58 protein-coding genes and 1 pseudogene are annotated in these 55,866 nt (G+C 62.1%); 31 read left to right on the top strand and 28 right to left on the bottom strand.

Going from position 1 to position 55,866, the window contains the following annotated elements; translation table 11 throughout:
- Positions 1-53 precede the first annotated feature (53 nt).
- Complete coding sequence (locus tag FF80_RS20890) at positions 54-500, top strand: GFA family protein (protein WP_052153280.1); 447 nt, start codon at positions 54-56, stop codon at positions 498-500.
- On the opposite strand, the gene fabF is transcribed toward FF80_RS20890, so the two are convergent.
- Positions 497-1,777 (bottom strand): beta-ketoacyl-ACP synthase II, encoded by a 1,281-nt coding sequence (gene fabF / locus FF80_RS07135; protein WP_035098931.1) that lies wholly within the window; start codon positions 1,775-1,777, stop codon positions 497-499. The genes FF80_RS20890 and fabF overlap by 4 nt on opposite strands.
- 216 nt (positions 1,778-1,993) lie before the next feature.
- Here fabF and FF80_RS07130 point away from each other — a divergent pair, with 216 nt between their 5' ends.
- From FF80_RS07130 to FF80_RS07110, 5 genes are all read left to right on the top strand, one after another.
- Positions 1,994-3,205: an NADP-dependent isocitrate dehydrogenase gene (locus FF80_RS07130; RefSeq protein ID WP_035098930.1), complete on the top strand. Its 1,212-nt coding sequence runs from the start codon at positions 1,994-1,996 to the stop codon at positions 3,203-3,205.
- Between the two features lie 243 nt (positions 3,206-3,448).
- Positions 3,449-4,567 carry an outer membrane protein transport protein gene (locus tag FF80_RS07125; RefSeq protein ID WP_035098929.1) on the top strand — a complete coding sequence of 373 codons (1,119 nt, stop codon included), beginning with the start codon at positions 3,449-3,451 and terminating at the stop codon, positions 4,565-4,567.
- A gap of 105 nt (positions 4,568-4,672) precedes the next feature.
- Complete coding sequence (locus FF80_RS20885) at positions 4,673-5,407, top strand: head GIN domain-containing protein (protein WP_052153279.1); 735 nt, start codon at positions 4,673-4,675, stop codon at positions 5,405-5,407.
- An 84-nt stretch (positions 5,408-5,491) separates the two neighbouring features.
- On the top strand, positions 5,492-6,421 hold the full coding sequence (locus FF80_RS07115; RefSeq protein WP_035098928.1) for a DMT family transporter: 930 nt from the start codon (positions 5,492-5,494) through the stop codon (positions 6,419-6,421).
- A gap of 94 nt (positions 6,422-6,515) precedes the next feature.
- Complete coding sequence (locus tag FF80_RS07110; RefSeq protein WP_035098927.1) at positions 6,516-7,400, top strand: DMT family transporter; 885 nt, start codon at positions 6,516-6,518, stop codon at positions 7,398-7,400.
- Positions 7,401-7,453: 53 nt separating this feature from the next.
- On the opposite strand, the gene alaS is transcribed toward FF80_RS07110, so the two are convergent.
- The 3 genes from alaS to ribB form a co-directional block, all read right to left on the bottom strand.
- Positions 7,454-10,099, bottom strand: coding sequence for an alanine--tRNA ligase (gene alaS, locus FF80_RS07105; protein WP_035098926.1), 2,646 nt, complete (start codon positions 10,097-10,099; stop codon positions 7,454-7,456).
- A gap of 184 nt (positions 10,100-10,283) precedes the next feature.
- Positions 10,284-11,354: a recombinase RecA gene (gene recA, locus FF80_RS07100; protein ID WP_035098925.1), complete on the bottom strand. Its 1,071-nt coding sequence runs from the start codon at positions 11,352-11,354 to the stop codon at positions 10,284-10,286.
- Positions 11,355-11,502: 148 nt separating this feature from the next.
- Entirely contained in the window at positions 11,503-12,621 is a 1,119-nt protein-coding gene (gene ribB / locus FF80_RS07095; RefSeq protein WP_035098993.1) for a 3,4-dihydroxy-2-butanone-4-phosphate synthase, read from the bottom strand.
- A gap of 190 nt (positions 12,622-12,811) precedes the next feature.
- On the opposite strand from ribB, the gene araD1 reads away from it, so the two are divergent.
- The 4 genes from araD1 to FF80_RS07075 are packed head-to-tail and all read left to right on the top strand — an operon-like array spanning position 12,812 to position 15,791.
- Positions 12,812-13,807 carry an AraD1 family protein gene (araD1, locus tag FF80_RS07090; protein WP_035098924.1) on the top strand — a complete coding sequence of 332 codons (996 nt, stop codon included), beginning with the start codon at positions 12,812-12,814 and terminating at the stop codon, positions 13,805-13,807.
- A 60-nt stretch (positions 13,808-13,867) separates the two neighbouring features.
- Entirely contained in the window at positions 13,868-14,884 is a 1,017-nt protein-coding gene (locus tag FF80_RS07085; protein ID WP_035098922.1) for an aldo/keto reductase, read from the top strand.
- A 56-nt stretch (positions 14,885-14,940) separates the two neighbouring features.
- On the top strand, positions 14,941-15,291 hold the full coding sequence (locus tag FF80_RS07080; RefSeq protein WP_035098921.1) for a metalloregulator ArsR/SmtB family transcription factor: 351 nt from the start codon (positions 14,941-14,943) through the stop codon (positions 15,289-15,291).
- Positions 15,292-15,302: 11 nt separating this feature from the next.
- Positions 15,303-15,791 carry an SRPBCC domain-containing protein gene (locus FF80_RS07075; RefSeq protein WP_035098920.1) on the top strand — a complete coding sequence of 163 codons (489 nt, stop codon included), beginning with the start codon at positions 15,303-15,305 and terminating at the stop codon, positions 15,789-15,791.
- Positions 15,792-16,003: 212 nt separating this feature from the next.
- On the opposite strand, the gene FF80_RS07070 is transcribed toward FF80_RS07075, so the two are convergent.
- Both FF80_RS07070 and FF80_RS07065 read right to left on the bottom strand, forming a co-directional pair.
- Positions 16,004-16,396, bottom strand: coding sequence for a DUF2237 domain-containing protein (locus FF80_RS07070; RefSeq protein ID WP_244445727.1), 393 nt, complete (start codon positions 16,394-16,396; stop codon positions 16,004-16,006).
- The gene (locus FF80_RS07065) at positions 16,393-18,963 is read right to left on the bottom strand and encodes a PAS domain-containing sensor histidine kinase (RefSeq protein ID WP_035098919.1); all 2,571 of its coding nucleotides are present in this window, start codon (positions 18,961-18,963) and stop codon (positions 16,393-16,395) included. The genes FF80_RS07070 and FF80_RS07065 overlap by 4 nt, the downstream gene beginning before the upstream one ends.
- A 289-nt stretch (positions 18,964-19,252) precedes the next feature.
- Here FF80_RS07065 and FF80_RS07060 point away from each other — a divergent pair, with 289 nt between their 5' ends.
- Complete coding sequence (locus tag FF80_RS07060) at positions 19,253-20,410, top strand: hypothetical protein (protein WP_035098918.1); 1,158 nt, start codon at positions 19,253-19,255, stop codon at positions 20,408-20,410.
- A 27-nt stretch (positions 20,411-20,437) separates the two neighbouring features.
- Here FF80_RS07060 and flhB read toward each other — a convergent pair whose 3' ends face one another.
- From flhB to flgB, 6 genes are all read right to left on the bottom strand, one after another.
- On the bottom strand, positions 20,438-21,520 hold the full coding sequence (gene flhB, locus FF80_RS07055; protein ID WP_035098917.1) for a flagellar biosynthesis protein FlhB: 1,083 nt from the start codon (positions 21,518-21,520) through the stop codon (positions 20,438-20,440).
- On the bottom strand, positions 21,521-22,291 hold the full coding sequence (gene fliR, locus FF80_RS07050; protein ID WP_035098916.1) for a flagellar biosynthetic protein FliR: 771 nt from the start codon (positions 22,289-22,291) through the stop codon (positions 21,521-21,523).
- Entirely contained in the window at positions 22,291-22,557 is a 267-nt protein-coding gene (gene fliQ, locus FF80_RS07045) for a flagellar biosynthesis protein FliQ (protein ID WP_035098915.1), read from the bottom strand. Before fliQ ends, fliR begins: the two co-directional genes overlap by 1 nt.
- Positions 22,558-22,633: 76 nt before the next feature.
- Positions 22,634-22,963, bottom strand: a complete 330-nt coding sequence (locus FF80_RS07040; RefSeq protein WP_035098914.1) for a flagellar hook-basal body complex protein FliE — start codon at positions 22,961-22,963, stop codon at positions 22,634-22,636.
- Between the two features lie 20 nt (positions 22,964-22,983).
- Positions 22,984-23,394 carry a flagellar basal body rod protein FlgC gene (gene flgC / locus FF80_RS07035; RefSeq protein WP_035098913.1) on the bottom strand — a complete coding sequence of 137 codons (411 nt, stop codon included), beginning with the start codon at positions 23,392-23,394 and terminating at the stop codon, positions 22,984-22,986.
- Between the two features lie 11 nt (positions 23,395-23,405).
- Entirely contained in the window at positions 23,406-23,813 is a 408-nt protein-coding gene (gene flgB / locus FF80_RS07030) for a flagellar basal body rod protein FlgB (protein ID WP_035098912.1), read from the bottom strand.
- Positions 23,814-24,002: 189 nt separating this feature from the next.
- Here flgB and FF80_RS20880 point away from each other — a divergent pair, with 189 nt between their 5' ends.
- Together FF80_RS20880 and fliP are read left to right on the top strand one after the other, a co-directional pair.
- Entirely contained in the window at positions 24,003-24,638 is a 636-nt protein-coding gene (locus FF80_RS20880) for a flagellar biosynthetic protein FliO (protein ID WP_052153278.1), read from the top strand.
- Between the two features lie 25 nt (positions 24,639-24,663).
- Positions 24,664-25,395: a flagellar type III secretion system pore protein FliP gene (gene fliP, locus FF80_RS07020; protein WP_035098989.1), complete on the top strand. Its 732-nt coding sequence runs from the start codon at positions 24,664-24,666 to the stop codon at positions 25,393-25,395.
- On the opposite strand, the gene FF80_RS07015 is transcribed toward fliP, so the two are convergent.
- From FF80_RS07015 to FF80_RS06995, 5 genes are all read right to left on the bottom strand, one after another.
- Positions 25,392-28,727: a tetratricopeptide repeat protein gene (locus FF80_RS07015; protein ID WP_152558297.1), complete on the bottom strand. Its 3,336-nt coding sequence runs from the start codon at positions 28,725-28,727 to the stop codon at positions 25,392-25,394. The genes fliP and FF80_RS07015 overlap by 4 nt on opposite strands.
- Positions 28,728-28,873: 146 nt before the next feature.
- The gene (locus FF80_RS20875; protein ID WP_152558296.1) at positions 28,874-29,875 is read right to left on the bottom strand and encodes a hypothetical protein; all 1,002 of its coding nucleotides are present in this window, start codon (positions 29,873-29,875) and stop codon (positions 28,874-28,876) included.
- The gene (locus FF80_RS07005; RefSeq protein ID WP_035098909.1) at positions 29,872-30,300 is read right to left on the bottom strand and encodes a DUF6468 domain-containing protein; all 429 of its coding nucleotides are present in this window, start codon (positions 30,298-30,300) and stop codon (positions 29,872-29,874) included. Before FF80_RS07005 ends, FF80_RS20875 begins: the two co-directional genes overlap by 4 nt.
- A complete protein-coding gene (fliM, locus tag FF80_RS07000) occupies positions 30,300-31,454 on the bottom strand; it encodes a flagellar motor switch protein FliM (protein ID WP_035098908.1) in 1,155 nt (384 codons plus the stop codon). Before fliM ends, FF80_RS07005 begins: the two co-directional genes overlap by 1 nt.
- Positions 31,454-31,942 carry a flagellar basal body-associated FliL family protein gene (locus FF80_RS06995; RefSeq protein ID WP_035098907.1) on the bottom strand — a complete coding sequence of 163 codons (489 nt, stop codon included), beginning with the start codon at positions 31,940-31,942 and terminating at the stop codon, positions 31,454-31,456. The genes fliM and FF80_RS06995 overlap by 1 nt, the downstream gene beginning before the upstream one ends.
- A gap of 283 nt (positions 31,943-32,225) precedes the next feature.
- Here FF80_RS06995 and flgF point away from each other — a divergent pair, with 283 nt between their 5' ends.
- The 9 genes from flgF to FF80_RS06950 all read left to right on the top strand — a co-directional run bounded on the left by flgF (position 32,226) and on the right by FF80_RS06950 (position 40,861).
- A complete protein-coding gene (gene flgF, locus FF80_RS06990; protein WP_348270317.1) occupies positions 32,226-32,966 on the top strand; it encodes a flagellar basal-body rod protein FlgF in 741 nt (246 codons plus the stop codon).
- 16 nt (positions 32,967-32,982) lie between these two features.
- Positions 32,983-33,768, top strand: a complete 786-nt coding sequence (gene flgG / locus FF80_RS06985; protein ID WP_035098906.1) for a flagellar basal-body rod protein FlgG — start codon at positions 32,983-32,985, stop codon at positions 33,766-33,768.
- A 12-nt stretch (positions 33,769-33,780) separates the two neighbouring features.
- Positions 33,781-34,722, top strand: a complete 942-nt coding sequence (gene flgA, locus FF80_RS06980) for a flagellar basal body P-ring formation chaperone FlgA (protein WP_035098905.1) — start codon at positions 33,781-33,783, stop codon at positions 34,720-34,722.
- A 16-nt stretch (positions 34,723-34,738) separates the two neighbouring features.
- A complete protein-coding gene (gene flgH / locus FF80_RS06975; protein ID WP_035098904.1) occupies positions 34,739-35,476 on the top strand; it encodes a flagellar basal body L-ring protein FlgH in 738 nt (245 codons plus the stop codon).
- A gap of 222 nt (positions 35,477-35,698) precedes the next feature.
- Positions 35,699-37,195: a carboxypeptidase M32 gene (locus FF80_RS06970; RefSeq protein WP_035098903.1), complete on the top strand. Its 1,497-nt coding sequence runs from the start codon at positions 35,699-35,701 to the stop codon at positions 37,193-37,195.
- 437 nt (positions 37,196-37,632) lie between these two features.
- A complete protein-coding gene (locus FF80_RS06965; protein WP_035098902.1) occupies positions 37,633-39,216 on the top strand; it encodes an ABC-F family ATP-binding cassette domain-containing protein in 1,584 nt (527 codons plus the stop codon).
- Between the two features lie 139 nt (positions 39,217-39,355).
- Positions 39,356-39,787 (top strand): curlin, encoded by a 432-nt coding sequence (locus tag FF80_RS06960; protein WP_035098901.1) that lies wholly within the window; start codon positions 39,356-39,358, stop codon positions 39,785-39,787.
- 67 nt (positions 39,788-39,854) lie between these two features.
- A complete protein-coding gene (csgH, locus tag FF80_RS06955) occupies positions 39,855-40,250 on the top strand; it encodes a curli-like amyloid fiber formation chaperone CsgH (RefSeq protein ID WP_035098900.1) in 396 nt (131 codons plus the stop codon).
- Between the two features lie 191 nt (positions 40,251-40,441).
- Positions 40,442-40,861: a hypothetical protein gene (locus tag FF80_RS06950; RefSeq protein ID WP_035098898.1), complete on the top strand. Its 420-nt coding sequence runs from the start codon at positions 40,442-40,444 to the stop codon at positions 40,859-40,861.
- A 52-nt stretch (positions 40,862-40,913) separates the two neighbouring features.
- On the opposite strand, the gene FF80_RS06945 is transcribed toward FF80_RS06950, so the two are convergent.
- From FF80_RS06945 to FF80_RS06920, 6 genes are all read right to left on the bottom strand, one after another.
- The gene (locus tag FF80_RS06945; protein ID WP_035098896.1) at positions 40,914-41,639 is read right to left on the bottom strand and encodes an amino acid ABC transporter ATP-binding protein; all 726 of its coding nucleotides are present in this window, start codon (positions 41,637-41,639) and stop codon (positions 40,914-40,916) included.
- Positions 41,620-42,276 carry an amino acid ABC transporter permease gene (locus FF80_RS06940; protein ID WP_035098894.1) on the bottom strand — a complete coding sequence of 219 codons (657 nt, stop codon included), beginning with the start codon at positions 42,274-42,276 and terminating at the stop codon, positions 41,620-41,622. The genes FF80_RS06945 and FF80_RS06940 overlap by 20 nt, the downstream gene beginning before the upstream one ends.
- The gene (locus FF80_RS06935) at positions 42,273-42,947 is read right to left on the bottom strand and encodes an amino acid ABC transporter permease (protein WP_035098892.1); all 675 of its coding nucleotides are present in this window, start codon (positions 42,945-42,947) and stop codon (positions 42,273-42,275) included. The genes FF80_RS06940 and FF80_RS06935 overlap by 4 nt, the downstream gene beginning before the upstream one ends.
- Before the next feature lie 73 nt (positions 42,948-43,020).
- The gene (locus FF80_RS06930; RefSeq protein WP_035098889.1) at positions 43,021-43,806 is read right to left on the bottom strand and encodes a transporter substrate-binding domain-containing protein; all 786 of its coding nucleotides are present in this window, start codon (positions 43,804-43,806) and stop codon (positions 43,021-43,023) included.
- A 206-nt stretch (positions 43,807-44,012) separates the two neighbouring features.
- A complete protein-coding gene (gene dksA / locus FF80_RS06925) occupies positions 44,013-44,432 on the bottom strand; it encodes an RNA polymerase-binding protein DksA (protein ID WP_035098887.1) in 420 nt (139 codons plus the stop codon).
- A gap of 329 nt (positions 44,433-44,761) precedes the next feature.
- Positions 44,762-45,553 (bottom strand): class I SAM-dependent methyltransferase, encoded by a 792-nt coding sequence (locus FF80_RS06920; protein ID WP_035098886.1) that lies wholly within the window; start codon positions 45,551-45,553, stop codon positions 44,762-44,764.
- A gap of 124 nt (positions 45,554-45,677) precedes the next feature.
- Between FF80_RS06920 and FF80_RS06915 the strand changes: the two genes are divergently transcribed.
- Positions 45,678-46,151 (top strand): GNAT family N-acetyltransferase, encoded by a 474-nt coding sequence (locus FF80_RS06915; RefSeq protein ID WP_244445726.1) that lies wholly within the window; start codon positions 45,678-45,680, stop codon positions 46,149-46,151.
- A 121-nt stretch (positions 46,152-46,272) separates the two neighbouring features.
- On the opposite strand, the gene FF80_RS06910 is transcribed toward FF80_RS06915, so the two are convergent.
- The 3 genes from FF80_RS06910 to FF80_RS06900 form a co-directional block, all read right to left on the bottom strand.
- Positions 46,273-46,659, bottom strand: a complete 387-nt coding sequence (locus FF80_RS06910; protein ID WP_035098883.1) for a GFA family protein — start codon at positions 46,657-46,659, stop codon at positions 46,273-46,275.
- Between the two features lie 68 nt (positions 46,660-46,727).
- Positions 46,728-47,378 carry a pyridoxamine 5'-phosphate oxidase family protein gene (locus FF80_RS06905; RefSeq protein ID WP_035098882.1) on the bottom strand — a complete coding sequence of 217 codons (651 nt, stop codon included), beginning with the start codon at positions 47,376-47,378 and terminating at the stop codon, positions 46,728-46,730.
- A gap of 88 nt (positions 47,379-47,466) precedes the next feature.
- Positions 47,467-48,114: a glutathione S-transferase family protein gene (locus FF80_RS06900; RefSeq protein ID WP_035098881.1), complete on the bottom strand. Its 648-nt coding sequence runs from the start codon at positions 48,112-48,114 to the stop codon at positions 47,467-47,469.
- A gap of 170 nt (positions 48,115-48,284) precedes the next feature.
- Here FF80_RS06900 and FF80_RS06895 point away from each other — a divergent pair, with 170 nt between their 5' ends.
- Positions 48,285-48,677, top strand: a complete 393-nt coding sequence (locus tag FF80_RS06895; RefSeq protein WP_200877176.1) for a DoxX family protein — start codon at positions 48,285-48,287, stop codon at positions 48,675-48,677.
- 1 nt (position 48,678) lies between these two features.
- On the opposite strand, the gene FF80_RS06890 is transcribed toward FF80_RS06895, so the two are convergent.
- Entirely contained in the window at positions 48,679-49,107 is a 429-nt protein-coding gene (locus FF80_RS06890; protein ID WP_081917307.1) for a flagellar assembly protein FliX, read from the bottom strand.
- Positions 49,108-49,341: 234 nt separating this feature from the next.
- Here FF80_RS06890 and FF80_RS06885 point away from each other — a divergent pair, with 234 nt between their 5' ends.
- From FF80_RS06885 to flaF, 7 genes are all read left to right on the top strand, one after another.
- On the top strand, positions 49,342-50,463 hold the full coding sequence (locus tag FF80_RS06885; RefSeq protein ID WP_200877175.1) for a flagellar basal body P-ring protein FlgI: 1,122 nt from the start codon (positions 49,342-49,344) through the stop codon (positions 50,461-50,463).
- Positions 50,463-50,783, top strand: a complete 321-nt coding sequence (locus FF80_RS06880) for a rod-binding protein (protein ID WP_052153276.1) — start codon at positions 50,463-50,465, stop codon at positions 50,781-50,783. Before FF80_RS06885 ends, FF80_RS06880 begins: the two co-directional genes overlap by 1 nt.
- A 2-nt stretch (positions 50,784-50,785) precedes the next feature.
- Positions 50,786-51,253, top strand: a complete 468-nt coding sequence (locus tag FF80_RS06875; RefSeq protein ID WP_035098877.1) for a hypothetical protein — start codon at positions 50,786-50,788, stop codon at positions 51,251-51,253.
- A gap of 108 nt (positions 51,254-51,361) precedes the next feature.
- A complete protein-coding gene (locus tag FF80_RS06870) occupies positions 51,362-51,694 on the top strand; it encodes a hypothetical protein (protein ID WP_035098876.1) in 333 nt (110 codons plus the stop codon).
- 261 nt (positions 51,695-51,955) lie between these two features.
- Complete coding sequence (locus FF80_RS06865) at positions 51,956-53,353, top strand: flagellin (RefSeq protein ID WP_035098875.1); 1,398 nt, start codon at positions 51,956-51,958, stop codon at positions 53,351-53,353.
- A 125-nt stretch (positions 53,354-53,478) separates the two neighbouring features.
- The gene (gene flbT / locus FF80_RS06860) at positions 53,479-53,904 is read left to right on the top strand and encodes a flagellar biosynthesis repressor FlbT (RefSeq protein WP_035098873.1); all 426 of its coding nucleotides are present in this window, start codon (positions 53,479-53,481) and stop codon (positions 53,902-53,904) included.
- Positions 53,855-54,223: a flagellar biosynthesis regulator FlaF gene (gene flaF, locus FF80_RS06855; RefSeq protein WP_035098871.1), complete on the top strand. Its 369-nt coding sequence runs from the start codon at positions 53,855-53,857 to the stop codon at positions 54,221-54,223. Before flbT ends, flaF begins: the two co-directional genes overlap by 50 nt.
- A 190-nt stretch (positions 54,224-54,413) precedes the next feature.
- Here flaF and FF80_RS21850 read toward each other — a convergent pair.
- Positions 54,414-55,866 (bottom strand): annotated as a pseudogene (locus FF80_RS21850) (hypothetical protein); the annotation flags it as partial.

Raw genomic sequence — 55,866 nt, 5'->3', positions numbered from 1 at the left:
AAGGCAAGGGCCACGCCTTGCCGCAACGGGCGGGTCGTGCCAGCTTCTGCGGCATGAGCAAGCCTGATCGCCTGATGGTGGACGTGACAGCCGCCTGTGCCTGCGGCGCGGTCGAGATGACGTTGCGCGGCCGCGTGCTGTCGATGCTGGTCTGCTCGTGTCTTGATTGCCAGCGGGCCACCGGCACCGGTCATTCCACCGTGGCGCTGGTGCCCGCCGAGGCAATCACCCTTACGGGGGCCACGGCGAATTTCGCGCGGCCCGCCGATTCCGGCGCGATCTTCACCCGGCATTTCTGCCCCGCCTGCGGCACGCCGCTTTACGGCCAATCCTCGCGGGCACCGAGCTTGCGGATGATACCGGCCGGCTTCTTTGCCGGGCAGAACCAGTGGTTTGATCCCACCCAGCTGATTTTCGCCCGCTCGCAGCAGGCCTGGGACCTGGTGGCAGATCATCTGCCCCGGCACCAGGCCTATCGAGAGCAGCACGAGGCTTCTTAGATGCGGCCGAACACCAGGCTGGCATTGACGCCGCCAAAGCCGAAGGAATTGGACAGCGCGTAATCTACCGCCTTGGGTTTGGCCACCTTGGGCACGAGGTCGAAAATGTCGGCCGCTTCCTCAGGATCGTCCAGATTGATCGTGGGCGGCAGAACGCCGGTGCGCAGCGCCTGAATCGAGATGATCGCTTCGATTGCGCCGGCGGCACCCAGCATGTGCCCGGTTGCCGACTTGGTCGAGGACACGGCAAGATCCTTGCCCCGGCCCGGGAACACCGCGGTAATCCCGGCGATTTCGGCATTGTCACCCACCTGGGTAGAGGTAGCATGGGCGTTGACGTAGCCGATCTGGCTCGGCTCGAGCCCCGCCATCTTGAGCGAATTGCGCATAGCGACCTGCGCGCCGGCGCCATCGGGTGAACCCGCTGTCAGGTGATAGGCGTCGGCCGAGGTGCCGTAACCGGCCAGGATGGCCAGCGGCGTCGCGCCGCGCGCCTTCGCGTGGCTGAGCTTTTCGATGACCAGCACCGCAGCGCCTTCGGCCAGCACGAAGCCATCATGGCCCTTGTCGAAGGGGCGCGATGCCAGATGCGGCGCATCGTTATGCGAGGAGGTCAGCGCGCGGGAGGCACCGAAACCACCGATGGAGATGGGATCGACCGAACCCTCGGCGCCGCCGACCACGGCCACTTCGGCCTCGCCGGTCATGATCAGGCGCATGCCATCGCCAATGGCCTGGGCCGAGGCGGCACAGGCCGTCACCGGGGCACCGATCGGACCTTTGAAGCCATGCAGAATCGAAATCCAGCCGGCCGCCAGATTGGCGAGGAAGGAGGGCACGGTGAATGGCGAGAGCCGGCGCGGGCCCTTTTCCTGGATGATCTCGACCGCCTTGGCCATGACCGGCGACCCGCCGACGCCCGAACCGATAATGGTTGCGGTCGCGGCCTGATCTTCCGGCGATGTCGGATGCCAGCCGGCCTGATCCAGCGCTTCGGCAGCGGCGCCGATGCCATACTGGATAAACAGATCCATCTTCTTGATTTCCTTGCCGTCGATGAAATCGGCAGGGTCGAAACCATACGGCACATCAGCCTTGCTTGGCACCATGCCCGCAATGCCCGAGGTGAAACCGGTCGTATCGAAGCGGTCATTGCGGACCACCCCGCTCTCGCCGGCCACCAGTCGCGTCCACAGCGTCGCAACACCAACGCCCATCGGGCTGACGGCGCCCATACCGGTGACCACGATTGGGTCGGCGGGATCGGGTTTCAGCATCAATTATCTCCTATGCGAATGACCGCAATGTCGGGTCTGGCACAAAGCCATACAAGTGTTGGCCGCAGAAAGCGCCGAAAACTTGCTCAAAAGCACAACGGCATGCCCCCTTGCCATAACGCGCCTTTGCGCTGTCGCGTGCCAATGCTATACGGGCGCACCATGAACTGCCCGGCCAAACCGGGCATATTGCATTAGGCAAAGGGAGCCCAGCCGATGAGCAAAATCAAAGTCGCCAACCCGGTCGTCGATCTCGACGGCGATGAAATGACCCGCATCATCTGGCAGGCGATCAAGGACAAGCTCATCCATCCCTATCTCGATCTGCCGATCGAATATTATGACCTTTCGGTCGAGAGCCGCGACGCCACCAATGACCAGATCACGGTCGATGCAGCCCATGCCATCCAGAAGCACGGCGTCGGCATCAAATGCGCCACCATCACCCCCGATGAGCAGCGCGTCGAGGAATTCAAGCTCAAGAAGATGTGGAAGTCGCCCAATGGCACCATCCGCAACATCCTGGGCGGCGTGATCTTCCGCGAGCCCATCATCTGCAAGAACGTGCCGCGCCTGGTGCCCGGCTGGACCCAGCCCATCATCGTGGGCCGCCATGCCTTTGGCGATCAGTACCGCGCCACCGATTTCCTGTTCCCCGGCAAGGGCACGCTGTCGATCAAGTTCACCGGCGAAGACGGCAAGGTCATCGAGCACGAAGTCTACCAGGCGCCAGGTGCCGGTGTGGCCATGGCCATGTATAACCTTGACGACTCGATCCGCGACTTCGCCTATTCGAGCTTCAACTACGGCCTTGCCCGCGGTGTGCCGGTGTACCTGTCCACCAAGAACACCATTCTCAAGGCCTATGACGGCCGCTTCAAGGATATCTTCCAGGAGATCTACGAGGCCGAGTTCAAGGAACAGTTCGAAGCCAAGAAGATCTGGTACGAGCACCGCCTGATCGACGACATGGTCGCCTCGGCCCTCAAGTGGTCCGGCGGTTACGTTTGGGCGTGCAAGAACTATGACGGCGACGTGCAGTCCGACATCGTGGCGCAGGGCTTCGGCTCGCTGGGCCTGATGACCTCGGTTCTGGCAACGCCCGATGGCAAGATCGTGGAAGCCGAAGCCGCCCACGGGACGGTGACCCGTCATTACCGCCAGCACCAGCAGGGCAAGGAAACCTCGACCAATTCCACCGCCTCGATCTTCGCCTGGACCCGTGGCCTGGCCCACCGCGCCAAGCTCGACGACAACGAGGCGCTGGCCAAGTTCGCCCTGACGCTGGAAAAGGTTACCGTCGACACGATCGAAGAAGGCAAGATGACCAAGGACCTCAGCCTGCTCGTCGGCCCCGACCAGCCTTGGCTATCGACCCTGGGCTTCCTCGATGCGATCGACCAGAACCTGCAAAAGGCGATGGCGTAAGCGCCACAGGCCCAGAAATGCGGAAAGGCCGGAGCATTGCTCCGGCCTTTTTGTTTGTGCCGCTCCCGTACGCACTGTTGCACCTGTGCGCCAGTGACACACTTTCGTCTTAATCCGGCAAAGGGGCCGTTGACGGCTTGCCGCAAACAGGACCTACTAGACGTTAACGTCAACGTGGCCGGCAAACGGCCCGACGGGCGAGGCGGCGAAAATATGCCGCTTCTAAATCTGGGAGGATTCTACATGCCAAGCATTCGCAGCACCGCGCTGGCAGCACTGGTTGCCTCATCGAGCATGGGGGCGGCCCATGCCGGGGGCCTCGAAGCCAATGGCTATAATTGGGATTTGCTGTTCGATCCCGGCACTTATGTCGGCAAGGGCACCGTAACCCGTGTCATTATCAACCATGACATTACCAGTCTTGCGGCGCCTGCCCTGGGCACGATCGCCACATCGTCCAACCGCACCTATTACAATTTCGCCGCCAAGGCGGATCTGATCGAGAACGGCTCCTGCCTGGTTTCGGCCCAAAACCCATGGGGTTCGGGCACGGATCGTCTGCTGACCTATGCTGCCGCCACAGCCCAGTCGGCCCGCGAACGCATCTGGTCCAACGATCTCGGCCTGACCTGCGCCTACGGTTTTGCTGTCGGCCCAGGGAGCCTCAGCATTATCGGCGGCATCTCGGCGCAAACTCTTAATTATGAAGCACTGGTTCCGGCCCTGCTGCCCGGCCCGACCCTGGGAACGCTCCCGGTCGAGCTGGATGGGAACGGCTTTGGCTGGCGCATCGGCGCGGCCTATGAAGTGCCCGAAATTGCCCTGCGCGTCAGTGCCATCTACAACGCCGCCATCGATTACGATCTGTCCGGCACATTCGCCGCAGGCCTGCCTGCGGCCGCCAGCGTCACCACGCCCCAGACACTTGAAGTCAAGGCGCAGAGCGGAATTGCGCCCGGCTGGCTGGTGCTGGGCGGGATCAAGTGGGTGGACTGGTCGGTGGTCGACGCATTGACCGTAACCACGCCCGGGCCCACCTTGACCACGGTGCTCAATTACGAGGACGGCTGGACTGTATCGGCCGGTGTTGGGCACCAACTGACCGAGGACCTGACAATCCTCGCCGGCCTCACCTGGGACAAGGGCACATCGCGCCAAAACGGCGCCGGAATCCTGGCCAATGGCACACAGGCCGATCGCTGGGGCGCCAACCTGGGCGCCGCTTACAAGCCGAGCGAAAATTTCGAGCTGTCCGGCGGCGTGTCCTATTCCATGATCGAAGCGGGAACCAATGCGCTGGGCGAAACCTGGGATACCGGCAGCGTCCTGGCCTTCAGCTTCAGCGCCAAGGCATCGTTCTAGGACAGCGGGCCGGAGCCATGCTCCGGCCCCTTTATATCGCCAAGCTCTCTTGAGCGACCGCCGCCAACTACCATATGCCAGGCAGTCAACGAGGGAGCGAAGACTATGCGGACCATTGCCACACTTGCACTCGCCACGGCGATTGGATTGACATTCGGAGGTGCGGCCAAGGCGGAAAGCCGCGATTTCGCGCTGAACAATTTCGACCGCATCGATATCGCCACCGGGCTCGATACCGTCGTCACCATTGGCGACAACTTCGCCGTCCGCGCCGAATCGGGCAGCGCCGACGCCCTCAACAATCTCGAACTCGCAGTCGCCGATGGCGTACTCACCGCCCGTCTCGATCAGGACTTCCTCGATTTCATCATCAGCGGCGGGCTCGTCGGCATGCTGCTCAACAATGGCAATGCCGTAACCATCAACATCGCCCTGCCCGCCATCTCGGGCATTTCTGCCAGCTCCGGCGCAGATGTGCGCGGCACGGGCCTCGAATCCGACCAGCTTGATCTCGAGGCCTCCAGCGGCGCCGACATCAAGCTGACCGGCGCCGCCTTTGGCGCGTTGCGCGCCGGCGCATCGAGCGGCGCCAATATCGATCTCTCCGGCACTTGCAATACCATTGGCGCCGAGGCCTCCAGCGGCTCGGGGATCGATGCCGGCGACCTCGTCTGTGCCACAGCCACCGCCGGCGCCTCCAGCGGGGCCGACATTGCCGTGCATGCCACCCAAAGCGTCAAAGCTGAAGCCTCAAGCGGCGGCGATATCGACGTGGAGGGCAATCCTGCCCAGACCGATTTCGACTCATCGAGTGGCGGGGACATTTCGCTCGACGACTGATTGCCGGCATAATGCCCATCGACGCAGGCATGGAGCGGCCTTAAGGTCATACTCCTGCCTGCCCTCGATTTTTTTGGATTTATCATGCCGATCGGCGTGCTTTACGCGATTGCCGCCTATTCGATCTATGCCTGCGGCGACGCGATCATCAAGGGTTTCGGGCAGACGCTCAGCGTGTTCGAGATCGGCTTTTTCATCGCCCTGTTCTCGCTGATTCCGGCCATGTTCGCCAAGCCCAGGGGGGAGCGCTGGCGCGACAGTTTCCGGCTCAAGCATCCCGGCCTGGTGCATCTGCGCTCATTCAGCGGCGTGGCGTCCTCATCGCTGGTCACCTTCGCCTTCGTCACCATCCCCTTTGCCGAGACCTATTCGCTGGTCTTCATGATGCCCCTGTTCATCACGGCCATGTCGGTGCTGCTGCTCAAGGAACGTGTCCACGCCATGCGCTGGACCATGTTGCTGGCCGGTTTTGCCGGCGTCATGCTGGTGGTGCGGCCCGGCTTTCGCGAGCTGGAACTGGGGCATCTCGCGGCGCTGGGTTGTGCCTTTTTCGGCGCGACCACCACCACCGTGCTGCGCATCGTGGCGAGCGCGGAGAAACGTGTCAGCCTGATCGCCCTGCCCGCGCTGTATCTGCTGGCGGTCAATGCCGTTCTGATGGCGCCCAGCTTCATCGTGCCGAACTGGCAGCAATTTGCCCTGCTGCTCGCTAGCGGCAGCTTTATCGGCATGGGCCATATCCTGCTGATTGCCGCCACCCGCAATGCCCCGGCCAGCCAGGTCGCCCCGGTGCAATATGTGCAGATCGTCTGGGCCATCGGGCTGGGCGCCTATTTCTATGCCGAGCATCCCGATCTGCTCGCCTATGCGGGACTCGCCGTGGTGATCCTCAGCGGGCTGGTCAATGTGTTCCTCGATGGCGCCCGCGCCCGCATTGCCGGCCGCTTTGCCGAATACCGCGCCCGTCCCGGCCCCAAGACCAATATTACCGAGGTGCAGGGACCCGAAATTTAGCGCCTTTGCCCGGCCCCAGCCAATCGACGGCATCGCAGCGAACTCGTATGGTAGATCGGTTTCCCCGAGTCCTCTTCATATTTTGGATATTGCGATGCCGGTCGGCGTCATTCTGGCCTTTTTGGCCTATGCCAGCTTTTCAATGGCCGACGCCCTGATCAAGGCAACCGGCCCGGCCATGTCGGTCTTCGAGATCGCGTTCTTTACCACCAGTTTTTCGATCATTCCCGCCATGCTGACCAAGCGGGGCGAGCGGTGGCGCGACCTTTATAAGCTCAAGCACCCGTGGCTGGTGCATTTGCGCTGCGCTACGGCAATCGCGGGCACCGCCTGCGTCATGTATGCCTTTACCCACATTCCTTTTGCCGACGTCTATGCCGTCGGCTTCCTCACCCCGATCATGGTGACGCTGCTGGGCGTGCTGGTGCTCAAGGAACATGTGGCGGTGCATCGCTGGCTGCTGCTGATCATCAGCTTTCTGGGCGTCGTGCTGGTAATCCGCCCCGGTGTGCGCGAGCTGCAATTGGGGCATCTGGCGATTTTCTGCAGCGTGTTTTTCGGCGGCGTGACCACCATCATCCTGCGGCATGTGGCGCCGCGCGAGCGGCGGGTGAGCCTGGTGGGCCTGCAGGTGATCTATTCCGGCTTGTTCAACGGGTTGCTGATGATCCCTTTTTTCGTGCTGCCGTCACTGGAGCAATTGGCGGTGTTTGTCAGCATCGGCCTGATGGGCGGCACTGGTGGGCTGTTGTTGATTTCGGCGGCGAAGCGATCGCCGGCCAATCTGCTGGCGCCGGTGCAATATAGCCAGTTGATTTGGGCCATCGTGTTCGGCGCGGCGTTTTTCGGCGAATACCCCGACTGGGTGGCCATTGTGGGCCTCGTCATCGTGCTGACGGCCGGCCTTGCCAATGTGCTGACCGACAAGATCAAGATCGTCTGGAAGCCGCGGCTGTTCTTCTTCCGCACCGGGCTTTAGCGGAGGCGCAAAGACCTCATCCTTCGACAAGCTCAGGATAAGGTCTTGGCTTCCTAGAGCCCGGCTCGCACGGCGGCGATGGCTTCGGCCGCCTTCGAGCCGTCCGGTCCGCCGCCCTGGGCCATGTCGGGACGGCCGCCGCCGCCCTGCCCGCCCAAAGCTGCAGTGGCCAGCTTGATCAACTCGCCGGCCGCATAACGCGCCGTCAGGTCCTGCGTCACGCCGACGGCTACGGTGCCCTTGCCGTCTTCGCCCTTGAGCACGACGGTAACCACGCCCGATCCGATGCGCTTCTTTTCAGTATCAACCAGGCCCTTGACGTCCCTTGCCTCGATACCCTCGACGGTGCGACCCACATAGATGACGCCATTGACCGTTTCGTCCACTGCGGCCGCAGCGCCCGAAGCGCCGGCGCCCAAGGCGAGCTTCTTGCGGGCATCGCTCAGTTCACGCTCGATCTTCTTGATATTGTCCTGCAAGGCGCCGATGCGGTCGAGCACTTCATGGCTGCCCGAACGCAACAGGCCAGCCGCCGCATTGACGATGGCGACATTGGTATTGCCGCGATGGCGAGCCGCCTTGCCGGTCAGGGCCTCGATGCGGCGCACGCCGGCGCCGACCGCGCTTTCAGCGACGATGGAAATCAGGCCGATATCGCCGGTGCGGCGCACATGGGTGCCGCCGCACAATTCCACCGACCAGCCCAGGCCATTGCCAGTGGGCTCGCCCATGGCAACCACGCGGACTTCATCGCCATATTTTTCGCCGAACAGGGCGCGGGCGCCGGATTCCTTGGCTTCCTCGACGCCCATGAGGCGCGTTTCGACCGGTGTGTTCTGCAACACGATGGCATTGGCGATGTCTTCGACCTCGGCCATTTCCTGATCGCTCACCGGCTTGGTGTGCACGAAATCGAAGCGCAGCCGATCGGGGGAAACCATCGAGCCTTTCTGCGCGACATGGTCGCCCAGCACGATGCGCAGCGCCTCATGCAGCAGATGGGTGGCCGAGTGATTGGCGCGGATCGACGAGCGGCGGCCATGATCGACCAGCAATTCGAGCGGCTGGCCGACCTTGAGGGTACCGGAAGTCACCGTGACCTTGTGAGCAAAGACGCCGTGGAACTTCTGCGTGTCGGAGACCGTGGCGGCAACGCCTTCGCCCTTGAGGACGCCGGTATCGCCGACCTGGCCGCCGCTTTCGCCATAGAAGGGGGTCTGGTTGACGACCACGAAGCCCTCTTCGCCTTCAGCGAGCAAAGCAACTTCCGCGCCGTTCTTGACCAGGGCCGTGACGACACCTTCTGCGATCTCGGTTTCGTAGCCCAGGAATTCGGTGGGGCCGAGCTTGTCGGCCAGGCCATACCAGATCGTGTCGGTGGCAGCTTCACCCGAACCGGACCAGCTCTTGCGGGCCTCGGCCTTCTGCTGGGCCATGGCAGTATCGAACCCGGCCTGATCGACACTGATGCCGCGCGAGCGTAGGGCATCCTCGGTCAAATCGAGCGGGAAGCCATAGGTATCGTAGAGCTTGAAGGCGGTGGCGCCATTCAGCACCTGGCCCTCGCTCAGATCCTTGCTCTCGTCGGCCAGAATCTGCAGGCCCCGGCCCAGCGTCTTGAGGAAGCGGCCCTCTTCGAGCTTGACGGTTTCGCTGATCATCGCCTCGCCGCGGCTGAGTTCGGGATAGGCCTGGCCCATCTCGCGCACCAGCGTCGGCACCAGCTTGTGGATCACCGGCTCGCTGGCACCCAACAGGGTCGCGTGGCGCATGGCGCGGCGCATGATGCGGCGCAGCACATAGCCACGGCCTTCATTGGAGGGCAGCACACCCTCGGCGATGAGGAAGGACATCGAGCGCAGGTGATCAGCAATGACGCGCAGGCTGCGATTGCCTTCGCCATTGATGTCAGCGCCGGTTGCGGAGGCGGCAGCGCTGATCAGCGCCTTGAACAGGTCGATATCGTAATTGTCGTGTACGCCCTGCATGACGGCGGCGACACGCTCAAGACCCATGCCGGTATCGATCGAGGGGCGCGGCAGGCCGGTGCGCGAACCATCGGCATGCTGCTCGAACTGCATGAACACCAGATTCCAGATTTCGATCCAGCGATCGCCATCCTCCTCCGGGGAACCCGGAGGGCCACCCCAGACGTGATCGCCATGATCGTAGAAAATCTCCGAGCACGGGCCGCAGGGACCGGTATCACCCATCTGCCAGAAATTGGACTTGGCGCCGAGCCGCACGATGCGATCTTCGGACAGGCCCGCAATTTTCTTCCACAGCTCAAGCGCCTCGTCATCGTCCTCATAGACGGTGACCATCAGCTTGTCCTTGGGCAGGCCCCAATCCTTGGTCAGCAGGTTCCAGGCCAATTCGATCGCGCGATCCTTGAAATAATCGCCGAACGAGAAATTGCCGAGCATCTCGAAAAAGGTGTGATGGCGCGCAGTGAAACCGACATTGTCGAGGTCATTATGCTTGCCGCCGGCGCGCACGCATTTCTGCGCCGAGGTCGCAGTCGAATAGGGGCGCTTCTCGACGCCGGTAAAGACGTTCTTGAACTGCACCATGCCCGCATTGGTGAACATCAGCGTCGGGTCGTTGCGCGGCACCAATGGGCTCGACGGCACGGCCTCGTGACCATTGCGGGCGAAGTAATCGACAAAACTCGAGCGGAGATCGTTTACGCTGGTCATCAACAGGCTTTCATCGGAATGGCGCAGGCGCCGCAGAAGGTCGCGGGCTTTCTATCGCGGGGTTTACGCCTCTGTCCAGCATTGCGGCAGCAAGAGGGCATCTGGAGCGGTCAATCGTGGCCGAAAAAACAAAGGAGGCAGCGCTTTCGCGCCACCTCCCGAATACCTTGCAAGGGTAGAATGACTATTCGTCGGTGGTTTCTTCGTCGCCACCCGAAACCAGCAGCACTTCGCCCAGCAGGCCCGAGCTTTCGCGCACGCCGCGTTCGATGGTCGCTGCCGCGTCCGGGTTGTCCTTGAGGAACTGGCGCGCATTCTCACGACCCTGCCCCAGACGCTGGCTATCCCAGGAGAACCAGGCGCCGGATTTCTCGACAATGCCGGACTTGACGCCCAGATCGATCAACTCGCCCGTCTTGGAAATGCCTTCGCCATACATGATGTCGAATTCAACCTGGCGGAACGGGGGAGCCAGCTTGTTCTTGACCACCTTCACGCGGGTCTGGTTGCCCACGATCTCTTCGCGATCCTTGATCGCGCCAATCCGGCGAATGTCGAGGCGGACCGAAGCATAGAATTTGAGCGCGTTACCGCCCGTCGTGGTTTCGGGCGAACCGTACATCACGCCGATCTTCATGCGAATCTGGTTGATGAAGATGACCAGGCATTTCGACTTGGAAATCGACGAGGTCAGCTTGCGCATGGCCTGGCTCATCAGGCGGGCCTGCAGGCCAGGCAGGGAATCGCCCATCTCGCCTTCGAGTTCGGCTCGCGGCGTCAGCGCTGCCACCGAATCGACCACCAGCACATCGATAGCGCCCGAGCGCACCAGCGTGTCGGTGATTTCGAGGGCCTGTTCGCCAGCATCGGGCTGGGAAATCAGCAGGTCGTCGACATTGACGCCGAGCTTGCGGGCATAGATCGGATCGAGCGCATGTTCCGCATCGACGAAGGCGCAAATGCCACCGGCGCGCTGCGCCTCGGCAATGACATGCAGCGCCAGCGTGGTTTTACCGGAGCTTTCCGGCCCGAAAATCTCGACGATACGGCCCTTGGGCAGGCCGCCAATGCCCAAGGCGATGTCGAGGCCGAGCGAACCGGTAGAGATGGCCTCCACTTCGATCGACGCAGCCTCGCCCAGCCGCATGATCGAGCCCTTGCCGAAGCTGCGCTCGATCTGGCCGAGTGCAGCGGCAAGTGCCTTGTCTTTATCCATCGTTCCACCCTCAACAACGCGAAGCGGCGAGCTAGCCATAGTTCTCTCCTTATTTCACGCTCTGGGGGGCCGCGCAACGCGTTGGCACCGCAGGTCGCTGTCCATTTAATGTGCCCTATTTGTTCTCATTTTGTTTCCAAGGTGTCAAGTGGGGAACCGGAACAAAATGAGAAAATAGCGCCGGACGTCAGGAGAGCAGAATCGTTTCCCCGATTTCGAGGCCGAAGCCGCCCAAGCCAACATATTGGCGGCCGGAGGTGGTCATCAGGGCGATGGATTTGACGCCGAGATCGCGCAGCATCTGCGAACCGACGCCGATCTCACGCCAGCCTTTCATGCGCTTGACGGCGCTGCCGTGATGCTCGCCCCCCTGCCCATCCTGGGTCGGAGTGCGGCGGCTGTCCTCCTCGCGGTCCCCGGCCGAAGCGCCGCGGAGCAATAGAACAATGCCGGTGCCGCCGCGGGAGATGATTTCGGCCACAGCACGTTCGACCGGATCGGCATCGCCGGCCGCCCGGCCCAGCAAATCGCGCAAGGGCTGCTCGCGAATGATGCGGCAGGGCACGTTGCTCTTGCCCTCGACATCGCCCAGCACCAGGGCCACCTGCTGCACCGGATCGAACGGGGTCTGATAGGCATAGGCCACGGCCGGCAGGCCAGCCACCATGGTGGGCACGACGGCCTGGCGGGCCAGGAATTTTTCCTGTGTCAAACGGTAGGAGATCAAATCTTCGATCGAGATGATCTTGAGGTTGTGCTCCTGGGCGAACGCGATCAGCTCGGGCAGGCGCTTGACACTGCCATCGTCGTTGACCACTTCGGCCAGCACGCCGGCGGGCTCAAGCCCAGCCATGCGGGCCAGATCGATCCCCGCCTCGGTATGGCCGGAGCGGGCGAGCACGCCACCCTCGCGGGCCAGCAGCGGGAAGATATGGCCGGGGCGGATGAAATCGCCGGCATGGGCATTGCCGCCCGCCAGCGCCCTAATGGTCGCGGTTCGCTCGGTGGCGGAAATGCCTGTCGTCATGCCGACCCGATAATCGACCGTGACGGTGAAGGCCGTGCGGAACGGATCAATATTGTTGGCGACCATGGGGTCGAGATTGAGTGCGGCGGCGCGATCGAGCGTCATCGGCACGCAGATGATGCCACTGGTATGGCGGATCATGAAGGCGATCTTTTCCGGGGTCGCCTTGCTGGCTGCCATGATCAGGTCGCCCTCGTTCTCGCGGTCGGTATCATCCACCACCACCACGAGTTCACCTGCGGCAATCGCCGCGAGCGCGCTTTCGACGCTATCCAGCATGGTAAAGTCATCCCCGGCGCCGCCCTGGCGCAGCCCTGGATATAGAGATGCCAGGGGCTTGGCACAATCCAACGCACGGCGCAGGCGCGGCAAGATTTAATTAGTATGATTTTTGGGCTTGCCTAGAGTACCCCTGTTGCGTTCTATGCCTGCCAGTCGGGCCCGCCGGGCCGCTCCGCGGGAGAAACACATGAATCTGATCCAGTATTTTGATCTCAATGGCGAACGGGCCGTTGGCGCGGTGGACGGCGATGTCACGCGCCAGGTCAATGGCGCCGCCAGCGTCTATGGTCTGGCCCAGGCGGCCATTGCCGCTCAATCCGGAATTGGCGCGCTGATCGCGCAGCAAGGGCTGGGCGAAGTGGTCGACAAGGCAGCGCTGCTGGCCGAAGGCCGGCTGCTGGCGCCGGTGGATCATCCCGATCCGGCCCATCTCTATGTCACCGGTACCGGCCTGACCCATCTGGGTTCCGCCGCAACGCGCGACGCCATGCACAAGTCCAACGGCACCAAGACCGAGGACAACCTGACCGATTCCATGAAGATGTTCCGCATGGGTCTGGAAAACGGCAAGCCGAAAGACGGCACCAAGGGCGTGCAGCCGGAATGGTTCTACAAGGGCAATGGCTATACCGTGGTCAATCCCGGCCACCCCATTCCCTCGCCCAGCTTCGCGCTCGACGCGGGCGAAGAGCCGGAAATCGCCGGCATCTATCTGATCGATCACAATGGCCAGCCGCGCCGGCTTGGCTTTGCACTGGCCAACGAATTTTCCGACCATGTGACCGAGCGGATCAACTATCTCTATCTGGCCCATTCCAAGCTGCGCGCCTGCTCGTTCGGGCCCGAACTGCGGCTGGGCGACCTGCCGGCCCATATCGAGGGCAAGTCGCGCATCTGGCGCGATGGCCAGGTGGTCTGGGAAAAGCCGTTCCTCTCTGGTGAGGACAATATGAGCCACACCATCGCCAATCTCGAATATCACCACTTCAAATATGAGCTGTTCCGCAATCCCGGCGATATCCACGTGCATTGCTTCGGCACGGCCACGCTGAGCTTTGCCGACGGCATTTCGACCAAGCCGGACGATATTTTCGAGATCGAGGAAGCCCAGTTCGGTGCGGCCCTGCGCAACCCGATCCGGGTCGAAGCCGAACATCCGGTGATCGTCGGCAACGTCTACTAGGGTGCGCGGCTTTACGGCGGCCAACTAACATGTCAGTTATCCCTCATCTGGGAGGGCGTCATGACGGCACGCATAATCGAGAAGCGCCAGATCGGTAGAACCGGTCTGGAAATCACCACGCTGGGCCTCGGCTGCGCGTCCCTGGCTGGCATTTTCACCGATGTGCCGGCCGACCAGGCGCGGGCAACTATAAGCCACGCGCTTGATGTGGGGATAAACTACGTCGATACGGCACCCCAATATGGCTATGGCCGCTCCGAGCATCTGGTCGGCGACGTGCTACGTGAGCGCCGGGCCGGCACGGTGCTGTCAACCAAGGTGGGCCGCAAGCTCAAGCCGGTAATGGGGTGGAGCGAGCCGCATAACTGGGTCAATCCCCTGCCCTTCGACCAGGTCTATGACTATTCCTATGACGGCGTGATGCGCTCCTATGAGGACAGCCTGCAGCGGCTGGGGATGAATGGCGTCGATGTCCTTTATGTGCACGATATCGGCACGGCCACCCATGGCGTAGAGGGCAATAAGCCCTTGTGGAAGCAGCTGGAAAGCGGCGGCTACAGGGCTTTGCGCGAATTGCGCGACAGCGGCGCGGTCAAGGCGATCGGGCTGGGCGTCAATGAATGGCAGGTGCTGATGGACGCCTTTGCGCTGGGCGATTGGGACGTGTTCCTGCTCGCCGGGCGCTATACGCTGCTCGAACAAACTTCGCTCAGCCCTTTCATGACAACATGCCTGGAGCGCGGTGCTTCGGTAGTTATTGGCGGCCCGTTCAATTCGGGCATTCTGGTGGGTGGCTCGACCTTCAATTATGCCAAGGCGCCACAGGCCATTGTCGATCGCGTCAAGGCGCTGGAAACCGTCTGCCGGGACTTTGGCGTCGCTCTGCCCGCAGCGGCGCTGCAATTCCCGCTGACACATCCTGCAGTATGCAATGTCTTGCCGGGGCCGAAATCGCCCGAAGAACTGGACGGCATTCTCAAGTGGTGGGACGCCAAAATTCCGGATGCGCTGTGGACGGAACTGGCCAATCAGGGGCTGCTGGCGGCGGGGACCCCCATTCCGGGCGGCGTCGCTTGACGACTGTGCCGAACAGGCGTTGAATAACCAAACGGTTTTGCAACCATAGGTTATTCATGCCGACGTCTGCCAGTCTCGACGCCACCTTCCAGGCCCTGTCCGACCCAACGCGGCGCGCCATTCTGGCGCGGCTGGCGCAGGGCGAGGCATCGGTGATGGAACTTGCCGAGCCCTTTGCCATGAGCCAGCCCGCCATCTCCAAGCACCTCAAGGTGCTGGAAAATGCCGGGCTGGTTTCCCGCGGTCGTGACGCCCAACGGCGGCCCTGTAAGCTCGAGGCGCAGCCGCTGGCCGAGGCGACAGGCTGGCTGATCGAATATCGCAAATATTGGGAAGCCCAGTACGAACGGCTCGATGACCTACTGGATGAACTCAAGCGGCTCGAGGCGATGACGGGCAAGACCTGAGGGAGAGCAGGATGACATTTGGCGGACCGTTGCGGATATCCATGCCCAGCGATACCGAAATCCTCACCGAGCGCGATTTCGCCGCGCCGCGGCATCTGGTGTTTGCCTGCTACACCCAACCGCCGCTGATCAAGCGCTGGCTGACCGGGCCGCCGGGCTGGACCATGCCGGTCTGTATCTTCGAGCCACGGCCGGCAGGCCGCTATCGCTATGAATGGCACAAGGGCGAGGAGCACCTTTCCATGTCCGGGGTGATCCATGCCATTGCGGCGCCAGAGCATATCTTGAGCGAAGAGGCGTTTGATCAGGATGAGACGGGCGGGACGTCGAAGTCTGCGGTGGATTTTGAGGAGAAGCCGGAGGGGACAACGGTGGTCAATCGACTGACCTATGCGTCCAAAGCGCTGCGAGACCAGATTGCCGCGACGGGCATGGCCGAGGGCATGGAGATGAGTTTCCAGCATCTGGATGCGCTGTTGGCGGAGGGGTTGGGCCGCTAGGAGACCTGCCCCCAGTAGACCTCATCCTGAGCTTGTAGCAGGAGGAGGTCGTGGCACACCGGTCTCCACTCGCTCGGCCTCGTGGTTCGGCGGGCTCACCATGAGGTCTCTACCGCCTCGGTGCCATTCCCGCGGAAGCGGGAACCTCTGTTTAAAGATGCAGCATGGTGGGTGGGCGCCAGCCCGGGGGCTTTCCGCACCCCTTCCCCGCCTTAGTTCAAATCCAGAGCATAGGCCTTGAGTACCCCAAGGGGGATAAGTCCGAGCACGGCCTGATTAGTCGACCGCAGGAACACCTTTGGTGCCTTGCCGGCGGCATGGGCTTGGGCCCAGCGGCCGGCGACGAGGCACCAGCGGTTGCCGCCTACCAGACCCGGAAATGAGAATTCGGGATGTGGCGTCGACAGGTCATTGCCGACCGATGCCGAGAATTCGAGGAATTCGTCAGTCGCCTGGATGCAGACCAGGTGAACTGCCGCCCCATCCGGCCCAGCGGCGCAATAGCCGGTACGAAAAAAGCCGGTGAGTGGATCGCTGGAACAGGGTTGCAGGGGCTCGCCCAGCACATTGAACTCGGCGCCGCCGAAGCGACCCAACTCGTTCAATTGACCTCGCCCTTGCCCAGCCGCTGCAGCACTTCCTTGACCTTGGAATTGATCTGATCGAGCGAATAGGGCTTGGGCAGGAAGTCCACGCTCTGGTCGTCCTCGATGTCGCGGCGCACGCTTTCCTCGGCATAGCCGGAGACGAAAATCACCTTGAGATCGGGCATTTGCTTGCGCACGTGCTTGAGCAGGCTCGGCCCATCCATTTCCGGCATCACGACGTCGGAAATCATCAGATCGATCTTGAAGTCGATATCCTCAAGCACTTCGAGCGCTTCTTCGCCGCCATCAGCCTCGAACACTTCATAGCCCGTGGCGCGCAGGGCGCGAGCGGAGAAGGCGCGCACGCTTTCCTCGTCTTCGACCAGCAGGATGCGTTCCTGGCCGGTAAGATCGCGGGCGGGTGCCGCGACGGCGACCTTACCAGCCACTTCGTTTTCATTGGGCACGTGGCGCGGCAGGAAAATCTTGAACGTGGTGCCGGCGCCCACAGTCGAGACGGGATAGATATAACCCTCGGTCTGCTTGACGATGCCATAGACCGTCGAGAGGCCCAGGCCGGTCCCCTTGCCCAATTCCTTGGTAGTGAAGAAGGGCTCGAAAATCTTGGCGATGACGTCCTGGCTCATGCCGGTGCCGGTATCCTGCACGTCGATAAGCACAAAATCGGCCGGCACCATGCCGTCGAAGGTCAGGCGCTCGGCATCGGCCTGCTCGACATTGGAGGTGCGGATAGTGATGGCGCCACCATCGGGCATGGCGTCGCGGGCGTTGACCACGAGGTTAATGATGACCTGCTCGAGCTGCACCACATCGGCGCGAACCGGCCAGATATTGCGACCATGCTCGACGGTGAGCGTGTTCTTTTCCCCGATCATGCGCTTGAGCAGCACCGTCAGATCATCGACGATCAGCGGCAGTTCGAGCACCTGCGGGCGCAGCGTCTGGCGGCGGGAGAAGGCCAGCAATTGGCGGGTGAGACCCGCCGCGCGATTGGCATTCTGCTTGATCTGCATCAATTCGCTGAAAGAGGGATCGCCCGGCTTATGCTTGAGCAGCAGCAGATCGGAAAAGCCGATAATGGCGGTCAGCAGATTGTTGAAATCATGCGCCACGCCACCCGCAAGCTGGCCCACGGCCTGCATTTTCTGGCTCTGGGCAAACTGGGCTTCCAGCTTGCGCTGATCGGTCATGTCGAGCGCATAGACATTGACCTGCTCGGCCGAGCCTTCGCTGAGTTCGGACGCCGACAGATAGAGCCGGACGGCATGATCGCCCTCGGCATTGAGCAGGGCATCGACCGGCTCGATTTCCGAGCGATTGGCGGTGGCCTCACCAATAGCGCGGGCGAACTTGTCGCGGCTCCCCTCCCCGATCAGCTCGCTCAGCGGCTGCATTTCGAGGCTCTTTTCCTCGCCCGACCATTTGAAGATGCGCCCGAACGGGGCATTGGTGCGGATGATGCGGCCTTCGCCATCCAGCGTGGCAATGGCAAAGGGGGTGTCGTTGAAGAAGCGCGAGAAACGCACTTCGGCAGCGCGCAGCTCTTCCTCGGTATCGGGGGCGCTGGACATATCGAGCACCAGGGTGCGCGTCTCGCCCAATTCGCCGTCGGCCATGCGGGCAGCACGATGCAGCAGGCGCACCGGCAGGCTGGTGCCATTGCGGCGGACCAGGTCGATATCGATGACTTCGGTCGAAATCTCGCCATCGCCACGGCCGCGCATCAAGAGCGTTGCGCCGTCGCCGCGCACGATGTCCGACAGGCCCAGGTGACCGGCATTGAACTCGGCCAGATCGTAGCCGAGCCAGTCGGATAGCGTGGAATTGAGATACTGGATGCGGCCATGCGCGTCGGCCGAGAAGAAACCGGCCGGGGAATGATCGAGATAATCGATGGCGCGCTGCAGGTCGCGGAAGGCGCTCTCATTATTGTCGCGGTCGCGGGTGATGTCCTCGACCGACCAGATGACCAGCGGCTTTTTGGTTTCGTCGCTTTCGGGCAAGGGGCGCACGGCGACGCGATACCAGAAGGGGCGCGCGCTTTCGGCCTGCGAGCCGCCCAGGCCACCGACGAGGCGAATATCCTCGACCGCGCTGCGGCCATCCTTGGCGGCGCGGGAGAGGCGATAGATCGCTTCGCTGGCATCGGACTGGCCGGCGAACAGGCGCGGCACGCCCACCGGCAGGCCATTGTTCAGCGCGCCGCTGAAATTGCCATAGTGCGCGTTGACATAGGAAATCTTGCCGTCGCGGTCGGACACCACCGCACCGAAGGGCAGGCTATCGACCACGGCGCGCGAAATGGTGCGGCGTTCCTCATTGCCGGCAAAGCGGAACAAGCCGGCGGCGAGGCCGAACAGGCAGAATACGCCGACCACCGCCAGGATACCGACAAAGGTCATCACCAGGTCCATCGGGATCCGGTCGCTGAAAAAGGAAAAGGCGACGGCCAACGCCACCAGCGCCACGCCCAAAGCCACAACGCGCCACAACCCGGCGCTGCTGCGCTCGGAGGCCAGAAGTGGATCGGGATAGGTGTCCTCGCCGAGCGGCGTCGATGCCATGGGTCGTGGTGCTCCGGATGACGGTGAGTCGGGGCGAATCAGGGCCTGCGACAGGTCTAGCAAAGGAACCGGCCCGTTGGGAGGGTGAACAAAGTTATAAACACCGGCCTAACGAAACACTACCCGGACTGATTGCCCCCGCCGGGAACCACTGACCGGGATGCTGGCCAGCGGTGTTTTACGCCTTTCGGCGCCCGTTGTGCCGGCGAGTGCGGGTTTCCGGCCGATATATCGGAAGCCTTAATCCTAATCTTCCAAACTCTCAAAAACAGAGCCTAGAGGTTGTTTCATGATCGCACCGGCCCCCACCAGCCGCGCGACCCGTGTGGGCCAACTCGATCTATTCCGCTATCTGACCGTGACGCTCGCAATCATCAGCCACATCGTCATTCACCACGCGATTTACGATGAGACCGAAGGCGGATGGGCTATGGCCTTCAAGGTGGTCACGCGCATGGCGACCCCGTCCCTGCTCGTTCTGATGGGAGTGATGATCGAAATCGCCAACGCGCACCGCATGCGGGGGCGGGAGCCCACGGTCTTTGCCGGCCTGCTCTATAGGTCGCTGCTCTGTGCGCTGACCTACCTGGTCTTCTCGATTATCAACAACGCCTTCGCCCTGCTCAACGGGCTTGTTCCAGGTGAGCGTGTGCAATGGGTCACCGAGGGATATGGTGCAATCTTCCTGACATATGCGCTGCTTTTGGCTATCGCACCGCTATGGCTCTGGCTGCGGGTCAGGTTCGGGTTTCTCCCAGTGGTGCTACTGTCTCTGGCCGGCGTATTGGTCCACACGCTCCTGCTGGCAGATCTTGCACCCCTGCCACCCCCGTTTCGCGTGCCGGGGAGTGTCCTGCTGGGCATCGGTGGTGACAGAGGCCCGACGGTTTTGCACGGCTTGGGCCTTATGACTTTCGGCATGGCTATGGGAAACGCGGTCTTTGCCCAGACCCGCCAGAAGTGGGCGAGAGCGACGGTCATCTTCGGGTGCATCGTCAGCTTCTTCCTGCTGGCGACGTTCATCTGGTATTGGGGGGTCGGCCGGACCGCCCATTTCATCTCCGACATCGAGCATTGGCGCCACCACAACCACCCTGGCTACTACGCTTTCGGTATCCTTGCTGCGCTCGGCATCCTGGGGCTTACCTACGCCGTCCATTCTTTGTTGCCGGCTGGAACACGCAATGTGCTGCAGACCATCGGAAGCAACACCCTGGTTTATTTCTTCATCGGGTCGGTGCTGCTGCAGGCGGTCCCCATAGTACAGATCACATCGCCTGTGGCCGCCATCGTAGCAACGCTGACCTATCTTGTGGTTTTCGGCGCACTAACTTTTGGTTGGGCCCGGTCTGTGCGGGGCGGCGCGGCAGTTGCAAGCCTCACCAATGCCGGCCGCGACCTGATCGAATTGTCTCTCAGGCGCACCTTCTGGCGGCCCAGCGAGTGACAGTGCGGCTCGCGGCAGCAGGGCGCCCTACCCCGCCTTCCAGCCGCCCGGTTTCTTGAGGCGCATGACGAAGCCGATGACTTCGGCGACGGCCTGGAAATGTTCGCCCGGGATGACGTCGTCGATATCGACGCTGGCAAACAGCGCGCGGGCCAGCGGAGGGTTTTCGACGATGGGCACGTCGTTTTCCTTGGCCACTTCGCGGATGCGCAGAGCTACAGCATCGGCGCCTTTGGCAACGCATTGCGGGGCGCCCATCGAGCGGTCGTATTTCAGGGCGACGGCAAAGTGGGTCGGGTTGGTGATCACCACGGTGGCGTCGGGCACCGAGGCCATCATGCGCTTGCGGGCCCGGTCCTGCCGCATCTGGCGGATGCGGCCCTTGACCTTGGGGTCGCCTTCCATCTGCTTATATTCGTCGCGGGTTTCCTGCACCGTCATCATCTGCCGCTTCCACCATTTCTGGCGGACATAGATGTAATCGGCCAGCGCGATGATGGCCAGCACGGCAAGCGTCGCGCCGAAAATCTTGAGGCCGATCTCCTGGAAATCGGCCAGGATGATCAGCGGATCGGCCGTCATCATGGTGTCGAGCCGGTCGCGCTCGGGCCAGACCACGAAGAACAGCACCGTGCCCACGATGCAGATCTTGAGCAGACCCTTGCCGAAATTGACGAGCGACTCGGTCGAAAACAGCCGCTTGAAGCCGGCCAGCGGCGAAATCTTGGAGAATTTCGGGGTGATCGGTTCGGTCGAGATCAGGGGCCGATGCTGGATAAGATTGGCGGCGACGCCGCAAAAGGTCAGGATGGCCAGCGGCACGAGAATGGTGCCGAGCAGCGCCAGCGCCAAGCCATTGAAGAATACCGCGAAGCCCGAGCCGCCCAGCTCGAACTGATCGGCATTGGTCATCACCACCTTGAGCGATTGCACCAGGCTGGCGCTGGTCGAAGGCGCCATCATGGCAAAGATGGTGGCCGAACCCAGCAGCATGAACCAGGTGGTCACCTCCTGGCTCTTGGCGACATCGCCCTTGTTATGGGCGTCCTCCAGCTTTTTCTGGGAGGGGTCTTCGGTTTTACTGGCTTGTTCCGGAGCTTCGTCTGACACTCAGCCCCTCCACATCGCCAGGTGGCTCTCAAAGCCGGTGATGTACCACCCCATCATCATGGTCAGCAGCAAGGCAAACAGTACGAGGCCAACCATCACATTGGCCGGCATCAGCAGGAAAAACACCTGTAGCGCCGGCATCAGGCGGGCGAGGATGCCAGCGCCCAGGTTGAAGACGAGGCCGAAGACGATGAATGGCGCCGACATCTGGATGCCGATGGAAAAGGCACTGGCGACGGTGCGCAGCGCCAATTGCGCGGCATCGTCGAACATCAGGGGCGCATCGACGCCGAACACCACATAGCTGTCATAGGTGGCGGCCAATGCGACATGATGCAGGTCGGTGGCGAAGATCAATGTGACGCCAAGGAATGACAGGAAACTGCCGAACACCGCGCCCTGCACCCCCGCCTGGGTCGGATCGGCGGCCATGGCGGCGCTGAGACCCGACTGGAAGGCGATGACCGCGCCCGCGACCTGAGTGGCCATGACGGTGATGCGGGCAATGGCGCCCAGCATGAGGCCAATGGCCAATTCGTGGAAGATCAGCCCGACAATGCCCATGAAATCGGCCGGCATATTGGGCAGGTTGGGTGCCAGCAGCGGATAGACCACCAGCGTGAAAGCCAGCGCGAAAGCCAGCCGCATGCGCGCCGGGATCATGGTTTCGCCCAGCGCGGGCATCAGCATCAGGATGGCGCCGATGCGGGAAAACAGCAGCAGATAGACAAAGGCGGTATTGGGCAGCCAATCCAGCCCGATGGTGAGCATCAGCCGCCCACGATGATCATGTCGATCACCCGGTTCATATAGCCGCCCATGGTGGCGCCGAGGAATGGCAGGGTGATCAGCATGGTGATGAAAATGGCGATGATCTTGGGCACGAAGACCAGCGTCTGTTCCTGAATCTGGGTCAGCGCCTGGAATAGAGCGATGACCACGCCGACCAACAGGCCCACGATCATCATCGGCGCAGCGACGATGATCAACGTCCAGATGCCATCGGTGGAAATGTCGAGAACTTCGGCGCCGGTCATTGCAGGTCCTGTCGGGCGAATCGTCGCCACGCGCCCCAGTCTACTCCCCTCGCGTCATTCCCGCGCGGGGTCAGTGTCAGATCGGCATCCGCATGATTTCTTCATAGGCCGAGATCACCCGGTCGCGCACCGTGACCATGCTTTCGATAGCCAGTTCCGTCTGGCTGAGGGCGGTGACCATATCCACCACATTGGCCTTGCCATTGACCATGTCCAGCGCCATGGCGTCCGAAGCCTTGCCCGCATCCATCACGCCCTGCACCTGCTGGGCCAGCATGCTGGCGAAATTATTGCCCGAACCGCCAGCGGCGGCGCTGAGATCGGTGGTGGGCTTGGCAGCCTGGTTGATCAGGCGGCTGGCATTGCCATAGGCGGCGGTGGCGGCATTGAACGGAGTGGTGACCATCTGGCTTGTCCTTGTCGCGCTTAGCCGCGCAGAATGTCGAGCGTGCGGCCCAGCATCTGCCGGGTGACGGTGACGACGTTGAGATTGGCTTCATAGGTGCGCTGGGCCTCGCGCATATCCATCGTCTCGATCAGCGTGTTGACGTTGGGATATTGCACATAGCCGCTGGTATCGGCGGCCGGATGGCCGGGCTCATAGCGGCTGGTGAAATCGCTCATGTCATAGGCCAGACGCCCCACTTCGACGACCTTGCCCCCCACTTCGGCATCATACTGGGCCTGAAAGGTGGGGACGCGGCGGCGATAGGGTTCCTCGCCCGGCGCCTTGCCGGCCGAGTCGGCATTGGCGATGTTTTCGGCGATAACGCGCATGCGAGCCGTCTGGGCATGCAGGCCGGTGGCGGCGATGCGGAGCGAGGAATTGAAATCCATGCCTGAGGCTCCTAGGCCGAGCGGCCAAGCGCGGTTTTGAGGATCTTGATCGACTTCTGGTAGACCGTGGTGGCGGCCTGATAGTCCATCATATTGGTGGTGACCTTCATCATCTCGTCTTCGAGGGAGACCCCGTTCCCTTCGGGCGTGATTTCGAAATTGGCCATGCGTTGGGCGCCGAATGCCCCACCTTCGCTGCTGGACACGGAAAAGTGCATCGGCTGGGTGGCGAGCGTGGTGACGCTGGCCGAGGAGAAACCGCCCATCTGCTCGGCGAAATCGTACTGCGCCAGATCGCGGCCGCGGTAATTGGGCGTTTCCGCATTGGCAACGTTTTCGGCAAGCAGGCCTTGACGGGCCTGATGCCAGCGCATCTTGTCGGTGAGCGCGGCAAAAACCGGCATGTCCATAAGGCCCATTGGCCGATACCCCCGCGAGTCTTTGATAAGGCGCGATGGGCAAATCTTGCCGGGTCATGGTTAATCAAGTGTTAATTAACCCCTGCAATACCGGCACCTGCCTCGCAATTTGCAAATTGCTGCGGCCAAATAGGCAATATATGCCGCTTATACCGCCCGGATTCGGGTCGGCACGTTCTGGGAGCCATTATGCAGTTCATTACCAGCCTGTTCGGCGGTTCGGAAAACTCCATCCTCACCGTGGTCTTCGCACTCGGCATCGTGCTGGTGCTGATCGTGCTGGCCGTGTGGCTGCTCAAGCTGCTCTATGGGGCCACTGGAAGCGTGGCGCGCGGGCGCAATCGGCGGCTGTCGGTGATTGATAGCCTCTCTGTCGACCAGAAGCGGCAATTGCTGATCGTGCGGCGCGACAATGTCGAGCATCTGGTGCTAATCGGCGGGCCGCAGGACGTGGTGATCGAAACCGGCATAGCGGTCGATGAAACAGCGCTCGCCTCTAACCGCCGCCCCGTGCCCATGCTAGGCCGCAAGCCGGTGCAACCGGCCGCCCCTGTCCCTAAAGCCGTGGCGCCGGAGCCGGTGGTCGCGCCGACCGGCGCACCCGTCGCGGTGGTCGAGCAATTGGCCGACAAGCCCCGCGGGCCCCGCTCCTTGCGGCAGACCGGGCTGATGCGGTCGGTGGAACCCGCCGAACCCGCAGTAAGGGCGGGAAACTCCGACAAACCGGCTTCGCGGCCCGCCGACTCAGCTAAAGAAGACAGTGCACAGCAGGACGTGGAAGGCACTGATCTTGTCGACGGCGATAGCACGGCCAACCGGAACTGACCCATCGCCGCGCCATGCGCGGCGCCTGCTCGTTCTCGCCGGCCTTGCCGCTTTCACTTTGCTGGCGCTGCCAGGCCTGGCCTATGCGCAAAACCTCTCCATCGATTTCGGCGACGAAGCGACGCTGACCGAGCGGGCTGTCCAGCTCATCGGGCTGATCACGCTGCTCTCGCTGGCCCCATCAATCCTGGTAATGGTGACCAGCTTCACCCGCATTGTGGTGGTGCTGTCGCTGCTGCGCACGGCCATCGGGCTGCAAACCGCGCCGCCCAATTCGGTGATGGTGTCGCTGGCGTTGTTTTTGACCCTGTTCGTCATGCAGCCCACGCTGCAACAGACCTATGACCAGGGCATTGCGCCGCTGCTGGCTGGGCAGATCGAGGTGGCAGAAGCGTTTGAAGCGGGATCGGCGCCGTTGCATGAATTCATGCGCGCCAATGTGCGCGAACAGGATTTGCAGCTGTTTTTCGACCTGACCGACGCCGAAATACCGGCCGAGCCCGAGGCGATCCCACTGCAATTGCTGGTGCCCGCCTTCATGATTTCGGAACTGCGCCGCGCCTTTGAAATCGGCTTCCTGCTGTTCCTGCCTTTCGTGGTCATCGACATGGTGGTGGCGTCGGTACTGATGTCCATGGGCATGATGATGCTGCCCCCGGTGGTAATCTCGCTGCCGTTCAAGCTGATCTTTTTCGTGCTGGTGGATGGCTGGTATCTGGTGGCGGGCTCGCTGGTGCGAAGTTTCGTCAGCAGCTAAAGCGCCGCCAGCCCAGCATCGGGCCGGCTGGCCGATAGCGGCGCCAGGGCGTCCTCGCCGCCATAGGTCTGCCGATAGGCCGCAAGGAAGGCATTGAGGCCGTCGATGCCTGACACTTGGCTGGCGACCTTCTTGAATTCGAGGCTATCGACCTGGATCGGGCCGGTGACGTAATCGAACATCGGCCACTCCGGCGAGGTGACCATACGGTCAGCGAACTTGGAGCGCAGGCGCGACAGACCCAGCGTGTCATTGGCCATGACATAGCCCACCGCCGCCTTGATGACGCTCATGCGTTCGGGCTGGCCCAGCGGGTCGGTCTGGTTGGGCTCGGAATAGAGCGCCTCCAGCATTTCGCTGGCTTCGACATAGCGCTTGGATTTCCAATGGGCATCGACGCGCAACAGGCTGACGTCGCGCCCGTCCATATCGCGCACCATGTCCAGCGCCAGCACGTCGCGTCCCAGATCGATCATGGCGCGGGCTTCGAGCAGCCGGCGCTGGCGCACCAGCGATTCCGGCAGACCCGGCAATTGGGTAGCGTTGAGTACGCGCAACGCATCCTGCGGCTTGCGATCGGCGACATAGATCACAGCAAGATCGGTGGCGACCTGCGTCTTGGCCACGCCGCGCAGGCGATTGTCGAGCTGATATTCGAGCAATTCGGCCGCCTGGGGCAGCAGATCGACCCGCACCAGCCGGCGCGCCAGATTGCGGATCACCTCGTCGCCACGGCGGCCGGGCGGAGTGAGATGGCGGAAGTCGTAGTAAAGACTGAGCGCTTCGACGGGGGCCAGCGTATCGGCCTTGCCATCGAGGAACAGTGCGCCGAACTCGGCCTGCGCTTCGTCGCGCATGGCATTGGTCGAGGCACCATCGGGATAGGTGCCGACGGCCTGCTTCACCACCTCAAAGCCCAGCCGGTAATCGCCCTCGCGGAAATAGAACTCGGCCAACAGCTTCTGCATATCGGCTTCGAGCGGATTGCCGCGCCATAGCAGGGCCTCGGCCGCCAGCGTCTGCGAGGCCTTGGCCAGATCCAGCCGTCCGGCCTGATCGAGCAAATAGAGCGTGCGATAGACCGCTTCGGCGCGGGTGGGGCGAATATCGGCGGCAATGACCTGGCCATAGGTGTCGATCGCCTCATCGACCCGGCCATTGGCCTCGTCGATCCGGCCCGACATCAGATGATAGAGGCTGCTGTCTTCGGCATTGAGGCTGGCGAAATCCACCTGGCCCAGGAAACGCTCGGCGACGGCACTGTCGCCAGTTTCGACCGCTGCCCGCATGGCGGCGAAATAGAATCGATTGCGCGCCCAGGCTGGATAGGAGCCGGCCACGCTGGCCGCTTCGAGGGCATCCAGCTTGGCGCCCTTGAAATCATAGGCATCTGCGCGGGCAATGGTACGCCAGAACAGGCCATCGACCTCTTGCGCCATGGCCGAGGTATTGAGGATGGCCAGTGCCTCCTTGGGGCGGTGTGCCATGGTGTCGGCAATGGCCAGGCTCATCCGCAGCTTGCGGGTCAGCGCCATGGATTGCAGCTGGCTTTCGAGTACGCGCAGCACGCCGATGGCCTCATAGGACAGCTGGTTGGCCAGGTAATACTGCGCCAGATCGAGCCGGGCCACGTCGCGCTGGGCGCCGTCGGCCTCTGCGGCCGCCGCCAGCAAGGCATCGCGCTGGGCAGCGAAGGCCCGGGGATCGGGCTGCTCGAGCCGGGCCAGATCGACAAAGCTGCCGCGCAGGCCCTCCCTGGCAGCAGCGCCGCCGATGCTCCGCGGGCCATCGAGCGCCGAAACGGTCAGCCCGCCCGGCGTCGAGATGACAGCCAGATCGCTGTCGATGGCCATGGCGAGGCGTTCGGTTTCTGGCTTGATCACCAGACCATGCACGCTGCGCAAAGCCGAGAAATCGACATAGTCCAGCGCGCGGGTAATGCCGCGGGCCGGAGGGTAGGCCGTGACCACCTTGAGCATGTCGCCGACATCGGGGTCGCGGAAATCATGCACCTTGGCCGGGCGGGCGATGTTGGCGACGATCTCGAACGAGCCTTCGACATCGCGGCGGCGGCTGAGCTGGATCGGCTCGGTGGGGGTCAACACGGTATCGCCGAGCGACAGCACCCAGGCCATGCCTTCGGAGCCCAGGCTGGCGAGGCGTTCCTGGTTGAGATTGACCCGCACCACCTGCGTATCGCCGGCGGCAACCACCGAGAATTCGTCGGCCAGGGCATCAAGTTCGTCCGACTGGGCAGGCGGGGCAATGCCGGCCGTGGTGTCGAAAATCATCCAGACGGTATCGCCGCGCCGGAACACGGCTGCAGGCGTATCCTGCTCGAACGGGAAGACGACCCGGATTGTCGATCCCACCACATTGACGAAGGGTTTTACCGTGGCGGCCTGCAATGCGCCAATACGCGGAGCGCCACCCACCTCCCCGGCCGGACCGGCGCTGGCGGGAATCTTGACGGCTTCGGCTAGCTCGGCCGCCTGGAAACTGGGCAGCGCCTGCCCGGCAATATCGATATCGAGCACGAATTGCCGCGACGAATTCTGGTAAAAGCGCGGCGTTACGCCCTCGGCCAATGCCAGGGTGACATTGGCACCATCGGGCGTGACGGCGCTGTCCACCCCGACAATCTCGGCGGGGAGATCGGCCAGGAGGCCGCGCATATCGACCCCGACCGGCCACTCGAAGGCGATATGGCCGGTCTGGCCATCCTGCACATATTGTGCGGTTGTCGGCACGGTCCAATCGAATTGCAGCCGCAGGAAAGTGGGATTGCGGCCAATGCGGACGCTGGCCTCAGGCTTCAGCGCTTCGGCATCGGCGGCCTTGCGCTCCCGCTCGGCGCGGATGGCGGCCAGCCGCGCCCGTTCGGCCAATTCGTCCACTACCTCCTGCGGCAGCGCCGGAGGCATGCCCTGCCAATTGGTGGGCAGCAGGTCGATGAACAGCTTCTCGCCCGCTTCGATGCGGTTGAAATTGAAGGCTTTGCGCAGCCCCATGCGCAGGCCGCGCCCGTCCGGATCGACACGGGCAACAGAGAGATAGTCGGACATGGTGGTGCCGACATCGGGCAGGATCACGGACACCTGCTCGCCGAACTCGATCGAGAGCACGCCATTTTCAATGCGCATCGTGTAGGTGGGCAGGCGGTCGAGGCCCGGGAAACTCAGGATCAGCCGGCCATAGCCGTCTTCCTGGGTCACGTAGAGCTGGCCCTGCTCCTGCGCAAAAGCGGGCGCGACGACGCAAAGCGCCACCGCCACACATATTGCCAACGCATGCCTGGCATTCTGCCAGCCTGCAAGTATTGCGGTCTTCACCGGCCGCTACCCCAACGCACTCTGACGAGTCTTCGGCACCGGCTATTCTTGCCGGGACCATGAAAACACGTGGGTTACACAAACTCTTATTGGTAACCCATAGCGCGCCGGGCTTAACGGCGGCTTACTCCAATATGGACAAAGCCCTATTGACCAACGATCTGAGGCAGTGCCGCCAGATCATCCGGCGTCATCTCGGCAGCCGGTTGATCGGCCAGCGCGGCCATGCGCACGGTGAGCTCCTGCGCCCGGGTGGCATCCATAGCAGCCAGGATAGGCGACATCTTGCGCGGGTTCATGGTCTTGGCGACGCGCAGCAGCACATCCATCTCCAAGGCATTGAAAATATTGGCGGCGTCGCGCGGCTTCATGGCCTCGTACATAGCCACGATGCCAGCAAATTGCCCCGCTTCCATCTCCTGGCGCTGATCGACCAACGCGGAAATCTGCGCTTCAAGCGCCTCCAGCGTCGTCTGCCGCTCGGCCACGCGCTTTTCGGCGGCATCCACCAAAGAGGCACGCAGGGCCAGGTCTTTCTCGTAGGCTTCGAGCTCGGTGCGGCGCGCCGCCAGCGATTGCAGGATGCTGTCTTGCGTGGCCGAGCCGCCCTGCACATCGGTCATGGGCACGGGGACACCACTGGCATTGACCTGCATCGGCACGGCGTCGCCCGAGGGGAAACAATCCAGCGCCATCGAATCCACAAAGCTGCTGGTGCCCGCCTCGGCGGCACCCTCGGCAGGGCCAGCTTCGCCATGGCCAGTGGCGGCTGGGGCTGTCCTCGTCACCGAACCGTTTTCTTTCAACTCGGCATCGACGGCGACGCAATTGTCGCCCGAGGTCGCGGATACCGGCGTGGCATGATCGGCCGCAGGGCTCTCGGCCGGAACTGGCTCACCGTGACCGCCCGCTGCGGTGTCAGGCGCCCCCAAAGTCGGGGCCGTGTCGGACAGCGTCGGCGCAGAATCATCGAGGGTGGGTTCGCCCGCCTGGTTTGGCGCAGCTTCGCCGCCGGTAGCGCCTGCCGCCCGCGCAGTGGTCACGCCGGCGAGTACATAGCCGCCATTGGTGACCAGACCAATGGTCTTGAACACCAGGAGGGCCGCAACTGCCATGACCACGACAGGAAGCAGGCGAACCGTTTTCACGCGGCAACCCCACGATTGCGGACGCGGGAGGACAGTTGCTCGAGCGCCGACTGCACCTTGTTGGGCCGTTCTTCAGGCTCGGCAGCCTGGCTCTGCCGGGCGACGCTGGTGATCTTGGCGATACGCTCCATCACGGCGGTACCGGAGGAAACGTGATTGGCCAGTTCGATGCCGAAACGCTCGGCTTCCTCAAGGCGGGAATTGAGCGCCAGATCGGCCTCCACCGCGGTCTGCTTGAGCTCCTTGATCGCCTGATTGGCGAGATTGGTAGCGCCCACCAGGTCCGCCACCATCTGGCGCATCACGTCCTTGTCGGCATGCAGCCGCTTGAGGCGCTGATTGAGGACCATGCAATAGCCGATGGTCAGAGCCAGAAGTACGGCAACCGCGCCTTCCACGAATATCCCGAGGGGCAAACCGAACATCATCGTCCTTCCACTGTGTCGTCGAGTTCCTCAAAGGCCGCCATGGTGACCTTGGGCGGATTGAGCGGGTGGGTAACCCGTACCGAAACATGATTGCCGATATGGCCCATAATAGCCTCGGTGAGTTCCACATCGCCGCAGCGCAGGCGCACCGGGTCGGCGGGCGTGCGCTCGAACATCACCATGTCGCCGGTCTTGAGATTGAGTACGCGCGACAGCGGCAATTCCTGCTCGTGCAGCACCGCCTCGATCTCGACATCGGCCGAATAGATTTCGGTGGCCAGATGGCCTTCCCAGATCGGGTCGCGGCCGAATTTTTCACCCATGAACATCTGCAGCAGCTGTTCGCGGATCGGTTCGATCGTGGCGTAGGGCAAGAGGATTTCAATCTTGCCGCCGCGATCGTCCATTTCGATGCGCAGCTCGATCAGGATGGCGGCATTGCCCGGCCGGGAAATCGCGGCGAAGCGCGGATTGGTTTCCATGCGCTCGAGCTTGAAATTGACCTGCGTCACCGGTTCGAACGCGCGGTGGGTATCGTCGAGAATGACCTCGATCATCCGCCGGGCCAGCGCTAGTTCGATGGTCGTATAGGGCCGGCCTTCGACGCGGATATTGCCGCCGACGCGACGGCCGCCCAGCAGCACGTCAATCATCGAATAGATCAGCGAGGAATCGACGGTCAACAGCCCGTAATTTTCCCATTCCTCGGCCCGAATGACCGAAAGGATCGCCGGCAGCGGGATGGAATTGAGATAATCGCCGAAGCGGACGGAGGAGATCGAGTCGAGCGTGACTTCGACATTGTCCGAGGTGAAATTGCGCAGCGAGGTCGTCGTCAGCCGCACCAGGCGGTCGAAGACGATTTCGAGCATGGGCAGGCGTTCATAGCTGACCAGCGCCGAATTGATCAGCGCTTGCACGCCCGTCAGCTCGACATTGCTGCCCACGCTGGCATCAAACCCGAGCAGGCTATCGATTTCATCCTGGTTGAGGACGCGGTCGCCGCTATCTTCACCGTCGCCCGCCGCGCCTTCGATCATCGCCGCCCATTCGGCAGCGGCTTCGGCAGCGCGCGCTTCCTCGGACTTGCCCGAGGCGGCGTCGAGGTCCCAGTTTTCCGACAGCTTGTCTTGATCGGTTGGTCCAGCCATCACTGCACCAGGATTTCCTTGAACAGGATGCTCTCGACACGCTGCGGATAGATCGCGACATTGACGCGGCGTGTCAGCTCTTCCTTGAGACGGTAAATGCCGGCGGAGCCTTCAAGGTCGCTCTTGCGCAGCTCGCGCAGATAGACCTGGAACGCATCGGTCACCTTGGCCAGGCTCGGCTGGATGGCGGTCATCACCTCCTGATTGGCGACTTCAAGCGCAATGGTGAGCCGCATGAAGGATTCCCCGCCGGCCTCATTGCTGAGATTGACCGTCATCGGCGGCAGATTGAAAATAAAGGTCGGCGTCGCCGCAGTGGCGCCATGGCTATCGCCGGCGCCCTCGGCAGAGCTTCCCGAAGAGAGGAAATAATATAGGCCTGCCCCGCCCAGCAGCACGACCACGGCGGCGGCCCCGATGATGAGAAAGAGCCTGGGTATCCCCTTCTTGCGGGCGGCGCTTTCACCGGCTTCTGCTTCAGCGACCATGCCAACCTGCCAAACACGAGGAATTCCGGACGATTCCGGCTCTGCGTCCAGCTAAGCGCCGGATGGTTAACGATCGGTTACAAATGCACCCAAAGCGGCAAAATTTGCCGGGCAGCTTTTGCCGCAAGGGGAAAGGCTAACCCGGCAGGGCTAAGTACCCCAAAATCCTATCCATCTGATTTTATTAAATTTTCCGACTTGGCATGGTTTCTGCAGTGTAAACGGCGAGGCCAAGGCTTGGGGAAGTCGGCGGCTTCGGGGACGTTAACACCGGGGATCAGCGATGATCGGAAACGCGCAACTGATCAGCCTCAGCAGGCAGATCGCGCTACAGCGGCAGATGGATGTGGTGGCCAACAACATGGCCAACATCAACACCACCGGCTTCAAGGCCGAAAACCTGCTGTTTGAAGAATATATCATGCCGGTCGCCCGCGACCAGGATTTCCCGACCATCAACCAGCCGCTCTCCTATGTGCAGGACTGGGCGACGATGCATGACATGTCGGGCGGCGCCATGGTGCAGACCGGCAACGAACTCGATGTCGCGCTCAACGGCGACGGCTTCTTTGCGGTGCAGACCGGTGGCGGCGAGCGCTGGACCAAGTCCGGCTCCTTCCAGATCAGCAATAGCGGCACGCTGGTCGATCTCAACGGCAACCCGGTACTCGGCGAAGGCGGCCCGATCCAGTTCGGCCCCGAAGAAAGCGGCATCGAGATTGCCGCCGACGGCTCGGTCAGCTCCAGCACCGGCCCCAAGGACCGGCTGCGCCTGGTCGAATTCGCCAATGTGCAGGACCTGACCCGCGAAGGCTCCAATCTCTATGCCGGCGGCACGCCCGTGGCAGCCACCAATACCAGCGCGATGCAGGGCTTTGTCGAACGCTCCAACGTGTCGGGCGTCTCCGAAATGGCCGAGATGATCCGCGTCACCCGCTCCTACGAATCCATCGCCTCGCTGACGCAGAAACAGGACGAGCTCCGTCGCTCGGCCATTCAGCGTCTCGGCGATGCCAACGCTTAAGTCCTGAGGAAAAGCCATGAAAGCCCTCTACATCGCATCGACCGGCATGAGCGCTCAGGAACGCAACGTCGAAGTCATCTCCAACAATATCGCCAACATGCGCACCACTGGCTACAAGCGCCAGCGCGCCGAATTCCAGGACCTGCTCTACCAGCAGATCACTCGCGCCGGTTCGCAGACCTCGGACCAGGGCACCATGCTGCCGGCGGGCCTCGAGATCGGTTCGGGCGTGCGCACCGTCTCCACGCCCCGCGTGATGAGCCAGGGCAATGTGAACATGACCGAACGCGAACTCGACGTCGCCATTCGCGGCGAGGGTTTCTTCATGGTCACCATGCCCGATGGCCGCACCGGCTATACCCGTGACGGCTCGTTCGAGCGCAGCGCCGAGGGCACGCTGGTCAATTCGAGCGGTTACGCCATCGAACCCAATATCACCATTCCGGGCACGGCCACTTCGGTATCGATCTCGGCCGATGGCGTGGTCGAAGCCTATCTCAACAATGACGCCACCCCGACCGAACTGGGGCAGCTCCAGCTCGCCCGCTTCGTCAACAAGTCGGGCCTTGAATCGCTGGGCGATAACCTGTTCATCGAAACTGCCGCCAGCGGCCCGGCCCAGGTGGAACTGCCCAATCGGGACGGCACCGGCAATTTGCTGCAGAACTATCTCGAAATGGCCAATGTCAATTCGGTCACCGAAATCGCCGACCTCATCGCGGCCCAACGCGCCTACGAGATGAATGCACGCATTATCTCGGGCGCCGACACGATGATGCAGGCCACGAGCCAACTTCGCTAAGGGAGAGCCCAGATGACCCGCACATTGCTTGCCGCTCTCGCCACCACATTGCTGATCGGCACCGCCTTTGCCGCGCCCGTGCTCAAGACCGACATCGTCGTTTCAGCCGCTGTGGTCACGGTGGGCGACATGTTCGAGGACGCCGGGATCGATGCCGAGCAGCCCCTGTTCCGTTCGCCCAAGCCGGGCACCAGCGGGCTGGTGCCGCTGGCCGATATCACCGCCGCCGCCGCGCGGGTTGGCATTACCGGGTTCGACAATAGCGGCGTCACCGCCAGCCGCGTGACCCGCGCCAGCAGCGTCGTGGACGAAGCAAGCCTGATTGCACTGATCACCGCCGATCTGCGCCAGCGCGGCATCATCACCGATGGCATGACGGCCGACATGCTGTTCAACACGCGGATCGCCCCGTTCAACGCCGAGCCGGTTGCCGAACCTGCCAGCATTATCAGCCTGCGCTACCTGCCGGGCACAGGCACCTTCACCGCCCGCTTCGCCATTGCCGGGGAAGCCCAGCCGCTCGACGTCGCCGGCACGATCGAATTGATGATCGAGGCGCCCCATCTCAAGGCCAGCCTGCCCGCCGGTGCCGTACTGTCGGCCGACGATATCCAAATGCGCCCCGTGGCACTGCGCTTTGCCGATACGGCCGGGATTGCCCAGCTCAACCAGCTGGTGGGCATGGCGCTGACGCGCCAGACCCGCGAGGGCATGATGCTCAAGCCATCAGATGTGGCAGTGCCCCAACTGATCGCCAAGAACCAGCTGGTCACCATCTATTTCCGCAAGGGCCCGATGACGCTGACCGTCAAGGGCCAGGCCATTACCAGCGCCGCCACCGGCGGGCCAGTGCAGGTGCTCAACCTCATCTCCAAGCGCGTCATCAACGCCACCGCTATTGCTGCCGGCGCCGTCGAAGTCAGCGCCGCCCCCCTTTCCATTGCCGGCCTCTAAGCTCAGGAGCCCCCAAATGAAGCTCGTCAAACTCTCCGCCCTGCTGCTGCTCACCGGCTCGCTCGTTGCCTGCACCACCACCGATCGTCTCGCCAATGTGGGCAAGGCCCCGGTGCTGACGGCCATTGAGGATCCCACGACCCTCGCCGGCTACCAGCCGGTTCGCATGCCGATGCCCGAAGCCATTGCCGATACCTACCAGGCCAATTCGCTCTATCGCACCTCGGCCCGCGGATTCTTCAAGGATGAGCGCGCCCACCGCATCGGCGATATCCTGACCATCGTCGTGACCATCAATGACAGCGCCCAGATCGATAACGTCACCAATTCCAGCCGCAGCGCCACCAACAGCGCCGGCATGGGCGGCATCCTCGGCACTGCCATCAAGGACGTTTCGGCCGGCGCCATCGATCCCTCCGCTGCCGTCGACTTCACCTCGGGCATGGCCAATAAGGGCGCTGGCTCCGTCAACCGCTCGGAAAGCCTTGAAACCTCGGTCGCTGCCGTCGTCACCCAGATCCTGCCCAACGGCAATCTGGTCATCGAGGGCCGCCAGGAAGTGCGGGTGAATTTCGAAGTTCGCGACCTGATCGTCACCGGCATCGTGCGCCCCTCCGATATCCGCGCCAACAACACCATCCCCTCGGCCAAGATCGCCGAAGCTCGCATTTCCTACGGCGGCCGCGGCCAGATCACCGATGTTCAGCAGCCCCGCTATGGCCAGCAGGTGATGGACGCCATTCTGCCTTTCTAGGCAGCGCGCCACTCCCCGGTTTCCCGCCGCGCATTCCCCCAATGGTGCGGCCGGGCTCTCCCGGCGGGGTCCAGAAGGACCTTGCCTGGCCGGCTCCAGAACAGATCCGGCCTTCCCCAGAGGCGCAGTCTCCCCGGCTGCGCCTTTTCCCCTTTTATGGGCATGTCTTGCCCTTAAGGCCGAGCTATGGAACACCTCTGGGCGCAAATTTGGAGCCTGCCCATGTCTTTCCAGAAACTCGACGATCTCGGCCGCAAACTCGAAGCGCTGGAGCATGCGCTATCCATTCTGGGCGCTGACGAAGCCACCCATATGGCCGTTGGCGGCGGGGAAAAGCGGGCCGAGGCCATGTCGAACCTGGCTGGGCTCTACCACGCCCAATCCACGGCGCCCGAAATCGCCGATTGGATCTTGGCGGCGGAAACCGAGGTCGAGTCGGAAGACCAGAAGCTGGCGCTGGTCGAATTCCAGCGCAGCTATGTCAACGCCACCTGCCTGCCCACAGAATTCGTCGAGCGCCGCACGGCCGCTACCATGCGCTCTGAACAGCTCTGGCGCGATCTGCGCGCCAAGAATGACTGGGACAGCTTCCTGCCCGCGCTCGAAGGCGTCGTGGCGCTGGTGCGCGAGGAAGCCCAATTGCGCGCCGAGGCGCTGAAGCTGGCACCCTATGACGCGCTGATGGAGCAATACGATCCCGGCAACCGCACGGCCGATCTCGATCTGGTATTCGGGGACCTCAAGAGCTTCCTCAAGGGCTTCGTGCCCGAGGCGCTGGCGGTCCAGGAAGAACGGCTGGCCAAGCGGCCTCGCAAGGCGCTGAACGGCCCCTACCCCATCGAGAAGCAGCGCGAGCTTGGCCTGGCCGCCATGCGCGCGGTGGGCTTCGATTTCACCCATGGCTCGCTGGCCGTATCGCACCACCCCTTCTGCGGTGGCGTACCCACCGATGTGCGCATGACCACGCGCTACCGCACCGACGAATTCCTCTCTTCGCTGATGGGCGTGCTGCACGAGACGGGCCACGCGCTCTACGAGCAGGGTCTGCCCAAGCAGTGGTCGCACTGGCCGCTGGGCAAGGCACGCGGCATGGGCATTCACGAAAGCCAGAGCCTGTTCGTGGAAATGCAGCTGGCGCGCAGCCCCGAATTCTGGGAATTCGCCCTGCCCCTGGTGCATCTGCATCTGGGCGAAGACGCCATTCCCGGCTGGGACATTGCCGATATCCTGAGCGAAGTGAACTATGTCGAACGCGGCTATATCCGTGTCGATGCCGACGAGGTCACCTACCCGCTCCACGTCATCCTGCGTTACGAGCTGGAACAGGACCTGGTCAACGGCAAGCTCGAAGCCAGCCAAATCCCAGAGGCCTGGGACGCCAAGATGACCGAATATCTGGGCCTCCCCACCCTGGCCGACCCCAAGGATGGGCCGATGCAGGACGTGCATTGGCCCGGCGGCGCCTTCGGCTATTTCCCCAGCTATACCCTGGGCGCCATGATCGCTGCCCAGCAATGGGCAGCGCTGGAAAAGGCGCAGCCAAAGGTGCGCGGAGACATTCGCAAGGGCGACTTCACCGGCGTCAACCAATGGCGCTCAGACAATATCTGGAGCCAGGGCTCGCGCTGGTCGACCCCTGACCTGATCACCCGCGCGACGGGTGAGCCGCTCAATGCGGATTTCTTCAAGGCGCATTTGAAGAAGCGGTATCTGGGGTGATTTTGTAGTTGGATCAATGCGGTAGGCGGGACGGCGGAATCAGTTTGTGCTAGCCCCGACCTACCCACCGTCGTCATCACCCGGCTTGTCCGGGTGATCCATCGCACCGCACGCGCTGCAGCATGGATTGCTCGGACAAGCCGGGCAATGACGGCGCAGAGGGGTATCGGTCCTCGTCGCTTCCGACCTGTAAACTCCCAGTAGACCTCATCCTGAAGCTGTCGAAGGACGAGGTCGTGGCTACCAAGCCTCCACTCGCGCGACCACGTGCTTCGACAGGCTCATCATGAGGTCTTTGAGGGCAAAGAAGCCGTCAAAACTTGACATCTCCATCACCCTGCCTATTTTCGACCCACCCGCAGCACAGACCGGACGGTACCCAATGGAATTCTCGATGACCGACTGCCTCGCCCGCATCGCTCATTCGGAATCCGTCCATGCCCGCCTCCATCACGCTGCACCAAGTCTCCTATTCCACACCCGATAATCAGCCGCTTTTCACCGGCCTCGACCTCAGCTTCGGCAGTGAACGCAGGGGACTGATCGGCCGCAACGGCACGGGCAAATCAACGCTGCTCCGCCTGATCACAGGAGAACTTTCTCCCGCATCCGGCTCGATCAGCGTAACCGGCACCCTTGGCGTGCTGGAACAATCGGTACAGGTCGACCCCGCTGAAACAGTCGCGGGTCATCTGGGCGTTATCGATGAACTCGAGCGGCTGGATCGCCTCGAACAGGGGCTTGGCACGGCCGAGGATGCCGGGGAGGCCGATTGGTCCCTGCCCGGTCGCATCGAGGCGGCCTTGGCCGACGTGCAACTGCCAGCGCTCGATACCGGCCGCTTGATATCGACGTTCAGTGGCGGCCAACGCACACGGCTGGCGCTGGCGCGGTTGATCCTGGCCAAACCCGACATGATCCTGCTCGACGAGCCGACCAATAATCTCGACGCTGATGGGCGGCAGGCCATAGCCGACCTGCTACATCGCTGGCGTGGCGGGGCGATCGTGGTCAGCCATGACCGCACTTTGCTGCGCGAAATGGATGCCATCGTCGAGCTGACCAGCCTCGGGGCCAAAACCTATGGCGGCAATTGGGACCATTATAGCGAGCGCAAGGCGCTGGAACTGGCCTCCGCTGAACACCAACTGGCCTCGGCCGAACGTAAGGTGGCCGAGGTCGACCGCAAGCTCCAGGCCATTGCAGAGAAGAAGGCCCGCAAGGACAGCGCTGGCAAGCGCAAGGCGGCCAAGGGCGGCATTCCGCGCATCATGCTGGGCGGAATGAAGGAGAACTCGGAAAATACCAGCGGCGGCAATTCGCGCCTGGCCAACCGCCTGCGTGGCGAAGCGGCGGAAGTGGCCAGCGAGGCTAGGTCGCAGATCGAAATTCTCACACCACTCTCTGTCACGCTGACGCCCTCCGGCCTACCTGCCGGCCGAACGGTGTTGCAGATCGATAGCCTGGGCGGCGGGCCTGTCGCTGACGCGCCGATCATCGCCAACGCCTCGTTCAGCATTGTCGGGCCAGAGCGCGTGGCCATTACCGGTCCCAATGGCTCGGGCAAGACAACGCTGCTGCGGCTGCTGACGGGCGACCTGCCGCCCACCTCCGGCACGGTGCGAATCCTGGTGCCCTATGCCCTGCTCGACCAGACCGTGAGCCTGCTCGACCCGGCCCTCAGCATTCGCGACAATTTCCGCCGCCTCAATCCCGATGCCGATGAAAATACCGGGAGGGCAGCGCTGGCCCGCTTCATGTTCCGGGCCGATGCGGCGCTGCAATTGGTAGGGACGCTCAGCGGCGGCGAGACGCTGCGTGCCGGGCTAGCCTGCACCATTGGCGGCAATAACCCGCCGCAATTGCTGGTTCTGGACGAGCCCACCAACCACCTCGATATCCACGCCATCGAGGAGGTGGAGGCCGGTTTGCGCGGCTATGACGGAGCCCTGCTCGTGGTCAGCCATGACCGCGATTTCCTCGACGCCATCGGCATCGAGCGGGAGATCGCGCTGGGGTAAGGCCCCGCCGTTGCGCTTTTCCTTGAGAATGAACGGAAACTGAATCCGGGGTTCAGTCAGCGTTCCGGCTCGCCTGTTTAAACCAACAGTCATCGGCAAGAAGCGCTCGGAGGGAGCGCCGCCAAACAGGAGAAGTCAAATGAAGCGCATCGTCATCACCACCGCTATCGCCGCAATGCTCGCCGTCACCGCAGCGCCCGCCATGGCCGCTGGGGTCTGGGTCAATCAGTGGGGCTTCGGCAATGCCGCCGGCGGCAACCAGGCTGGCTGGAACAACAGCCTGGGTATCGACCAGACCGGCAACTGGAATACCGCTGTCGGCCAGCAGTCCGGCCACAACAATGTCGGCGCCATCGGCCAGCAGGGCAACAATAACTATGGCGACACCTGGCAACACGGCAACAATAATGCCGCCGGTGTCGGCCAGTTCGGCGACAATCACACCGCCATCCTGACCCAGGACGGCAATGGCAATGTCGCCGCCGGCGTGCAGGTCGGCAATGGCTGCAGCGCCAATGTCAACCAGGCTGGCGCCGGCAATGTCACCGCGTTCGTCCAGGCCTGCCCCTGATGCCTGATGACCTTTGGCCGGAAGGGCTTGTTCCTTCCGGCTTCATCCTAGAACGGGAGACGGAAAAATGCTCAGTTTCGACAAACGCTTAAGCATCATCCCCGCTTTGTTCGGCCTGGGCCTTGCGGCCTTCGCCGTCACCAGCGGACAGGCCGGAACCACCAATGCCGGTCCGGTTCAGTGCGGGATTATCTCGACCACCCAGAACGGCATGCTCATGCTTGAAGGGGCGCTGCGGACTGATGTAGCGGTCAATGGCTCCTACCAGTTCCGGCTGCAAAGCTCGGGGTCTGGCGGCAGCAGCAATGTCAGCCAGGGCGGCAATTTTTCTGCTGCGGCGCATGACCATCTCTCGCTGGGCAAGGTCATGATCAATGCCGGGTCCAAATATGACCTGGTGTTCGAGGTGACCGCCAATGGCCAGAAATTCGATTGCGATCGGGAGCTTGTCACCACGCTTTGAATCAAAATGCCATCGCAGGCACCAAAGGGCTTCAGTTCGCTGAAGCCCTTTTTGCGTTAGCACTTTGGCCCAATTGGTGCACGGACTGTGAACGCCGAGTGAATATCGCGCTCCAGATCGGTTCAGCCGCTCCCCTGCATAGTCAAACCATCAGCTGGATCACCCAGCCAACGACAAACAGGAGAGACGCCATGACCACCAAGATCATCAAGACTACCCTTGCCGCCCTTGTCGCTGCCGCCATCGGCGTCGCCGCGATTACCACCCCTGCCAGCGCAGCCGGCCAGGTCTCCATCAGCTACGCCCCCACCGCCCCCGATGAGGCGCGGATGCTCGGACTGGGCCTGCAAATGTATTCCCTGTTCCACGGGCTCAATAGCTCGGGCGCCAATGCCAGCCAGAACGGCTTCGGCAATGCCGCCGGCATCTTGCAGAATGGCGGGGACAATCACGGCCTGATCGTGCAGGAAGGCAACGGCCATACCGGCACGATCGAGCAGAACGGCAATGGCAATAGTTGCGGCCTGTTCCAGTTCGGCGAAAACACCAATGGCTCCTGCGTGCAGAACGGCAATGGCCAATCCGCTATCACCGGCGTCTTCGGCTTCTGAACTGCAGTACCCACAATGACACACGGGGCCGCGAAGGCCCCGTTTTGCATGTCTATAGCATGCCCAGGAATTGCTTGAGCTCGGGCGTTGCGGGATTGGCGAAGACGGTTTCGGGCGGCCCGATTTCGTGCACCCGGCCCTGATGCATGAATACGACGCGACTGCAGACATCGCGGGCGAAACGCATTTCGTGGGTCACCATCACGAGCGTCATGCCCTCCCCCGCCAGTTCCTTGACCACGGCCAGCACTTCGCTGACCAGTTCGGGGTCGAGCGCCGAGGTGATCTCATCGCAGAGCAGGCCGATCGGCTCCATGGCGAGTGCCCGCGCAATGGCGACGCGTTGCTGCTGGCCGCCGGACAGCTCATCGGGATAAGCATCGAATTTGTGCACCAGCCCCACCCGGTCCAGCATCTTGCGAGCCATGGCCTCGGCGGCATCCGCCTTGGTCTTGCGCACCACCATCTGCGAGAGCATGACATTGCGGCCGGCGGTGAGATGGGGGAAGAGATTGAACTGCTGGAAGATCATGCCGATCTTGAGGCGCAAGGCGCGCAGGGCGGCCTCGCTGGTCAGCACATGCTCTCCCGCCACCGAAATGGCGCCTTCATCGATGGTTTCGAGCCCGTTAATGCAGCGCAAAAGGGTGGATTTGCCCGATCCCGATTTGCCGATAATGGCGATGACTTCGCCGCGCTCGATATCGAAATCGATGCCCTTGAGCACTTCATTGTCCCCGAAGCGCTTCTTGACTCCGTCAATGGTGATGAGCGGCATTGAGCTTCCTTTCGAGGAACTGGCTGCTTTTGGACAATGGCCAGCACAGAGCAAAATAGATGATCGCCACGAGCCCATAGACGAGGAAGGGCTGGAACGTGGCATTGGTGACGGCGGTGCCCGCCTTGGTCAGTTCGACAAAGCCGATAATGGAGGTCAGCGCCGTGCCCTTGACCACCTGCACCGAAAACCCGACGGTGGGCGCCACGGCGATGCGGAGCGCTTGCGGCAGGATGACATAGGCCATCTGTTGCAGCCGCCCCATGCCCAGGCTGGCCGAGGCTTCCCACTGCCCCTTGGCAATGGCCTCGACACATCCCCGCCAGATTTCGGCAAGGAAGGAAGCACTCCACAGGATCAGCGCCAATCCGGCCGCCAGCCAGGCGGGCACTGTCATGCCCAGCAGAGCCAAGCCGAAGAAGGACAGAAAGAGCTGCATCAGCAGCGGCGTGCCCTGGAATATCTCGATATAGAGGCGCGCCACGCCGGCCAGCACGCGATTGCGGCTGACGCGCATGAACATGATGAGCAGGCCCACCAGCCCACCGCCGACAAAGGAAACCAGCGACAGCAGGATGGTCCAGCGCGCCGCCAGCAGCAGGTTGCGCAGGATGTCCCAGAAGGTGAACTCAATCATTGTGCCGCCTTTCGCTTGGGAAACAGGGCCCAACCGACCCCGGACAGCACCTGGCGCAGCAGCACCGAGAGGGCCAGGTAGATCAGGGTCGAGACGATATAGGTCTCAAAAGCCCGAAAATTGCGCGACTGGATGAAATTGGCTGCATAGCTCAAATCCTCGGCGGCGATCTGGGACACCACGGCCGATCCAAGCATAACGATGACGATCTGGGAGGATAGCGCCGGCCAGATCCGCTGCAGCGCCGGAACCAGTACGATATAGCGGAAGGTCTGGAAGCGCCCCATGGCAAGGCTGGCCCCCGCCTCGAACTGGCCGCGCGGGGTGGCATTGATGCCGGCCCGGATGATCTCGCAGCTATAGGCGCCCAGATTGACGATCATGGCCAGACTCGCGGCCTGCAACTGGTTCATCTGCACGCCGAGCGAGGGTAGGCCGAAAAAGATGAAGAAGAGCTGGATCATGAATGGCGTATTGCGGATCAGCTCGACATAGGCGCCCACCAAAGGCCGCAGCGGCTTTGGCCCCAGCGCCCGCGTCCAAGCGCAAACAATACCGAGCAGACAGCCGACAACGGCGCCCACCACAATGAGATAGATGGTGACCCCGATCCCTTCGATCAGGGTCGGCAGATATTGCGGCAGCCAGTCGAAATTGAGCTGATAGCGCATGCCAGGCACCTCCAGGGCGCGAACAGGATGGAGCGCCGCTTGACGCGGCGCTCCCGTTTCAAAGCGCTAGGACCTAGAGATCGACAGGCAGAGCCTGACCAAGCCATTGCTGGGAGATGGCCTCGAGCGAGCCATCGGTCTTGGCGGTGGCAATGATCGCATTGACGGCCGCCAGCAGGGCCGTTTCGTTCTTGTTGAGGCCGATATAGCAGGGCGAATCCTTGACCAGGAATTTGAGCTCTGGCCGGATCGGCGGATTGCGCTCCAGAATGGCGGCAGCCACCACATTGCCGGTGGCGATCAGCTCGACCTGGCCGGAAAGAAATGCCGAAATGGTGCCGTTATTGTCTTCGTAGCGGCTGATATCCACCCCATCGCCAACCAGTTCGGTCAGCGTCAGATCTTCCACCGAACCGCGCGTGACGCCCACCTTGTGGCCGGCCAGATCGGCCGCCACTGCCACCGACACACTGGCCGGGCCGAAGACGCCGTTGAAGAACGGGGCATAGGCATCGGTGAAATCGATCACGGCCTCACGCTCGGCATTCTTGCCCAGGCTGGAAATAACCAGGTCGGCCATGCCGGTTTGCAGATAGGGAATGCGATTGGCGCTGGTGACCGGCACCAATTCCACGGCCACGCCCAGCTTTTCCCCGATCAGCTGGGCCATATCGACATCATAACCAACCGGCTGCAAATCGGTGCCAACGCTACCGAATGGCGGGAAATCCTGCGGCACGGCGATCTTGATCGTGCCCGCCGCCTTGATGTTTTCCAGCGCATCGGCATAGGCCGGCAGCGCGGTGCCCAATGCCGCCAGCGTCAGCGTGGCGAGGGAAAGGAAAAGCCGTCTATGCATATGTCGCGTCCTTTGCGGATAACTTCCGCCACAGAACTGCAAGACCCATGCCAGCCCGAAAACCACAGCACCGCAGTCCTTTAGGACATAGCAGCACGCCATGGCGCTTAATTATTAATCAGAAATTCCCATTTTGCCCGCTCATTAGGCAAAAAAAGAGCCCGCAATATAGCGGGCCCCTTGCAAATTCTCGTTGCGCGATCGGATCACTCGTCGCGATAGACCTTTTCGCGGCGCTCATGCATTTCCTGGGCTTCGAGACTCAGCGTCGCGGTCGGCCGGGCATCGAGCCGGGCGAGGCCAATCGGATCGCCGGTTTCCTCGCAATAGCCATAGGTGCCATCGTCAATGCGCTTGAGCGCTGCATCGATCTTGGAAATCAGCTTGCGCTGGCGATCCCTTGTGCGCAGTTCCAGCGAGCGATCGCTCTCCGAACTGGCACGATCGGCCATATCGGGATGGTTCTGGCTTTCTTCCTGAAGATTGGCGAGCGTCTCGCGGCTTTCGCGAAGGATCTCGTCCTTCCACGTATTCAGCTTGGCTCGGAAATACTCGCGCTGGCGCGGATTCATGAACGGCTCATCATCGCTGGGCCGGTATTCAACTAGGTCAACAACCGAAGACATCAGCAGACTCAACTCCAATGCACCCCTTAGGCGGCCTATATATGCGCGCAGGCCGCACCGGGCAAGCACACAAATGGCCCGGTGGACAACGCGACAAACCGCCCCGCGCCGGCCGTGTACCCGATAATCGGCGACGGTTTGATGAATGGGAGGGGTGTGAGCGGCGGTGGTCTTGCCACAGAGTCCTATCCCCGAAGGGACGGCGCCAGTGCAGCCCTGGTAGTCGCAAGAGCGGATCACACGGCCGCGGCGCTTATGTCTTGAACGGGGTGGATTGCGGACTGGCAGCTAACGTCACAGCTCCCGAAAAGCTGCCGTGGCGGTCCAGGTCATGCCGCCCGAACTCTGCCAATAGTAAGCTCGGACCTTGTGCGGAAAGATAGTACTTCACTAACTGCGTGGGGCTCGAGCAGTTCAAGAAGTTCCCTATCGAACTCTTCCATCCTTCCCTGCAGCCGCGAGGGGGCAAAAGCATCACGAGAATGCTGGCACGCGATAAATTCCGATACTCTCTGCGTCAGTGGGGCCGAAATGAAGGTCTCAGCAAACTCTATATCGACATGCTTCTTCCAGGCAGACCACTCGGAAGTCTTTCGTTGAAGGTCGAACGGTTCACCGGTAGCCAAGGGTATCCACCTGACTAAGAATTCAACCCAATCGGCGTGCCAAGGGGGATCATGTGCGTCGTCGCCGGAAACGACAGCGAAGGCGTGATCCTGCGCGACGTGCTTTTGCAGCTTCGTAAAAAGCCGGTCGGGCTCCATCCAATGGATGCTGTTTGCGGCAACGACGAGTTCGAACTGGTCCGAACCAAGATCGGTGTCTTCCGCGTGGCCCTGGACCCAAGCAATGTTTGATGCGTCACCATTTTCGAGCGAGACGGCTAAGACGAGCATCGCTTCAGAAGGGTCCACGGCCACGACGCGTTCGAAAAAGGGGGATAGATGGCGCGCGATTTTCCCCGGTCCACAGCCAAGGTCTAGGAGCCGATTGCCCTGCGGAGCGCTTGATATGAGGGTTTGGAAAAGCTGGTCTGGATACGGAGGGCGAAAGCGGTAGTTGTCGACGACCAACTGGGCCTGAAATGAGATTCCCGCATGCTCGTTGTCCCTACTGGTCACGGCCAAATCTCCCTATGGATCCGCATTCGATATAGGTCGCGAAACGTTCAAGCAACCTACCACGGGGCAATTCCCACTTACGGGTAGCGCGTGGGACGTCAGTCGCGTCCACAAGGGGGTCGATTTGAGCCAGCACTGTCATCTGAAAGTCGCCGGGACGCTTCATAGCTCGACACCAAAAGGACGGTCGATGCTTGAAATCTTATCGCCGCCGCCCGTCAACATCGTATCTGTTATCTCGCAAGGTATCGCTCGGGAAAACGAAGTCTCGTCGATCGCGAGATACGACTTCGCGATTGTGGAACGGGATGGCGAGGCGTTTGTCGGTGGAATAACGGCTTCGATCTCCTTTGCAGTGTTGTTCATCAACAACATCTGGGTTGATGGTCATGCCCGAGGGCGCGGGGTCGGGAGATCGTTGATCGCCGCTGCAGAAGCCGAAGGTCTCCGGCTCGGTGCGGAAACTAGTTGCGTAGACACCCTAACCACGCAAGCTCCAGCATTCTACTTGCGCCTCGGATACTTGGAGTTTGGTCGTTTGGAAGGTTGGGTAGAGGCGAAAGCGGTGGACCGCATTTGGTTCAAGCGACAACTCTGAGTCGGACGAACACGTGCTTTTGACGATGTCGGCTTGCAGGTGGCCAGTCAGCGAGAAACTACGACCGAAATGGGGTCGATAGCGGGCGTGGTCGATGCCACCCTGGAACGCTGCACCTAAATCACAGCGGCGGCGGGTTCTGCTCATGCGTGTCGACACCTGGCATCTGCGGCAGCCAAGGTTCACGCCTTGTGGTCCAGACTTCGAGATGAGGCGTAATGCCGTAGGGGGCGTCGTCGAGGGTGCCGAGGAAGATCTCCATACCGCCCTCGAACAGGAAGAACAAGCGCGAGCCGCAGGCGGGGCAGAATTGGCGCCGGTCATAGGTTTGCACGCTGCCGGTCATGACGAACTGGTCCTGGCGCCAGTTTGCCGTGGCCGAAAAGGCCGAACCGGTCAGCTTGCGGCACTTGGTGCAGTGACATAGGCCGGCAATATAGGGCTCGCCCGAGACTTCGTAGCGCACGGCCCCGCAGAGACACCCGCCCGTCCTGATCCTGTCGTTCATGTGGCTCCCCCGTTTTACCGGCCCGGTATAGCACATTTGCTGGCGAGACCCCGGGGCCCTGCCCCGCCCTAGTACATCGACTTCCTGTATTCGACTTCCAGATCGGCATCGATCTGGCGCATTGCCTCTTCGTCGCTGGGGGCGCCGGTGGTCTGGTCCAGGATGATCTTGGACAGCGAGGGCATTTCGTGGCGGTCCTGGAAGTGTTCGGGGTCCCACAAATGCGAGCGCCGGAAAGCCTTGGCGCAGTGCATGAAGGCCTCGCTGACCTTGATCACGATGGCGAGCTTGGGCAAGCGGCCATTGACGCTCATGCCGCCCAGGATGGCCGGATCGGTCACCAGACTCGCCCGCCCGTTGACGCGCAATGTGTCGTCAAAGCCCGGAATGATGAACAACAGCCCGACATTGGGATTGGCCAGGATATTGACCAGGCTATCGAGCCGATTATTGCCGGGGCGGTCCGGGATGGCCAGGGTGTGCTGATCGAGAATTTCGACAAAGCCCACCGGATCGCCGCGCGGGCTGACATCGGCCCGGCCATCGGCATGCTGGGTGCCGATGCAGACGAAAGGCGAACGCCGGATAAAGGCCTGCGCATGCGTATCGAGCAGGCTCTGGCACTTGTGAATGGCCAGCGCCGTTTGCGCCGGAAACAGGCTGCGCAGCGTCTGCTCGTCAGTGATGGTGAATTCCGGATCTACCTTGAAGTCCTGCATTTTGGCTCCCCCTCCAAACAATGAGGTACGTACCTCATGTTTGGTTTGGTAACGTTTTTTTTGCAGGCGGGCAAGCTGGATCGGCTACCTAGCCGCTATTGCCGGTAGCGACCGCCAATTGAGCAGCAAAGGCGCGTTGATAGGCGGGGCGGGCTTCGGCGCGGGCGATATAGGCGGAAAGATTGGGATAGTGCTCCAATATGTCCATGCCCTCCGCGCGGCGCAGCACCATGACCATCATCAGGTCACCGGCGCTGAACCCGCCATCGAGCCAATCGGCCGTGCCGAGGCGGCCGGACAGGACATTCAGGCGGTCGCGGATGCGTTGCTCAAGCAGCGGCAGGCGCGCTTCGTACCAAGGCTGGTCGCGCTCGGTAAAAGGGACCTGTTCACGCTCGACGATGGGCGGCTCGATCGTGCCGATTGCGGCAAACATCCAGGTGATGGCGCGGGCCCGGGCATTGGCATCGTCCGGCAGCAGGCCCCCATGGCGCTCGGCGATGTGGAGCACGATCGAGCCCGATTCAAACAGCACCAGATCGCCCTCCTCATAGGTTGGAATCTGGCCGAATGGCTGGAGGGCGCAATGGGCGGGCTGTTTCATCGCGGCGAAGGAGACGAGGCGGACATTATAGGGCTGGCCGGCCTCTTCCAGAGCCCAGCGTACGCGCATGTCCCGCGCGAGGCCCTGACCGCCGTCGGGGGAGCGTTCAAAAGCGGTGATGGTGGGGATCATTTGTAAATGCTCCGCATGGTTGGCTTCGCTGTTGCAACGAACGGCCAGGCCGGACTTCGACACGGCATGCAATCAACTGCGCCGTCACTGTCGAATCTGGCCTCCATTGGTCGTCGTGGTGAGGAACGGGTATAGTGCCCGTTCGCTGTATCATGTCTGAGGGGACTAATATGATTGCGAGATTGAACAGCCTTTCGCCCTATGTGCTGGCGATCCTGAGAATTATCACCGGCCTGCTCTTCGTGCATTTCGGGCTGCAGAAGCTCTTTGGCTTTCCCGTGCCGTTTCCGGTGCCGCTGGACGCGATGACCACCACGGCCGGTGTGCTTGAACTGGTGGGCGGTGCGCTCGTAACCATCGGACTATTCACCCGCCCAGCCGCATTCATCCTGTCGGGCATGATGGCGGTAGGCTATTGGATCGGCCATGCTCCCATGGGGTTTTACCCCGCAGTCAACATGGGGACCGGGGCCATATTGTTCTGCTTTATCTATCTCTATGTCGTGTTTACCGGACCAGGCGCCTGGAGCGTGGATGGCAAGCTGAACCTACCCTGGCGGTGAACTAAAGAAACCGGCCCAGCTTGGCCAGCTCGACCCGCACGCGCAATTCGATGTCGTCGAGCACGGCATCGAGCCCGGGCACGGAGCGTTCGCGCACTTCGCCCAGCAGGATCACCAATTGATCGAGCCGTTCCGCGCCGACCCGGCCGATCAGCAGGTCCGCCTTGATGGTGTCAAGCGCGTCGAGCAGGGAGGCGCCGCGCCTGACGGCGCGCTTCTTCTTGCCGTTCAGCGGGTCTTCGACGGCCTGCAAGGCCAGGATCGCGTCGATGCCGGCACTGGCAGCCATGGGCGCCGCGGCGGCTATGCGCACCGCACTATCCTCGCCCGCCGGAACGAAGGCCATGCCCGAGCCAGCGCGGCCCGCAGCACCGCGGCCGCTGACCCCATTGGCGCGAGTATTGGTTTCGATGCGCAAAGCCAGACTCAAATCAGTTCGGTGCCTATCCCCGGCAAAATCTGCCGGAAGGCGTTAACAAGAGCTTAATGGACCCGGCAAGAATTGCTTAGCGCCCGGTCGTTGCAACCGAGAGCGTCGACGAAACGACACTAAAATCATTTTATTTCAATGGCTTGCTGCACAATCGTAGCTTGGCACACTTTTCGCAATGTCTTCGTCAAATGCCGCACCATGGGATGGAGCGGCCCGGTGACGGGGATGACAATGCACATGATCTTGCGACGGCTCGCGGCGGCTGCCCTCAGCGCCGCCTTGCTGCTGGCCCCGACGGCCGATGCCTTCGCGGCGGCAGCGCGCATCAAAGACATTGTCGATATGGAAGGCGTCCGGGAAAACCAGCTGGTCGGCTATGGCCTGGTGGTTGGTCTCAACGGCACGGGCGACCGGCTCAACAATTCCCCCTTCACCAAGCAATCGCTGCAATCCATGCTGGAGCGGCTGGGCGTCAATACGGCAGGCGAGAATGTGCGCACCGCCAATGTCGCCGCCGTCATGGTCACGGCCAACCTGCCCCCCTTCGGAACGCAGGGCTCGCGCATCGACGTATCGGTCGCGGCCCTGGGCGATTCCGACAGCCTGCAGGGCGGCACGCTGCTGGTGACCCCGCTGCTGGGCGCCGACGGCGAAGTCTATGCCATTGCGCAGGGCCCGGTGAATATCAACGGATTCAAGGCGCAAGGCGATGCCGCCACGATCATTTCGGGCGTGCCGACCACGGGGCGGATTTCCTCGGGTGCGGTGATCGAGCGGGAGATCGATTTCCAGCTCGGCTCGCAAACCTCGCTGCGGCTGGCGCTGCGCAATCCCGACCTGACCACGGCGCGGCGCATTGCGCTCTCGATCAATGACTTCATCGGCGTGCCTACGGCAACGCCGGAGGACCCGGCTACGGTGCGGGTCACCCTGCCCCGCGGGTTCAACGGCAATATTGTCGACCTGCTCACCGATATCGAACAGCTGATGGTGGAAACCGACCAGCCGGCCAAGATCGTTATCGACGAGAATTCCGGCATTATCGTCATGGGCAAGGATGTGCGGGTGTCCAGCGTCGCCGTCGCCCAGTCCAACCTGACGGTGACCATTGCCGAGAACCCGACCATCGTGCAGCCGGCTCCGTTCAGCAATGGCGTGACGGCGGTGGAGCCGAGCACCGATCTGGAGGTCTTCGCCTCGGACAAGGCGCTGGCCGTGGTCAATGAATCGGTGACGCTGCAGGAATTGGTGGATGGGCTCAACGCGCTGGGCATAGCGCCGCGCGACCTGATCGCGATCCTGCAGGCGATCAAGGCCACCGGCGCGCTGCAAGCCGAAATCGAGGTGCTGTAATGGTCGAGGCCATCGCCAAGCCGGGATCGACCCTCAGCGCCAGCCAGATCGCCAAGGTGCGCCAGCAGGCGGAGGAATTCGAAGGCGTGTTCCTCAACACCCTGACCAAGACAATGTTCGAAAGCGTCAAGAGCGAGAACGGTTTTGGCAGCGGCTTTGGCGAGGAAACCTGGCGCTCGATGCAATCGGAACAACTCGCCAATTCCATGGCGCAAAATGGCGGGCTCGGCATTGCCGACCAGCTGATGGGCGACCTGCTGACCCTGCAGGAAGCCGCCAACGCCCAGAACAGCCTCACAATCCCCAAGGGAGCCTATTGAGCATGACCGCCGCAGCCCGCCTCGCCGCCCTCGACAGCCTGCCGGCCGACGATCTGTGCCAGATGGCCGAGATCGCCCTCGCCGCGCTTGTCGATATCATGAACCAGGAAACCGTGCTGCTGCGCACCGGCCATATCAAGCAGGCCAGTACGTTGACGCCGGACAAGACGCGGCTGGCGCAGGATTATGTGGGCTTTGCCCGCGCCGTGCAGCGCCAGGGCGATCGCCTGCGCGCCGAGGCGCCCAAGGCCATCGAGCGCCTGAAGCAGGGGCATGAAAGCCTGGCCACGCAAATGGCCGAGAATCTGCGCGTATTGGCAACGGCGCGGACCGTGACGGAAGATCTGTTGACCGATGTGGCGCAGATCGTCGGGCAGCAGAACAAGGCCAAGACTTATGGCCGGGCTGGTGCGGTAGCGACCGATCCGGCGAGTTCGGCGCGGGGAATTGCGGTTAATCGCTCGATGTAGGGGCGGTGCACTCCTGCATTTGAATCTAATCCGCCCTAAACTGGTAAGTGCGCCCCAATCTGTTCGTGCCTAGGCTGCCACTGCATTCGTGCATGCAAGGACAGCGTCATGGTCACCGCAATCGCACTCGAGCCGATTGGCCCCAGTCACACCAATATTACGGACTACCGGCATCGCGCTGCACCGGGCGAACGCACCGTGCTGCCCCATGGCACGCCATCCGCTCCAAAGAATGCCAGGCCGAACCAGGAACGCGAAGAGCGCTCCAGCGATAGCGAACAGGAAGCGCCCGCGCGCGATTCTTCTGCCATGTTCGCGGCAGCAGTGATTGCCGGCGCCCTCGCCCCGACGCCACAGACGCTGGCCGAGCTATACCAGCGCATCGGCTCCTCGACGATTCCCCCAGAATCCATGGCGCGACTGAAAGACCTGATGGCCTGATGCACTGGGCTCCATAGCCTTGCCCTTGCCATAAAAGCCCCGGACAATGGGGCTTTGTTCTGTCTGGAGACCCCGATTCCCGCTGGATTCCGCACTGTTCGCGGGTTCTTCACCCGCTTTTAACCGCGCTGGGCAATCCTGAATATCAACGCAAGCTGCGGCATCAAGTTAACGATTTTTTATGCCGCCCAGTGCATGCTCCACGCTGTCTCAGAATGAGACGTCAAAGCAATACGAGTCTCCTAGAAAGGGAACTTTACCATGGCTGATATCAATCTCACCGCTTCCGTCCGGTCCAACCTCACCTCGCTGCAGAACACGGCGACGATGATGGCCAAGACCCAGGACCGCCTGTCGACCGGCAACAAGGTCAACTCGGCACTCGATAACCCCACGAACTTCTTCACTGCCGCGTCGCTCAATAGCCGCGCCGGTGACCTGAACAACCTGATGGACTCGATGGCTAACGGCATCAAGACCATCGAAGCGGCAAATAACGGCCTGACCTCGATCACCAAAAACCTGGAATCGATGCAGTCGACCCTGCGCCAGGCGCGCCAGGACAAGTCGTTCCAGACCCAGTCCTACACGATCGACTCCACCGTTACCACTGGCGACATCAGCTTCGAGAAGGGCGCCGTTGGCGACGTCGCTCGCAGCGTATCGCTGGTCAAGACTGAGAAGACCTCGGCATTGACCGGTCCCGTCGCCCTTGCTGACAATGGCAAGACATTTACGATTGACACTGGTGCCGGCGCTCCTACCGCTGACATCACGCTGGCTACCGGCGACACGGCCACCGACATTGCCAACAAAATCAACACCGCCACTGCCGCCGTCGGCAACGGCGTTACCGCTAAGGTTGAGAACGGTCAGATCAAGCTGTCGCACGCCACCGCGACTGCTGCCATCACTGTTGCCGATGGCGCGGCACCGGCCGGCGGCGCTGCCGTTCTCGGTTTCGGCGCTGACACAAACGTTGCCAAATCGACCGACGAACTGGTTTCCGAGATCAACAAGAATACTGATCTCGAGGGCTTTGTTCGCGCTTCCAACGACAACGGCAAGCTGCGCATCGAGAACCTGTCGACCCAGACCCTCGAAGTAACCCAGGGCACCACTGCCTCGGAAATCGCTGGCAACGCCGTGCGTGCCGATCTGGCCAACCAGTTCAACGAACTGCGCGACCAGCTCGACAAGCTGTCGGACGATGCTTCGTTCAACGGTATCAACCTGCTGCGCGGCGACAAGCTGAAGATCACCTTCAACGAAACCGGCACCTCCTCGATCGACATCCAGAGCAAGGGTGAAGATGCAGTCAACGCCGCCAACCTGAAGCTGTCGACGACCCTGACTGCCAAGGACCTGGACAGCGACGCCGGCATCGACGCTTTCCTCGACCAGGTCAAGGGCGCGCTGAACTCGGTTCGTTCGCAGGCTTCGTCCTTCGGCTCGAACCTGTCGATCGTGCAGAACCGTCAGGACTTCACCAAGTCCATGATCAACACGCTCGAAACCGGTGCCGGCAACCTGACCCTGGCCGACATGAACCAGGAAGCTGCCAACATGATGGCGCTGCAGACCCGTCAGTCGCTGGGTACCTCGACCCTGTCGATGGCCAACCAGGCTGACCAGAGCATCCTGCAGCTGCTGCGTTAATCGCACCATAAACAGCTTGAGGAAGGCGGGCTTTCGGCCCGCCTTTTTCTTTGTCCGCTCGGACTAGAAAGCGCCGCAAATGGCGCTAGTGTGAGCGCGCAAACGAATATGTGAAGGAGAATGCCTTGGCGCTAAAGGTCGAACTCAAGCCCGGCGAGAAACTGCTGGTGGGCAATTGCATCATCACCAATTCCGAACAGCGCTCGCGGCTGTTTATCGACGGCAAGGCGCCCATTCTGCGCGAAAAGGACATCCTGACCACCGAGACGGCCGACACCCCTGCCAAGCGCATCTACCTGGCCGTACAATTGATGTATATCCAGGAGGATATCACGACGCTGCGCGACGAATATTTCACGCTGATCAACGATTTCGTGACTGCCGCCCCCTCCACAATTTCAATTGCGGACCGCATCAATAACGACATCTTAACTGGCGACCTATACAAAGCACTCAAGACAGCCAAAGAGCTGATTCAGTACGAACAGGACCTGTTTGAGCATGCAGCAATACGGCGCGGCAGCCTACCAGACGACAGCCAAGACGGTTGAATCCCCCCGCGAACGTGAAGCTGCGCTCCTCATCAAATCCGCCGCGAGCCTGCAGTCCGTGCGCGACAATTGGCCCGCCGACAGCGAAGTGCTCAAGGGCGCGCTGACCTTCAATCGCAAGCTCTGGACCATCTTCATGACCTCGGTGACGCGCGATGACAACGCGCTGCCCGCCATGGTGCGCCAGAACATCGCCAATCTGGGGATGTACATCCTCAACGAGACGCGCGAGATCCTGCTTGATCCGGTGTCCCCTAATCGGCTGGACACGCTGATCAACATCAATCGCCAGCTGGCGCAAGGTTTGCGCGCGAATTGAGCGGGTGGTGAAATGAATGAAAAGGCCCCGCATTGCGGGGCCTTTTGTTTTCGGCGTTCGGACATGAACCCCTTAGTCACCATCTCACCTCACCCCTCAGGGGACGATGGAGCCGATGAATCACGGGTAGCCATACGCCCGGGTGGAAGGTTCCGCACCCGGCCTTGAGCGCCGGTGGCGCCCGCTACCACTACATGAACTTGACGAGGCTGAGCTGGCTGATCATGGAAGTGGCCTGGTAGCTGGCCTGGAGGCGCGTTTGCAGGGCCAGGATTTCCATGGCGACGTTTTCCTTGCTCACCGTCTCCACGCTGCTCAACAGGTTCTCCAGCTGCAGCTTGTAATTGCTGTGGCGTGTCGTGGTGTTGTTGAGGGAGCTGCGCGCCATGCCCAGCTCCATGGTGAGGATTTCGACCGAACCGCGCTGCGAATTATGCGATTCCGAAAGCGCCGATTGCTGGCGCTCGGCCATGGCATCGAACCGGCCGGTGGCGGTCGGATCGCTATCGGGGTAGGTCTCGACCGACATGGCGGCCATGGTCCGCATCAGCGCCAGCGTCCCCGATTCATTGGCCTGGAGGCCATAATTGACGCGGGTCGAGTCATCGATCTGTGAGGTCACGCTCTGGCGGGGATTGCCTTCGGCCAGGATCGCAGCGTCGGTGACCACGCCGGTAAGGGCCTTGGAGAAATTGGCGGCGGTGGCGTTGACGTCGGCACCGATGGTGAACTGACCTGGCCCGGCTTTGCCGACCACGGCGGTTAGCGCCATGGTGCGGGTAGTGCCATTCGGCTCGGTCAGGGTGATATTGACGGTTTCCCCAGGGGCGGGGATGGCGGTGAACTGGGCCGTGACAGCGGAGGGATTGGCCGTCGAAGGGGCGGTGGCGATGCTGGCGGTGGACGCCGAAATGCCGCTGATCTGGAAACCATGCGCGGCCGAGACGGGTTGCTTTTCGCCCAGGGTGACCATGGCCCCATTGGTGCCGATTTCGAGACGCCCCAGCCCCTCGGCGGCAACGGTAGGCGTCTGGCCGCTATACCACATGACTGTATCGGCCTCGGTGGCGACCCTCAGGCTAGTGGGAGGATTGCCGCTGCTCTGATCGACGCGCAGCACGGGTTCGCCCGCGCCGTTGAAGAAATTCTGCGAGGCGGCGAAGGTCGAGGCGCCGGCCAGGGTGGTGCCGCCCACTTCGACCAGTTTTTCGTCCAGCGCGGTCTTGAAATTGCCGGCAGTTGCCTCGGCATTTGCGCCAATGACGAATTCATTGGCTCCGGGAGGCCCATCTGCGGCACCGATGGCCCGCATGGTGATCTGTGTTTCGGTGCCGTCGGGCAGTGTAAAGCCCATGGAAATGGTCTGCCCGGCCGTTATCTGCTCGGCAGGCATGGGCGCGAAGGTCACGCTAACCTGATTGCCCAGCGCGCCGCCACCTGCCGCCGGCTGCGTGACGCTGACCGCGCCGCTAGTGGTGGAAACGGTGGAGACCTTCATGCCGAAGGGGTGCACGCCATCCTCGGCCAGGTTGACACTGGTGGTGCCGGCAGCGTGCGAGGATTGCAGGCGCCCGCGCCCGTCAATGCCGGCATCGGCAGCCTTGCGTTCGGTGACGACGGACTTGAAGCCGGCCCGCCCCCCC

Source organism: Devosia sp. LC5 (assembly GCF_000735585.1).
In the GTDB taxonomy this organism is placed as follows: Bacteria; Pseudomonadota; Alphaproteobacteria; order Rhizobiales; family Devosiaceae; genus Devosia.
Note: the sequence above shows the minus strand (reverse complement) of the source record. Positions and strands in the feature narration are given on the sequence as shown.

Bases quoted from the DNA above. Each gene is read 5' to 3' on its own strand.
- FF80_RS20890 (WP_052153280.1), top strand. From the start codon at position 54: ATGAGCAAGCCTGATCGCCTGATGGTGGACGTGACAGCCGCCTGTGCC.
- fabF (WP_035098931.1), bottom strand. From the start codon at position 1,777: ATGCTGAAACCCGATCCCGCCGACCCAATCGTGGTCACCGGTATGGGC.
- FF80_RS07130 (WP_035098930.1), top strand. From the start codon at position 1,994: ATGAGCAAAATCAAAGTCGCCAACCCGGTCGTCGATCTCGACGGCGAT.
- FF80_RS07125 (WP_035098929.1), top strand. From the start codon at position 3,449: ATGCCAAGCATTCGCAGCACCGCGCTGGCAGCACTGGTTGCCTCATCG.
- FF80_RS20885 (WP_052153279.1), top strand. From the start codon at position 4,673: ATGCGGACCATTGCCACACTTGCACTCGCCACGGCGATTGGATTGACA.
- FF80_RS07115 (WP_035098928.1), top strand. From the start codon at position 5,492: ATGCCGATCGGCGTGCTTTACGCGATTGCCGCCTATTCGATCTATGCC.
- FF80_RS07110 (WP_035098927.1), top strand. From the start codon at position 6,516: ATGCCGGTCGGCGTCATTCTGGCCTTTTTGGCCTATGCCAGCTTTTCA.
- alaS (WP_035098926.1), bottom strand. From the start codon at position 10,099: ATGACCAGCGTAAACGATCTCCGCTCGAGTTTTGTCGATTACTTCGCC.
- recA (WP_035098925.1), bottom strand. From the start codon at position 11,354: ATGGCTAGCTCGCCGCTTCGCGTTGTTGAGGGTGGAACGATGGATAAA.
- ribB (WP_035098993.1), bottom strand. From the start codon at position 12,621: ATGCTGGATAGCGTCGAAAGCGCGCTCGCGGCGATTGCCGCAGGTGAA.
- araD1 (WP_035098924.1), top strand. From the start codon at position 12,812: ATGAATCTGATCCAGTATTTTGATCTCAATGGCGAACGGGCCGTTGGC.
- FF80_RS07085 (WP_035098922.1), top strand. From the start codon at position 13,868: ATGACGGCACGCATAATCGAGAAGCGCCAGATCGGTAGAACCGGTCTG.
- FF80_RS07080 (WP_035098921.1), top strand. From the start codon at position 14,941: ATGCCGACGTCTGCCAGTCTCGACGCCACCTTCCAGGCCCTGTCCGAC.
- FF80_RS07075 (WP_035098920.1), top strand. From the start codon at position 15,303: ATGACATTTGGCGGACCGTTGCGGATATCCATGCCCAGCGATACCGAA.
- FF80_RS07065 (WP_035098919.1), bottom strand. From the start codon at position 18,963: ATGGCATCGACGCCGCTCGGCGAGGACACCTATCCCGATCCACTTCTG.
- FF80_RS07060 (WP_035098918.1), top strand. From the start codon at position 19,253: ATGATCGCACCGGCCCCCACCAGCCGCGCGACCCGTGTGGGCCAACTC.
- fliR (WP_035098916.1), bottom strand. From the start codon at position 22,291: ATGCTCACCATCGGGCTGGATTGGCTGCCCAATACCGCCTTTGTCTAT.
- fliQ (WP_035098915.1), bottom strand. From the start codon at position 22,557: ATGACCGGCGCCGAAGTTCTCGACATTTCCACCGATGGCATCTGGACG.
- FF80_RS07040 (WP_035098914.1), bottom strand. From the start codon at position 22,963: ATGGTCACCACTCCGTTCAATGCCGCCACCGCCGCCTATGGCAATGCC.
- flgC (WP_035098913.1), bottom strand. From the start codon at position 23,394: ATGGATTTCAATTCCTCGCTCCGCATCGCCGCCACCGGCCTGCATGCC.
- flgB (WP_035098912.1), bottom strand. From the start codon at position 23,813: ATGGGCCTTATGGACATGCCGGTTTTTGCCGCGCTCACCGACAAGATG.
- FF80_RS20880 (WP_052153278.1), top strand. From the start codon at position 24,003: ATGCAGTTCATTACCAGCCTGTTCGGCGGTTCGGAAAACTCCATCCTC.
- FF80_RS07005 (WP_035098909.1), bottom strand. From the start codon at position 30,300: ATGTTCGGTTTGCCCCTCGGGATATTCGTGGAAGGCGCGGTTGCCGTA.
- fliM (WP_035098908.1), bottom strand. From the start codon at position 31,454: ATGGCTGGACCAACCGATCAAGACAAGCTGTCGGAAAACTGGGACCTC.
- FF80_RS06995 (WP_035098907.1), bottom strand. From the start codon at position 31,942: ATGGTCGCTGAAGCAGAAGCCGGTGAAAGCGCCGCCCGCAAGAAGGGG.
- flgF (WP_348270317.1), top strand. From the start codon at position 32,226: ATGATCGGAAACGCGCAACTGATCAGCCTCAGCAGGCAGATCGCGCTA.
- flgG (WP_035098906.1), top strand. From the start codon at position 32,983: ATGAAAGCCCTCTACATCGCATCGACCGGCATGAGCGCTCAGGAACGC.
- flgA (WP_035098905.1), top strand. From the start codon at position 33,781: ATGACCCGCACATTGCTTGCCGCTCTCGCCACCACATTGCTGATCGGC.
- flgH (WP_035098904.1), top strand. From the start codon at position 34,739: ATGAAGCTCGTCAAACTCTCCGCCCTGCTGCTGCTCACCGGCTCGCTC.
- FF80_RS06970 (WP_035098903.1), top strand. From the start codon at position 35,699: ATGTCTTTCCAGAAACTCGACGATCTCGGCCGCAAACTCGAAGCGCTG.
- FF80_RS06965 (WP_035098902.1), top strand. From the start codon at position 37,633: ATGCCCGCCTCCATCACGCTGCACCAAGTCTCCTATTCCACACCCGAT.
- FF80_RS06960 (WP_035098901.1), top strand. From the start codon at position 39,356: ATGAAGCGCATCGTCATCACCACCGCTATCGCCGCAATGCTCGCCGTC.
- csgH (WP_035098900.1), top strand. From the start codon at position 39,855: ATGCTCAGTTTCGACAAACGCTTAAGCATCATCCCCGCTTTGTTCGGC.
- FF80_RS06950 (WP_035098898.1), top strand. From the start codon at position 40,442: ATGACCACCAAGATCATCAAGACTACCCTTGCCGCCCTTGTCGCTGCC.
- FF80_RS06945 (WP_035098896.1), bottom strand. From the start codon at position 41,639: ATGCCGCTCATCACCATTGACGGAGTCAAGAAGCGCTTCGGGGACAAT.
- FF80_RS06940 (WP_035098894.1), bottom strand. From the start codon at position 42,276: ATGATTGAGTTCACCTTCTGGGACATCCTGCGCAACCTGCTGCTGGCG.
- FF80_RS06935 (WP_035098892.1), bottom strand. From the start codon at position 42,947: ATGCGCTATCAGCTCAATTTCGACTGGCTGCCGCAATATCTGCCGACC.
- FF80_RS06930 (WP_035098889.1), bottom strand. From the start codon at position 43,806: ATGCATAGACGGCTTTTCCTTTCCCTCGCCACGCTGACGCTGGCGGCA.
- dksA (WP_035098887.1), bottom strand. From the start codon at position 44,432: ATGTCTTCGGTTGTTGACCTAGTTGAATACCGGCCCAGCGATGATGAG.
- FF80_RS06910 (WP_035098883.1), bottom strand. From the start codon at position 46,659: ATGAACGACAGGATCAGGACGGGCGGGTGTCTCTGCGGGGCCGTGCGC.
- FF80_RS06905 (WP_035098882.1), bottom strand. From the start codon at position 47,378: ATGCAGGACTTCAAGGTAGATCCGGAATTCACCATCACTGACGAGCAG.
- FF80_RS06900 (WP_035098881.1), bottom strand. From the start codon at position 48,114: ATGATCCCCACCATCACCGCTTTTGAACGCTCCCCCGACGGCGGTCAG.
- FF80_RS06895 (WP_200877176.1), top strand. From the start codon at position 48,285: ATGATTGCGAGATTGAACAGCCTTTCGCCCTATGTGCTGGCGATCCTG.
- FF80_RS06885 (WP_200877175.1), top strand. From the start codon at position 49,342: ATGCACATGATCTTGCGACGGCTCGCGGCGGCTGCCCTCAGCGCCGCC.
- FF80_RS06880 (WP_052153276.1), top strand. From the start codon at position 50,463: ATGGTCGAGGCCATCGCCAAGCCGGGATCGACCCTCAGCGCCAGCCAG.
- FF80_RS06875 (WP_035098877.1), top strand. From the start codon at position 50,786: ATGACCGCCGCAGCCCGCCTCGCCGCCCTCGACAGCCTGCCGGCCGAC.
- FF80_RS06870 (WP_035098876.1), top strand. From the start codon at position 51,362: ATGGTCACCGCAATCGCACTCGAGCCGATTGGCCCCAGTCACACCAAT.
- FF80_RS06865 (WP_035098875.1), top strand. From the start codon at position 51,956: ATGGCTGATATCAATCTCACCGCTTCCGTCCGGTCCAACCTCACCTCG.
- flaF (WP_035098871.1), top strand. From the start codon at position 53,855: ATGCAGCAATACGGCGCGGCAGCCTACCAGACGACAGCCAAGACGGTT.